45 protein-coding genes, 3 tRNA genes and 1 pseudogene (1 of these 49 running past the window's edge) are annotated in these 57,671 nt (G+C 45.1%); 14 read left to right on the plus strand and 35 right to left on the minus strand.

The genetic code is table 11. The features are described from left to right. Window positions 1-33: 33 nt before the first annotated feature. Window positions 34-963 carry a LysR substrate-binding domain-containing protein gene (locus F0261_RS08745; RefSeq protein ID WP_171337746.1) on the plus strand — a complete coding sequence of 310 codons (930 nt, stop codon included), beginning with the start codon at window positions 34-36 and terminating at the stop codon, window positions 961-963. 141 nt (window positions 964-1,104) lie between these two features. Here the strand turns inward: F0261_RS08745 and F0261_RS08750 are convergent, their stop codons facing one another. Beyond that, window positions 1,105-1,911 carry a DUF3307 domain-containing protein gene (locus F0261_RS08750; RefSeq protein WP_014979172.1) on the minus strand — a complete coding sequence of 269 codons (807 nt, stop codon included), beginning with the start codon at window positions 1,909-1,911 and terminating at the stop codon, window positions 1,105-1,107. Between the two features lie 50 nt (window positions 1,912-1,961). Further along, window positions 1,962-2,708: a hypothetical protein gene (locus F0261_RS08755; RefSeq protein ID WP_014979171.1), complete on the minus strand. Its 747-nt coding sequence runs from the start codon at window positions 2,706-2,708 to the stop codon at window positions 1,962-1,964. A 278-nt stretch (window positions 2,709-2,986) separates the two neighbouring features. Here F0261_RS08755 and F0261_RS08760 point away from each other — a divergent pair, with 278 nt between their 5' ends. Together F0261_RS08760 and F0261_RS08765 are read left to right on the plus strand one after the other, a co-directional pair. Next, complete coding sequence (locus F0261_RS08760) at window positions 2,987-3,505, plus strand: TetR/AcrR family transcriptional regulator (protein WP_014949290.1); 519 nt, start codon at window positions 2,987-2,989, stop codon at window positions 3,503-3,505. A gap of 64 nt (window positions 3,506-3,569) precedes the next feature. Then, window positions 3,570-4,631 (plus strand): alcohol dehydrogenase family protein, encoded by a 1,062-nt coding sequence (locus tag F0261_RS08765; protein ID WP_014979170.1) that lies wholly within the window; start codon window positions 3,570-3,572, stop codon window positions 4,629-4,631. 109 nt (window positions 4,632-4,740) lie between these two features. Here F0261_RS08765 and F0261_RS08770 read toward each other — a convergent pair. Then, window positions 4,741-5,061, minus strand: a pseudogene (locus F0261_RS08770) (diguanylate cyclase); the annotation flags it as partial. Between the two features lie 141 nt (window positions 5,062-5,202). Between F0261_RS08770 and F0261_RS08775 the strand changes: the two are divergent. After that, the gene (locus F0261_RS08775) at window positions 5,203-5,778 is read left to right on the plus strand and encodes an exopolysaccharide biosynthesis protein (RefSeq protein ID WP_171337748.1); all 576 of its coding nucleotides are present in this window, start codon (window positions 5,203-5,205) and stop codon (window positions 5,776-5,778) included. Between the two features lie 141 nt (window positions 5,779-5,919). Next, window positions 5,920-6,693 carry a DNA/RNA non-specific endonuclease gene (locus tag F0261_RS08780; RefSeq protein ID WP_171337750.1) on the plus strand — a complete coding sequence of 258 codons (774 nt, stop codon included), beginning with the start codon at window positions 5,920-5,922 and terminating at the stop codon, window positions 6,691-6,693. A gap of 60 nt (window positions 6,694-6,753) precedes the next feature. Here F0261_RS08780 and F0261_RS08785 read toward each other — a convergent pair whose 3' ends face one another. From F0261_RS08785 to F0261_RS08820, 8 genes are all read right to left on the minus strand, one after another. Further along, window positions 6,754-7,623, minus strand: coding sequence for a sterol desaturase family protein (locus F0261_RS08785; protein ID WP_171337752.1), 870 nt, complete (start codon window positions 7,621-7,623; stop codon window positions 6,754-6,756). A gap of 72 nt (window positions 7,624-7,695) precedes the next feature. Next, complete coding sequence (locus tag F0261_RS08790) at window positions 7,696-8,361, minus strand: CDP-alcohol phosphatidyltransferase family protein (protein WP_014979165.1); 666 nt, start codon at window positions 8,359-8,361, stop codon at window positions 7,696-7,698. Between the two features lie 76 nt (window positions 8,362-8,437). Then, the gene (locus F0261_RS08795) at window positions 8,438-9,067 is read right to left on the minus strand and encodes an ATP-binding cassette domain-containing protein (protein ID WP_171337754.1); all 630 of its coding nucleotides are present in this window, start codon (window positions 9,065-9,067) and stop codon (window positions 8,438-8,440) included. Between the two features lie 54 nt (window positions 9,068-9,121). Next, window positions 9,122-10,921, minus strand: coding sequence for an ABC transporter permease (locus tag F0261_RS08800; RefSeq protein WP_171337756.1), 1,800 nt, complete (start codon window positions 10,919-10,921; stop codon window positions 9,122-9,124). Beyond that, window positions 10,921-12,324 (minus strand): ABC transporter substrate-binding protein, encoded by a 1,404-nt coding sequence (locus F0261_RS08805; RefSeq protein ID WP_171337758.1) that lies wholly within the window; start codon window positions 12,322-12,324, stop codon window positions 10,921-10,923. Before F0261_RS08805 ends, F0261_RS08800 begins: the two co-directional genes overlap by 1 nt. Next, window positions 12,311-13,300 carry a DUF547 domain-containing protein gene (locus tag F0261_RS08810; RefSeq protein ID WP_171337759.1) on the minus strand — a complete coding sequence of 330 codons (990 nt, stop codon included), beginning with the start codon at window positions 13,298-13,300 and terminating at the stop codon, window positions 12,311-12,313. The genes F0261_RS08805 and F0261_RS08810 overlap by 14 nt, the downstream gene beginning before the upstream one ends. Before the next feature lie 5 nt (window positions 13,301-13,305). Then, the gene (locus tag F0261_RS08815; RefSeq protein WP_171337760.1) at window positions 13,306-15,459 is read right to left on the minus strand and encodes an FAD-dependent oxidoreductase; all 2,154 of its coding nucleotides are present in this window, start codon (window positions 15,457-15,459) and stop codon (window positions 13,306-13,308) included. A 15-nt stretch (window positions 15,460-15,474) separates the two neighbouring features. Next, complete coding sequence (locus F0261_RS08820; RefSeq protein ID WP_171337761.1) at window positions 15,475-17,814, minus strand: TonB-dependent siderophore receptor; 2,340 nt, start codon at window positions 17,812-17,814, stop codon at window positions 15,475-15,477. 167 nt (window positions 17,815-17,981) lie between these two features. Between F0261_RS08820 and F0261_RS08825 the strand changes: the two genes are divergently transcribed. After that, the gene (locus F0261_RS08825; protein WP_171337762.1) at window positions 17,982-18,392 is read left to right on the plus strand and encodes a hypothetical protein; all 411 of its coding nucleotides are present in this window, start codon (window positions 17,982-17,984) and stop codon (window positions 18,390-18,392) included. Window positions 18,393-18,530: 138 nt separating this feature from the next. Here F0261_RS08825 and F0261_RS08830 read toward each other — a convergent pair whose 3' ends face one another. Continuing rightward, window positions 18,531-18,995, minus strand: coding sequence for an EVE domain-containing protein (locus tag F0261_RS08830; RefSeq protein WP_171337763.1), 465 nt, complete (start codon window positions 18,993-18,995; stop codon window positions 18,531-18,533). A 254-nt stretch (window positions 18,996-19,249) separates the two neighbouring features. On the opposite strand from F0261_RS08830, the gene F0261_RS08835 reads away from it, so the two are divergent. Beyond that, on the plus strand, window positions 19,250-21,592 hold the full coding sequence (locus F0261_RS08835; RefSeq protein WP_171337764.1) for a YgiQ family radical SAM protein: 2,343 nt from the start codon (window positions 19,250-19,252) through the stop codon (window positions 21,590-21,592). Between the two features lie 91 nt (window positions 21,593-21,683). On the opposite strand, the gene F0261_RS08840 is transcribed toward F0261_RS08835, so the two are convergent. The 3 genes from F0261_RS08840 to F0261_RS08850 all read right to left on the minus strand — a co-directional run bounded on the left by F0261_RS08840 (window position 21,684) and on the right by F0261_RS08850 (window position 25,091). Then, window positions 21,684-22,103, minus strand: a complete 420-nt coding sequence (locus tag F0261_RS08840) for a hypothetical protein (protein WP_171337765.1) — start codon at window positions 22,101-22,103, stop codon at window positions 21,684-21,686. Continuing rightward, window positions 22,103-23,767 (minus strand): S41 family peptidase, encoded by a 1,665-nt coding sequence (locus tag F0261_RS08845; protein WP_171337766.1) that lies wholly within the window; start codon window positions 23,765-23,767, stop codon window positions 22,103-22,105. Before F0261_RS08845 ends, F0261_RS08840 begins: the two co-directional genes overlap by 1 nt. A gap of 253 nt (window positions 23,768-24,020) precedes the next feature. Next, window positions 24,021-25,091, minus strand: a complete 1,071-nt coding sequence (locus F0261_RS08850; protein ID WP_171337767.1) for a strictosidine synthase family protein — start codon at window positions 25,089-25,091, stop codon at window positions 24,021-24,023. Between the two features lie 205 nt (window positions 25,092-25,296). On the opposite strand from F0261_RS08850, the gene F0261_RS08855 reads away from it, so the two are divergent. Further along, window positions 25,297-25,875 (plus strand): demethoxyubiquinone hydroxylase family protein, encoded by a 579-nt coding sequence (locus tag F0261_RS08855; protein ID WP_171337768.1) that lies wholly within the window; start codon window positions 25,297-25,299, stop codon window positions 25,873-25,875. Between the two features lie 313 nt (window positions 25,876-26,188). On the opposite strand, the gene F0261_RS08860 is transcribed toward F0261_RS08855, so the two are convergent. The 5 genes from F0261_RS08860 to ahpC form a co-directional block, all read right to left on the minus strand. Then, window positions 26,189-27,673 (minus strand): PepSY domain-containing protein, encoded by a 1,485-nt coding sequence (locus F0261_RS08860; RefSeq protein ID WP_171337769.1) that lies wholly within the window; start codon window positions 27,671-27,673, stop codon window positions 26,189-26,191. 10 nt (window positions 27,674-27,683) lie between these two features. Then, complete coding sequence (locus F0261_RS08865; RefSeq protein WP_171337770.1) at window positions 27,684-28,220, minus strand: hypothetical protein; 537 nt, start codon at window positions 28,218-28,220, stop codon at window positions 27,684-27,686. Window positions 28,221-28,229: 9 nt separating this feature from the next. Further along, a complete protein-coding gene (locus F0261_RS08870; protein ID WP_171337771.1) occupies window positions 28,230-30,392 on the minus strand; it encodes a TonB-dependent siderophore receptor in 2,163 nt (720 codons plus the stop codon). Between the two features lie 267 nt (window positions 30,393-30,659). Beyond that, window positions 30,660-32,249, minus strand: coding sequence for an alkyl hydroperoxide reductase subunit F (gene ahpF, locus F0261_RS08875; protein ID WP_171337772.1), 1,590 nt, complete (start codon window positions 32,247-32,249; stop codon window positions 30,660-30,662). Between the two features lie 181 nt (window positions 32,250-32,430). Next, complete coding sequence (gene ahpC, locus F0261_RS08880; RefSeq protein WP_014949268.1) at window positions 32,431-32,994, minus strand: alkyl hydroperoxide reductase subunit C; 564 nt, start codon at window positions 32,992-32,994, stop codon at window positions 32,431-32,433. Window positions 32,995-33,377: 383 nt separating this feature from the next. On the opposite strand from ahpC, the gene F0261_RS19940 reads away from it, so the two are divergent. The 3 genes from F0261_RS19940 (at window position 33,378) to F0261_RS08890 (ending at window position 36,793) form a co-directional block, all read left to right on the plus strand. Then, window positions 33,378-33,458, plus strand: a complete 81-nt coding sequence (locus F0261_RS19940; RefSeq protein ID WP_253819351.1) for a DUF2252 family protein — start codon at window positions 33,378-33,380, stop codon at window positions 33,456-33,458. Window positions 33,459-33,543: 85 nt separating this feature from the next. Then, window positions 33,544-33,795: a hypothetical protein gene (locus F0261_RS19945; RefSeq protein WP_253819343.1), complete on the plus strand. Its 252-nt coding sequence runs from the start codon at window positions 33,544-33,546 to the stop codon at window positions 33,793-33,795. Window positions 33,796-34,207: 412 nt separating this feature from the next. Further along, window positions 34,208-36,793: an ExeM/NucH family extracellular endonuclease gene (locus tag F0261_RS08890; RefSeq protein WP_171337773.1), complete on the plus strand. Its 2,586-nt coding sequence runs from the start codon at window positions 34,208-34,210 to the stop codon at window positions 36,791-36,793. 119 nt (window positions 36,794-36,912) lie between these two features. On the opposite strand, the gene F0261_RS08895 is transcribed toward F0261_RS08890, so the two are convergent. Both F0261_RS08895 and F0261_RS08900 read right to left on the minus strand, forming a co-directional pair. Beyond that, window positions 36,913-38,598 (minus strand): response regulator, encoded by a 1,686-nt coding sequence (locus F0261_RS08895; protein WP_049586659.1) that lies wholly within the window; start codon window positions 38,596-38,598, stop codon window positions 36,913-36,915. 208 nt (window positions 38,599-38,806) lie between these two features. Continuing rightward, window positions 38,807-39,478, minus strand: a complete 672-nt coding sequence (locus F0261_RS08900; RefSeq protein WP_014949263.1) for a 2OG-Fe(II) oxygenase — start codon at window positions 39,476-39,478, stop codon at window positions 38,807-38,809. A 426-nt stretch (window positions 39,479-39,904) separates the two neighbouring features. Between F0261_RS08900 and F0261_RS08905 the strand changes: the two genes are divergently transcribed. The 3 genes from F0261_RS08905 to rluF all read left to right on the plus strand — a co-directional run bounded on the left by F0261_RS08905 (window position 39,905) and on the right by rluF (window position 43,365). Continuing rightward, window positions 39,905-41,461, plus strand: a complete 1,557-nt coding sequence (locus F0261_RS08905) for a bifunctional GNAT family N-acetyltransferase/carbon-nitrogen hydrolase family protein (RefSeq protein WP_014949262.1) — start codon at window positions 39,905-39,907, stop codon at window positions 41,459-41,461. A gap of 191 nt (window positions 41,462-41,652) precedes the next feature. Next, window positions 41,653-42,465, plus strand: a complete 813-nt coding sequence (locus F0261_RS08910; RefSeq protein WP_039229603.1) for a hypothetical protein — start codon at window positions 41,653-41,655, stop codon at window positions 42,463-42,465. A gap of 141 nt (window positions 42,466-42,606) precedes the next feature. Then, window positions 42,607-43,365: a 23S rRNA pseudouridine(2604) synthase RluF gene (gene rluF / locus F0261_RS08915; RefSeq protein ID WP_014949260.1), complete on the plus strand. Its 759-nt coding sequence runs from the start codon at window positions 42,607-42,609 to the stop codon at window positions 43,363-43,365. A 407-nt stretch (window positions 43,366-43,772) separates the two neighbouring features. Here rluF and rpsO read toward each other — a convergent pair whose 3' ends face one another. From rpsO to F0261_RS08980, 13 genes are all read right to left on the minus strand, one after another. Beyond that, complete coding sequence (gene rpsO, locus F0261_RS08920) at window positions 43,773-44,042, minus strand: 30S ribosomal protein S15 (protein WP_012518257.1); 270 nt, start codon at window positions 44,040-44,042, stop codon at window positions 43,773-43,775. 120 nt (window positions 44,043-44,162) lie between these two features. Then, complete coding sequence (gene truB / locus F0261_RS08925; RefSeq protein ID WP_171337774.1) at window positions 44,163-45,137, minus strand: tRNA pseudouridine(55) synthase TruB; 975 nt, start codon at window positions 45,135-45,137, stop codon at window positions 44,163-44,165. Further along, the gene (rbfA, locus tag F0261_RS08930; RefSeq protein ID WP_014949257.1) at window positions 45,138-45,539 is read right to left on the minus strand and encodes a 30S ribosome-binding factor RbfA; all 402 of its coding nucleotides are present in this window, start codon (window positions 45,537-45,539) and stop codon (window positions 45,138-45,140) included. 114 nt (window positions 45,540-45,653) lie between these two features. Further along, the gene (gene infB, locus F0261_RS08935) at window positions 45,654-48,260 is read right to left on the minus strand and encodes a translation initiation factor IF-2 (protein WP_014949256.1); all 2,607 of its coding nucleotides are present in this window, start codon (window positions 48,258-48,260) and stop codon (window positions 45,654-45,656) included. A 24-nt stretch (window positions 48,261-48,284) separates the two neighbouring features. Further along, complete coding sequence (gene nusA, locus F0261_RS08940) at window positions 48,285-49,781, minus strand: transcription termination factor NusA (RefSeq protein WP_014949255.1); 1,497 nt, start codon at window positions 49,779-49,781, stop codon at window positions 48,285-48,287. 45 nt (window positions 49,782-49,826) lie between these two features. Beyond that, on the minus strand, window positions 49,827-50,285 hold the full coding sequence (gene rimP / locus F0261_RS08945; RefSeq protein ID WP_168463536.1) for a ribosome maturation factor RimP: 459 nt from the start codon (window positions 50,283-50,285) through the stop codon (window positions 49,827-49,829). A gap of 377 nt (window positions 50,286-50,662) precedes the next feature. Beyond that, the gene (locus F0261_RS08950) at window positions 50,663-51,664 is read right to left on the minus strand and encodes a two-component system response regulator (protein ID WP_171337775.1); all 1,002 of its coding nucleotides are present in this window, start codon (window positions 51,662-51,664) and stop codon (window positions 50,663-50,665) included. A gap of 14 nt (window positions 51,665-51,678) precedes the next feature. After that, window positions 51,679-55,014 (minus strand): MHYT domain-containing protein, encoded by a 3,336-nt coding sequence (locus tag F0261_RS08955; RefSeq protein ID WP_171337776.1) that lies wholly within the window; start codon window positions 55,012-55,014, stop codon window positions 51,679-51,681. Between the two features lie 182 nt (window positions 55,015-55,196). Beyond that, window positions 55,197-55,273 (minus strand) — tRNA-Met (locus tag F0261_RS08960). Between the two features lie 52 nt (window positions 55,274-55,325). Beyond that, window positions 55,326-55,402, minus strand: a tRNA-Met gene (locus tag F0261_RS08965). Window positions 55,403-55,455: 53 nt separating this feature from the next. After that, window positions 55,456-55,532, minus strand: a tRNA-Met gene (locus F0261_RS08970). A 201-nt stretch (window positions 55,533-55,733) separates the two neighbouring features. Beyond that, the gene (locus tag F0261_RS08975; RefSeq protein WP_014949251.1) at window positions 55,734-56,036 is read right to left on the minus strand and encodes a 4a-hydroxytetrahydrobiopterin dehydratase; all 303 of its coding nucleotides are present in this window, start codon (window positions 56,034-56,036) and stop codon (window positions 55,734-55,736) included. A 190-nt stretch (window positions 56,037-56,226) separates the two neighbouring features. Next, on the minus strand, window positions 56,227-57,671 hold the 3' portion of the coding sequence (locus F0261_RS08980; protein WP_171337777.1) for a TonB-dependent receptor. It continues 1,261 nt past the right edge of the window; only the last 1,445 of its 2,706 coding nucleotides appear in the window; its start codon lies beyond the right edge, outside the window; its stop codon occupies window positions 56,227-56,229.

Genomic DNA, 57,671 nt, shown 5'->3' on the forward strand with positions numbered 1-57,671 from the left:
ATTTGTCACTTAGACTTTCAAGAGGCGCTATAAGTGAACGGCACCACATTTCAACAACTTATTGTTTTTCATGCTATTGCCGACGAAGGCAGTATTAGTGGCGCTGCTCGCCAGTTAGAAATGGCACCACCGTCTGTAAGCCACGCGCTTAAATCTCTAGAAGCAAGTGTGGGCGTTCCTTTGTTCAATCGAACCACGCGTAGAGTTGAATTAACCGATGCGGGAAAGTTACTTAAGCAGCAAACTCATCATGCTATCGACACGTTAGATATTGCATTTGAAGAGGTTAACGCCCTTAGCTATACCCCTAGGGGCACGGTTCGTATTACCACTCCCCGCTTCGCCTTCCAACAGCTTCTGGCGCCTTATTACCAAGAGTTTTGCGAGCGCTATCCAGACGTAAAGCTTGAGGTATCGATAAACGATGCAGCCGTAAATTTGATTACCGATGCAGCCGTAAATTTGATTACCGATGGGATGGATGTGGGTATTCGCTTTGGTGATAGGATAGAAGAAGGCATGGTGGCAAAGCGATTAACTAAAGCCACTAAAGAATGTTTGTTCTGCTCACCTCACTACGCTAAAAAGTATGGCCTTCCCTCGTCTATTGATAGCCTTCAGCAACACAAGCTCATTCAATATCGTTTTATTACCTCTAACAAACTTGCGCCACTTCATCTGTGGCAAAACCAGCAAGCTGTAAGTGTTTCAATGCCGATTGCTATGGTAGTCAACGATACAGATTTGATGATTGATGCTGCCAAAAAAGGGTTAGGTGTAGGAAGAATTGTTAAACCTATGGTGGATGAATTATTTGAAACTGGCGAGCTTGTTCCCGTACTTAAAGAGAACTGGTTTCCTTATTCAGGGCTGTTTATGTATTTTCAGCAACATAGTCAAAAGGCCCAAAGAATTAGGGCCTTAATTGACTTTCTTGAAGAAAAACACGCCGTTTTACGCTAGAGCCTGTTGGTTTTTACTGTGCATCTACTCTCAACAAGCGTTAGTAACTTGTTTGCTTTCAGTGCGCTAGGGTATCGTTTTTAACTTGCTGCAGATGCGCTAAGCGGTCTTTCGCACAATAATAACGCAATAAAGCCCTTGCTAAGACTTTATGGGTAATTGCCCTAATGCCGCTGCGCATGCCAAGCCAATTGCAAACGTCATCGCCACGCTGGTGAAGGTGCCCAAAAGTACATATTCAGTTAATTTTCTGTCTTGGTGTTTAGTGAGGTCGCCGAAGCGAAATATAGATTTAGCCGCAATAAGAAAACCTATGGCAGAAAACTGATTTAACAATACAAAGGTAAGCATGAGCACACGCTCTAAATAGCCAATTCGTTGACCTGCCAGTGATAAAGTTTGTTGTGCCTCTGTAATTATTGTGGGCGGGTCATTGGGGTGAGAAGACGGCATTTTGTTAGCTAATACTTCATCGCTCCAAGGCGACAGCAGCTGTTTAATAATAACTGAACTGGGCTTGAGTACCGCCAAATAGGCCAAGATCACTAATAGGTGCGATGTACCTACCCGCTGAAGTAGTCCCACTGCCTCGCGCCACTGGTTGGTGGCATACAAAAATACGCCTAAGATCACGACAATGTGCGCTATTTGATCGACAACAAAAGACGTAGTGTTTTGCTTACAATACGATTTAATCACGTCAATTTTGAAGTGAGAAACGGCGACTACAATTGCACTAACACCTATACTTGCGATACTTATCGTTGATGAAAACAAGAACATTGCTGCTGCCGCGAGTATACCGTGTATGATTGCGTGTAGGTATAAGGGCAAAGCCAGTGCGTGCCGTTCGTTTCTTTGCTGTACCCAGGTAAACGGTTGAAAATAAAAGTCTGCTAATAGATGCGCTAACACGAGTGCCACCAGCAGTTGAGGTTCAGCAAGCATTTGGCTCTCCTGTTGCAAGCATTATGTTTTTTGTATAACCCGTCATCACGTTAGTCTTCCTTGGTCAATTGTTCCGTTTTTAATGAGGTTCCTTCTTGAACCCATAACATGAGCGCTCTCTCCATATAGTCGAGATATTCCGCTATCAGTTTATAGTTACTGGCATTGAGAATTCGACTTACATTACTGCGATTTTTATCTAGTATGGCCGCTACACTTTCATGGCTCTTATCCGTGGCTTCAAGATACGCGAGTAAGGTTTGCGACTGGGTTTGTGTCAGTCCATTGATATGCGCGTCGGCAAAACGTGTTAAGAGCTGCGTTTTGTCGTCGAGTGTTTGTTCACCGCTACAAAAAGTAAGATGGTGCGGCTTTATGTTATCTAACCCTCGTCCTGACAACACAAATGCGTCTCCAGTGCCAGTTTTTACTTCTGAAGGGCGAAATTGCGCTTCTCCCACAGCAACACTCATTCGCACATCTACTCCTGAAGCGTGCGCCTTAAGAGCTAGCCGCAATCCAACTGCGGCTGCAATGCTATGCTGTGGTTGTGCAACAACTAGCTGGAATGCGTCTCCTCGATAAATATCAAAGTCTCCACCGTAGTACTCGGCGTAGTATGTTAAACGCTCTCTCAGCGTAGCAATTATCTCTCTGAATTCAGCATCAGAATAAGACTGAGAGTTGGAGACGTCACCGGTAATCACACCAGCGCGCTTTTTTGTATTGCTTGTTAAAGCACTCTTTCTTGTCATTTCACTATGCGCCGCGTTGTCTTTTCTACTTTCAATAGACACTTTTTTCCCGTTCAGGGGTCCACTATGACACGCTACCATCTCAAATTCAAAAACAATCACACAGCAAAATGTGATTATTATTAATCACAAAGTCACATGTGACTAAATTGCGTAACGGAAAGCTAAATATAACAAAGAACGTATAGCGGCTGTTGATTAAGTAGAATACTTATTCTACCCTAGAGTAGAATATTCATTCTACTTAACATCTGTTTAATTGGTTAACAAGCGATGTGCCAAGCAGACGAAAATAACAAATGTTTTCGAGGAGACCCGGTATGACCGCGCCCAAACAATCTGAGTTAGCTTCGAAACTAGAGCAAGCTTTTGCCCTTTACGGATTCGCAGAGCCTAATGTGGCTAAACTCAAGGACTACACTGGCACCACACTAAAAACCTTGTACAAATACTTCCCTTCAAAAGAAGACATGATTATTGGCGCGCTCGACTATCGTCACAGCCGCTACATCGCGTTTCTGGAAGAAAACTGTCCCTCGACGCGTAACGAAGCAATTAACCACATATTTGAACGCTTGTCGGTGTGGCTAACGACATTCGCTCCCAGAGGTTGCATGTCATTGCAGGCTTTGGCGAGTTACCCCAATAATCTTCAAATTGAAACCGCTGTGAACAACCACAAACACGCGGTGCTAACGTGGCTGAATGAAAAGCTCGAAGACCCAGCCCTTTCAAACAGCGTGTTCCTGCTACATGAGGGCATGTCATCAGCATGGCCAACGATTGGTGATAAAGCATTAACCGCAGCGAAAGGCGCACTAACAGTACTACTTGATTAGCCCTTCTTAGCACTTGCATCAACCATTACCTTTCTCGTCTAAAGCAAAAATTCTGGAGGACAATATGAAATCATTACCAAATGAAATGTACGGCGTTCAGTTAACCAAACATGGCGATCTCGACGCGCTTACATTTAACGAAAACATACCTTTGCCTACACTCAGCGACAACGATGTACTTATTGAAGTACGCGCTGCGGGGGTAAACAACACCGACTTAAATACGCGAAAAGGTTGGTATTCCAAAGGCGACAACAATGCAGAAGATGCTGGGTGGGCCGGCAATGCGCTGGCTCTGCCGCTTATCCAAGGGGCTGATGTGTGTGGCTACATTGTTGCCGTGGGTAAAAATGTTAGTCAAGAACGCATTGGAGAGCGTGTGATCATAGAGCCATGCCTGACTGAAGTTAACAGTCAAAAGCTCGATTCGCCTTGGTACTTTGGTTCCGAGTGTGATGGAGGCTTCGCACAATTTACTAAAGTCGCATCGCGCCATGCCCATGCCGTAAACTCAACCATGACAGATGTGGAACTAGCCTCGTTCCCCTGCTCTTATTCGACTGCCGAAAACATGCTACACCGTGCAAATGTAAAAGAAGGTGAACGCGTATTCATTACAGGTGCATCGGGTGGCGTAGGCTCAGCGGCAGTTCAGCTAGCGAAAGCGAGAGGCGCATACGTAATAGCGGTAACAAGTGAAGAAAAACGCGTTACTCTAGAAGCATTAGGCGCCGATGAAACCGTGCTACGCAATGGTGACTGGGCAAGCTTAGCAAAACACGAAGCTTTCGATGTGGTAATTGATCTTGTTGCTGGCCCGCGCTGGCCTGAACTCCTTGAGGTACTTAAACCATTTGGGCGCTACGCCACCTCTGGCGCAATCGCCGGCCCTGAGGTGACGTTAGATGTGCGTACACTCTACCTAAAAGACTTAGCCCTTTTAGGGTGTACGATTTTGGAGAGTGAGGTGTTTGGAAACTTGGTGAAACACATCGAAAAAGGAAGCATTAAACCGCTTGTATCTGCCACCTACCCTCTCGCTGAAATTTGTCAGGCACAACAAGACTTTGAGAAGAAGAAGCATATTGGCAAGATGGTACTGACAGTTGGAGAAAACAAATCCTAATACGATAGGTTCAATTTCGCCAACGTTATTTACATGGTAAGTGTCTTGGAGCCGGACTGCGCTAAACAAAAGGGTGAAGTAAACTCTAAGAGTTTGACGTTTATACGGATTAAAGTTTAGCGCAGTTTCTCCCAGACGCTTTAGCTTGATAAAGAGCTCTGTCTGCCTGCTGAACCAGCGATAAAGCACTCTCTTTGCTTTGCGGAGCAGGATTATGGCGTGGTGGATTCAGCTCCATAGACGCCATACCGATACTTACCGTAAGTTTACCGTGATAGTCCGACGCCCGATGTGGGAAATTAAGAAACTTCACGTTACGAATAATTCGTGCAGCGATAGCGTGGAATTCATCAAGCCGAGTATTAGGTAAAATAACGGCAAATTCTTCACCGCCATAGCGGGCCACTAGATCGTCACTACCTAAGCAGCTATTAGTTAATGTAGCAGTTAATCTCTAACTAGCGAAAACTCTATTTATCCCACAACGTGCACCGGCACTTAATTAAACTTATTTAAGGAAAAAGCGTAATGATAGGTATAGCGATCATTAAATTGGAATTAGTAGGCGAATATGGGAAATTCAATTGTTGAATTAATGGATAACATGTACAGCGAGAGCGATGATACTACGTCACTAGGTGAGGTCATAGAACGCTTCGAAGACAGGGGCTTTGGACCCCTTTTATTGATGCCTGCCCTGATCGCTCTGCTTCCAACTGGCGCCATCCCAGGCGTACCCACGTTGTGTGGAATCACTTTATTTTTTATATGTTTACAAGTCGCCATAGGAAAAAGCAGTCCGTGGCTTCCCACATTTATTAAAAATAAAGAGGTGTCTACTCACAAACTAGATAGCGCAGTTGAAAAAGCCAAGCCGTATGCGCAGAAAGCTGAAAAACTATTAAAACCTAGGCTTACCTTTCTTTCACATACTCCATCAAAGAATATTATTGCGGCATATTGCGCGATTGCATCACTTTGCATGATACCTCTGGAGGTATTGCCCTTTGCGGTAGCCTTGCCCGCTTTTGCGCTTTGCGTTACCGCGCTTGGAGTAACGAACCGTGACGGCGTCTTTCTTATTATTGGCATGCTGCTTCAATTAGGAACCGGGTACTTGGTGGTAAAGGCACTGGCGATGATGTAACAATAAGTACCGGCTATAGTGTTCCCCCTACTTTAGGCGACAACCACTTGTTTTGTGGTAGCTTTTACGTACTATTCGTGAAATTAAACAACTGTACTTTAGTACAGATTATTACTTTCATCAGAATAGAGCCGAAAAATAATGAAGAGACTTATTGTCGTATCTCTTGCTGTATCATTTGTTTTCCCTGCTTTTAAAGCTTTTGCTGAAAACTGTGTATTCAGCTGCCCTATTGGATTAAGTGGACAAACCATAACTCGCTCCATTTATACACTGAATAATAACCCACAAACAAAGTTTGCTAATTGGGTGGCGTATCATGTTACGCCTGAGACTATTGACGGCCCATCTAGAAGCCGTAACTGGAAAGCAGACCCTAAGTTGGATGATGAAAGCACATTAGAGCCAAATGACTATAAAGGTGCGTGGCGCGGTATAGGTACAGACAGAGGTCATCAAGTTCCGCTTGCCTCTTTTAGCAACTCGCCTGACTGGCGGGAACTTAATTACCTTTCAAATATTACACCTCAAGATTCTGATTTAAACCAAGGTCCATGGGTTAAATTAGAGAATGCTGTACGTAGTCTAGTGAGAACAGGGCAAGACGTTTATGTAGTTTCGGGCCCTCTTTACGAGACTTTTTTCGCTGCGTTACCGGGTGCTGATGAGTTGCACAGCATCCCTAGTGGTTATTTTAAAGTCATCGTGAGTGAAGTTCACGGTTTGGTGGAAGCCTCTGCATTTATCATGCAGCAAAATGCTTCTCGCCGTGATGATTACTGCGCAACGCAAGTTACCATTGATGAAGTAGAAGCGAGAACCGGGTTAGACATTATGCCAGTTTTGCCCGATGAAAGTGAGGAAATCATTGAAGGCATGCTCGGTAAGCTAGCTATGCGACTTGGCTGTAGCTAAGTCTTTTTTCGGCATACAAATGTAAAGCTATTATTGATAGACAGCCTTTTTATTTGCTAGCTAGTTGCTTTTAAAGGGTTGCAGTAGCAAGGCACGAATTGAAGCATTCTCTTTTACCGCAGGCACATCCTGTTGGCCTATGGAAAGCGTTTCGTCGCTTTGCTTCGCTCTCGGGGTAAAGCTTTTAAAAAGCCTGTCCCACCAAGATACGCTAAAGCCATAGTTAGAATTAGATTCATTTTTAGCCTGGCTATGGTGAATGCGATGTAAGCGCTGGGTGATTAGCACAAGCCCAATTCTATCATCCCACTTCTGTGGCAATCTAACATTGGCATGATTAAAAAGGGCAAAGCCATTTAGCGCCACTTCAAAGATAACAATAGCAATAGCAGGCACGCCCAGTATCACTACCGCCGCGGCTTTAATACCTAAACTCATAGCAATTTCAACTGGATGAAAGCGAAGGCCTGTAGTGGTGTCGACATGACTGTCGGCATGGTGCATTTTATGAAAGCGCCACAACATAGGCACGGTATGAAAAAGTCGGTGCTGCCAATAGATAAGCATATCAAGTAGTAAAACACTTAACGTTACGATGGCTATATGAACAAGATACGTTGATGAATTATTGAGAGGCTCACCACTGTTTAGCAGTTGATTGGAGCTTGAAGCATCAGCCGGCACGGCATCCAGTAAAACGTTGAACACACCTATGCCTTTCTGCTGCGCCCATAAAGACACACCAACGAGTGTGGCCGGAAGCAAAATACGCGATACCAGTGCCCCCATTACCACCATGGACAAGTTACTCAACCAGCGTGTTTTCCTACTAAGCACGGCTTCTCGCGCTGGCAACAGTGCTTCAAGTACTGCCATAAGCACAAAAACGCCAAGAAATACGCTTAAGCGAATAACCGCGGTATTATCCAAAGCAAATTACCTTTATCACGTTAATTACTTCCAAAATTCAGATTACTTTTACTGCTACGAGAACTTTCACCATCATTCATAACCTGAAGAAGGCACTGTGCGTTCTGACTTTGCAGCGTCGCGCTCTACCCTGTGAAGCGTAGAAAAGCCCCCTGCTATGCGAGTAATGACTGTTACGGCACAGGCTGCGGCGAACACATAGGCAAGCGTTGCAAAATACTGCGGCCAAATACAGAACGCCAAAAACACTAAAATGGTTTCAGTGCCTTCGGTTAACCCCTGCATATAATAAAAACTCTTGTTAGCAAACTGGGGCCTATCTATTTGAAACTTCTCTGCTGCAATGGCAAAGGCTAAAAAACTGCTGCCAGTGCCAATAAAGGTAACTAACAGCACCATTGCTGGTATGCCCCACTCTTGAGGGTTAGCAATGCCAAACGCCAAAGGAATAGAAGCGTAGAATAGAAAATCTAAGCAAATATCCAAAAAACCACCCGCACTGCTGCTACTTTGCTGATAGCGTGCCAGTTCACCGTCAATTCCATCAAAAACACGATTCAATATGATGCAGACTAGCGCCATATTCCACCAGTTAAGAATAATAAAGGGAAGCGCAAGAACACCGATGACAAACCCGGCAAGCGTAACCTGATTTGGGGTAACGCCCTTGCTGTTTAGCGCTTTTATCAACGGTTTTAAAAGTGGCTTTATAAAAGGGGTAACTTTGGCATCTAACATAACATGTCTCTTTACTCGCTCTGCAGTATTTTTTTACTATTTCAGTACTACCTTCGGCAGTACCTATGTAATACCGCTATAAAATTTCTATGACGTTGCCGCCTGCGGCTAGCGCATCGTCTTTATCGTGCGTCACTAATACTGCGGGTATATTACGTGCTTTTAGCTGCGAAAATGTCCAGTTGCGGATTTGACTACGAAGGGCTACATCTAGTTTGCTAAACGGCTCGTCAAGCAATACCACATCAGGCTCAGAAGCTAACGTTCTGATAAGGCTTACTCTGGCCTGCTGGCCACCAGAGAGCGTATTCACAGTCCGGTCAGCGAGGCCATCAAGTTCGACGGCTACTAATAACGCATTAATGGCATCGTGTTTCAATTGCTTGTTTTTATATGCCTTATCAGGCATAGCGAACGCAATGTTTTCTCCCACGGTCATGTGTTCAAATAAAAGCGCATCTTGAAACATAATACCCACTTTGCGAAGGTGCGCATCGATATCGTTTATCACCACGTGGTTAATTTTAATTTGTCCAGTAACGCTAAAGGGAGCCTGAAGCTGTCCGGCGATGGCTTGAAGCAAAGTAGATTTACCTGCGCCGCTAGGTCCCATAACGGTCAGCACTTCCCCCTTTGCTACCTCAGAACTTAACTGAAGCAGCGGCTTGTCATCGCGATAAATAACGACGTTTTCTAAACTAAGCACTATAAATTACGCCCTTGTAGTTTTTGTTCTTGTTTTTATGTTAGCCATGCGCTTTTACTGCACCGGGTCTGCAGAACGATTGCTGTGAGGATCTGATACCAGCATTTGCCTACTTCGTCTTCTCGTTGCAACTGCAGGCATGTACCAAGCGATCATAAATCCAATTAACGGCATTACCGCTTGAATAATGACATACACCGCAGTAAGTCGCGTACTGCTCCCCGATACCGACGCTACAGCCTCGGTAGTAACAGTAGGGAGCGTCCCGCCAGACGCCAGCAAGGTAGGTAAATACTGGCTAAAACTAATCGCCAGCCCCAACGCCCATGCCACCATAATGGCGCTGAACAACGAAGGCAGCTTAACATGGTAAAACACCTGCCACGGCGTTTTGCCCAAGCTCTGCGCCACCATGGCGTATCGGTTGTCAAACTTCCTATACGCCACCGCCATCGATAAAAACACGTAGGGCACAACATAAACCATGTGCGCCACATAGGTGTGAAACCATACGGCGTTTTGAAAAACAAGCTGCTGGAACCAGACCAGACCATATAGGAAAGCTACGCCAGGTACCAATAGTGGCAAAAATAGAGAGACAGAAAATGCATTCGAAGCAAGAGCACGCGCTGGCTTTAACTGTTCGCTTTCCAGGGTAAATAAAACAAGTACCAATGAAGTTGTACTCACCAGCGCGCCAAGCAATAAGGTATTAATAAGCGGTGTTGTCAGCGCACTTGTTGCCGTATTCCAATGCAGCAGTGTTAGCCCCTCTGGCAATAACAGCGGGAAATGCCATTGCTTAGCAAAGGAGTACACAACAACCGTGTATACCACTGTGCAAATCAAGATAATGTAAAACGCCATGATGGCAAAGCCGCACGCGCGTAACACTACATCAGCAAAATATCGATTTCCACCTGAAAGGCTGCGCTTACCGGTGTAAGTCACTAATCGCTCTATACCAAAAAACAACAGTACCGCCACGGCTGAAACTGCCACCTGAACCACAGCAGCGCTACTTGCAAGCAGTCGCATGGACAAATCAATATGATTAAACCAGTGCATAATGGCGACAGCCAAAGTGCTTGGATTATTCGGTCCCAGAATAAGTGGAATTTCTACATTTGAAGTGGCGAAAACTAGCACTGCTAAAAGCGGTAACTTTATCTGGGAAAAAATTGTCGGCAGCACCAGTTTAAAAAAGCTCGCAGTAGGCGAATAACCTAACGCTGTCCCCACCTTTACATACCCCGTGAGTTTCTTTTTCACCAGCGGCTGAGACATAACGCTTAGCGTCATTAACAAAATAAACGGCAGCTCTTTCAGGCTAAGCGCGATAAGTATACTTAGTCCTAGACCGTCATAAAGTAGCGTTCCATCATTTGCAGCGGGCAATGCCATTTCGCTGATTTCATTAACAAAGGGGGTTGTGAAAGCATGACTAAAATACGCATTCAAGCGCGTGGTGATTGCTGCAAAGATACCAGAAGGGCTAACTACAAATAAAAGGGAAATGGCCGCAGCCGCGTGGGGAAACACTAGAAACGGGCTTAACACACCCTGAATTTTGCCAAGCAAGGAAGACTGGTAAAACGTGGCGAGAATACAAAACGCTGCTATTACGGCTAAAAGGGTTGAGCCTATGCCCGTAAAAAGCGACAACCACATCATTTGCCAAATGTCAGGGAGACCGAATAGCGTAGCAAACACTTGCGTTGAAAAGGCGTTTGCGCCGATAGCTGGGAAATAACCTAACGCAGGAAATATTACCCCTACCAGCCCTGCCAATACGGGAATACAAAGTAAAAGTAGCAAGCACCAGCGTGCAACAAGTGTAATGTGAGTAAACATTAGTAGCGAGCCCCGTAACGTTCATACCAGGCTTCGCGCAATTTATCAGTCCAGCTTGCATGGGGTTCGGCTAACAGCACCGCTGACTGAGATTTGTCGAGGGCAGATTTGTGCACAGACTCGTCTTTAAACAGCATAGCTTGTGCTTGTGTCAGCGATGCCATATCAAGAACCGTATCATCGCCCCACACCGCCAGCTTTTGCTTCTCGGCCTGAGCCTCTGGCGAAAGCAAAAAATTTACTACTGTCTTTGCTGCTGTTTTGTTTGTAGAATTGTAGGCCAGCCCCACAAAATGGACATTAGCAAGGCTACCATCTTGCATGGCATAAGTGCGAACATCGTCGGGTAAATCAAAACGATTTACGGCAGATGGAATTTCAGCGGCGGTAAATGAAAACGCGAGTGTTAACTCACCTGTGCCAACCAAGCGTTGAAGTTGTGAGGCTTGGCGAAGCATATACTTCCCTTGCTGCCACATAGTGGGATGCAGCTGGTCCAAATAAGTCCAAAGCGCTGGCAATACAGCCTGAAGAGACTGTTCAGTAACGGGGCGGTAAAACAAAGACTGCTTATCGCCGTTAAGTGCAATTGCTGCGTATTTTATAAAGCTAATGCCTAAATAATCGCTTGGCACTGGATAAGTGAAGCGTCCTGGCGCTTTTTGAGAGAAGCGAAGCAGTTCATTAATGGTTTGAGGAGGCGCAGTGCCTAGCGCTCTCATGTGCGCGCTGCGATAATAAAACACCATGGACGCTTTCCCCCACGGCGCTTCCATACCAAGCGTGGGTTCGCCAAAATCGGTTACCATGGCAGAGTTCTTTTCCGGGCGGGTTAGCGCGAAATGATCAAGTTCTTTAACCCAGTCTTTAGCGAGCAAGTCATGCTTTTTCATTGCCGCAAAGTTTTCGCCATTTATCCATATTAAATCTACGCTGCCGTTATCGTGATTACCGGCCGCTTTTTCTGCTAATACGCGTGACACGGCGTCACTGGTATCAGCAAGCTTAACGTGCTGCAGTTCGATGTTAAAACGCTGGCTAACTTGCGCGGCGACCCATTGCAAATAACCATTTACTTGAGCGCTCCCCCCCCATGCATGAAAACGTACCAGAGGTTTGCTTTGTGTGTCGTCTTTAGGCGATTGCGCTGAAGTGCGATTGACCGCCGTTGACGCACGTGTTGGCGCTTGAGGCTGGCTCTGTATTTCATTGCCAGAAACTTCAACAATAGAACCATCAACACTGGGAATATCAAACGGTACCGCAAATGAATGAGAAGCCGTGATTAGCTGAGAACTGAAAACAACTGATGCCAGTGCCAGCCCCTTAATGAGGCGACTAAACTTGCCAAAGCGGCGTAAACAAGCCGCTTTCGTGCTAACTGAAGCGCTATTGCGTGGCATTGAGTGCCCAGTCGTAATCTAAGAATTCTAGCTCTGCGTTATCTTGCTCAAGCACTGAAACCTGCTGACTCGATAGGTTTAATGCATCTTTGTATAACAGCAAAAATTGGCTGAGATTTTCCGTGTTTACGTTTTTAATACCTTGCCAACGTTCACTTTTCCGATTGGTGTTTTTTTCAAAATCTTCGCTGTACCAGTCGAATATTTTTGAAAGCTTCAAGGTGTTACCGTCCATTCTGTTGCGAGACGTATCGGCTAAAAAACGCTTGGTTTGTGCGTCAAGCTGGCTATCTAGCCTTGCGCCAACATACGCTTCTTCTCGCAGCGCAGGGCAACCAATACTGGCACAGTTTACGGCGAAATGAATTCGGGGTTCGTTATATCCTTTTGTGGTTTTATTTTGTCCGCGAATAAGTTCGTGCTCTATTTCATCCAGCGTACGGGTTTTACCAAGTAGCGGCGCAATTTCCTTTTTCCATGGCGACGAGAAAAAGCTGCCTAAATCGCGAATAGAGTCTATGTCTGGGAATTCGGTTAGGATTAGCTCAACGGTATAAGCATTGTATGCATTGATAAGAAATGCCAGTTGGTCGGCCTTGCTCCAGCCGTCAAAGGTACTTTTTTCTACCTTGGCTAAGCTATTTAAATACTGAGTTAAACGTTCCCTATCTTGTTTAAACCCATGGTAATCAACTTGCGTGCTGGCACCATTGTCTATGGTTTTCACATGCTCGCTTAGTAACGCACTAAACGGTTCGTGTAGCCTGTTCAATTGCTTTGGCACCGCTTCATCAGAGAAAGCAGAAAAGCTTACGCTTGTAGCAAGCAGCATGATGCTGCTTACTGCCAATCGACCAAATTTTTTAATAGTGATTCGTCTGGACATCGCGATTACTCTTGTCATTACTTGTTCGCTCGCCATCACCAATGCGTTTTTCACCGCGAATCCTTTTGTCACCGCTAATGCTTTTTTCACATTAACTACCCTCTGCGCCACGTGTGGAATTTCTCTACATAGCTGAGTAACTTTTCAGGCGCGTTTGCGCGCTTCCAATTCCCTGCAGCATACTTTGCGCCTTCAGCCCATGTTGGGTAAGCGTGGATAGTGCCAAGGATCTTGTTTAACCCCAAATCGTGCTTCATCGCAATAACAAACTCAGCCAGTAAGTCTCCTGCGTGTTCCGAGACGATAGTAACACCCAATATTTTATCTTTACCCGGTGGCGTGAGCACTTTAATAAACCCTTTTCTGGCACTTTCCGCAACAGCACGATCTAACTCTGCAAACTCGTATCGCGTTACTTCAACGTCAATATCTTGCTCGGCAGCGTCACGCTCGTTAATGCCCACCCGCGCTACTTCCGGATCGATGAAGGTTGTCCATGGAATAACGCGATAATCAACTTTGAATTTCTTAAACGTGCCGAAAAGTGCGTTGACTGCGGCGTACCATGCCTGGTGGGCGGCCACGTGGGTAAATTGATAAGGCCCTACTACATCGCCAGCGGCAAAGATATTGGGCATCAGGGTTTGCAAGTATTCGTCTGTTTCAATTGTTCTATCAAACTGAATACCTAAGTCTTCCAGACCAAAACCATGTAAACGGGCTTTTCGTCCCACAGCCACAATAACTTCGTCGTAGGTAATGGTAGATTCAACACCCTCTTTCGCTACAACAAGTACTTTTTCACCGTCTTGTTGTTCAAAGCGAAGCGCATCATGGGACGTCAATACGTTTACGCCGCTCTCTCTAAGCACAGACTCAGCATACTCCGCCACATCCGCATCTTCTCGGCCCATCAAACGCGGAGCACGCTCAACTTGCGTTACGTCGCTGCCAAGGCGTGAAAAGGCTTGGGCGAGCTCACAACCAATAGGCCCGCCACCTAATACGATTAAACGTTTTGGCGCGTCTTCAAGTTCAGCAAACTTGGTCCACAAGGTATCAGAGGTGACATAGCCGCTTTGCTCAATGCCTGGTAATTCGGGAATAAATGGTGCTGCACCTGTAGCAACCACAATATTTTTTGTGGTTAGTGTTTGGGTACCGCCATCGTTCTTTTTGATTTCAACTGTCCAAGGGTCGATGATTTTCGCATAGCCTTTTACAACATCAACACCCAAGCTAGTGTAACGCTCTACACTGTCATTAGGCGCGATTGCCGCAATCACTTCATGCACACGTGCCATCACCCTTTTAAACGACATCGCAGGTGTTACCGGCTCTAAACCATAGCTATCAGCATGATGCATTTGATTGGCCACTTTTGCCGTTTTTATAATGGCTTTGCTCGGTACGCAGCCGTAGTTAAGACAGTCGCCGCCCATTTCGCCAGCTTCTACCAGCGTGACTTTTGCTTTCACCGCTGCAGCAATATAGCTGGTAACCAAACCACCCGCACCCGCTCCAATAACCACTAAGTTGCGATCAAACTTCTTTGGCTTGCTGTAGCCTTTGTACACGCGACGGCGATTGACTACTGCTACGATAGCTTTAGCTATCCAAGGGAATATGCCTAAAAGTACAAATGAAAAGATAAGCCCAGGCGAGACAATGCCAGACAAACTGTCTATTTGGGCAAGTTGAGTACCCGCATTTACATATACCGCGGTGCCCGCAAGCATGCCCACTTGGCTTACCCAGTAGAATGTCCAGGTTTTAAGCGACGTTAGCCCCATCAACAGGTTGATCAGGAAAAACGGGAATACTGGCACCAAGCGCAGAGTAAATAAATAAAACGCACCTTGCTTTTCCACGCCCTCATCAATCTTTTTAAGCTTTTCTTTAAACTTGTTTCGCACGGTGTCGCGTAATATGAAGCGTGAAACTAAAAACGCCAGCGTTGCCCCTACGCTCGAGGCAAACGATACAACAACTAAGCCTTGAACTAGGCCAAACAAAGCCCCTGCTGCCAGGGTCAAAATAGCCGCACCCGGCAAAGAAAGTGCAGTTACGGCAACATAAATGGCAAAGAACACACCAATACTCAATACCGGGTTTTGAGCAATCTGCGATTGAAACGTATCGAGTGAATCCTTCATACCTTGAAGGGTTAGATAGCTATTTAAATCAAAATAAAAAAAGCTAAATATGGCGGCAACAATAACCCCTAAAAGCGCTATTTTCTTAAACATAAATATCCTTAGCGCTTAAAACGCGTATTGCATGGTAACTTGAGCGTGACGAGGTACGTTTGGCATGACAAGCGTCGCGCCGAAATACCCACCTTCAAACAGTGGCTGCCAATTTTCTTCATCGGTCACATTAATGATATCTAAACGTAATCGAAGGTCATCTGTTACTTGATAGTCTGCATTTACGTCAACCGTATATTGGTCGCGAATATGCACCGTTTGCAGAAAGTCTAGTGGGAATGACTTGGTATAGAGCGCACTTGCACCCACTTGCAAGTCATCTGTAATTTGCCAGCCAGCGTTAATAGAAGCAATTTGTGGCGGGATCCCCTGAACGCGACTGTCTGATGCAGGGAACGCGGCAAAAGAAGGTGCTCCTACTCCTGTACCTTCAATAATATCAGGACGACTATTATCAAACGCATCAATAACCTGCGCTGTACCTTGAAACGCCGCTGAATCATCAAAACGCGCGTCTAAGTAGCTATAGGCGGCATTGATCCAAACATCGTCGGCTTGATAGAACATTTGTAATTCGAAACCTTGCGTTTTCACGCCACTGTTACTGCCATCACGGTTACGCAGACTTCGGGTCTGGTCAAACACAGCGGCCTCTGCGTACCAGCTGCTGTTTGGCGCATATTTTACACCCACTTCGTACAACGTATTTTCAGTAGCAAAGTTAAGCGGGTTGATCTCGTTATTACTGCCTAACACCGTGCCACCCGCCATGCTATTCGATGTTGCGTCGTTTTCTGAAAACGCCGCGTAAACATTCACATCACCCGTTAATTTGTACACTGCACTTAACTGGTAGCTTGTTAATGTATCGCTGTACGAATCTGAAGCTGCTTCAACACCAATCGGCGCTAGTGGGTCACGCGCGTCTACGTCATAGTAATCAACGCGTACGCCAGCAATAGTTGAAAATTTATCGGTCCACGTCGAGCGCTGCTGAAGCGCCAGGCCTGTTTGCCATGCGGTAGAGTTGGTGGTGTCTGACAAGTTAAAATCGCCGTTACCATCACCGTCTAGGTCGTATTGCGCACCCGGTGAAACATATACGCCAGGACGCAGCTCAACTAATCGGGCTTTTTGGACATCGGTAAGCGGAATAACGCGGTTTGAGATAGGCCCGGTTAAGTCAATCGGATTATCGGCCTCAGTGGTAAACTGGCTATAGCCCAACACGTCGTTGTAACGTAGCGCTAATCCCACGGTCGTGGTTTGGCTGTCGTTCCACTTATAATCTAGCTCAGTGCGGTTTTCGAACGTGTCAGCTCCGTCAATGATCTCAACAAAGCTATTTTGCGCTATTTCTTCACGTTCAAGATATTGATAATAAGTAATGTTGCGAAGCGCCACGTTATCAGTCATTTTGTATTCGACACTGCTTCGAATAACCGTAGTTTCAGCACCGTTAATGTCGTCAGGATTTGTGAATACGCGGTTGCGAGGAATAACCACTTCTCCGGTAGGGGAAATAATTGCACCTGCCCCCGGAATTGTGCTGCCATTTGGCTGAGTGCCTTGCCCAGTAATATAAATACCGTTATCGATAAGGTCTTGCGTTGGGCGGTTGATACCTGCGTTGTCTGGATAGTCTGTGTCATAATACTCCGCGCTGATATCCCACGTCAGTAAATCGCTTGGCGTATAGCGATAGGCTACAAACAGGTTCGTGCTATCGCGCTCGGCAAAATCGTAGAAACTGCCATGGTCTAAGTACTCTGCACTAAAGCGAATACCACTTTTACCTTCTTCTATAGCTGTGCCGTAATCCACTTGCGCTGAATACTGATCCCAGCGCCCGGCGCGAAGGGTGACTTTCCCCTTGCTTTCTGTGGTAGGCGCAACCTTAGTTTGAAGGTTTACAAAGCCACCGTTGCGCTGCGTACTACCAAACAACACTGGCGACGGCCCTTTCACCACGTCAATTTGCTCAACGCTATTGAACGACAAAGGCAAACCAAAGCCATTGTTGCCTGCTTGACGTCTTATACCATCTTGAAAGAGCTCACCTAATTGGCCGCGTATACTGGGCAGGCTTGGCGTGCCAAAGCCGCTAGAGGCGTACGCGTTGGGCGCCGCTTTTACGATGTCGTGTAAATTGTTAATGTTAAGTGCCTCTATCGCTTGTGCCGACAGTGACGTCACCGCCCTAGGTGTCTCAGCTGCACTTAAACCGCTACCAAAAATGCCTTTAAGTGTGTTATCGCCAGGATTTAGCGTATCTAAACTCTGCTGGTTTCCGGTTACCTCAACTACTTCAATATCTGCCGCTTGCTGGGCATAGAGCGATTGACTGATGGCAAGTGCGAGTGTGCTAACGGCTAGGCCGATTACTTTTTTCATTAACAGATCCGTATTTTTAATTCTTGTTCGACAAGACCGATACGCGTCACAAAAAATTTCAGTACATTTAATTTTCAAAAAAATATTAAAAAACACAAAATTAATTGAAATTTTTATTTTGAACGGTCGTTCTAGTATGCTTGCACTATTATACTTTTGGAGCATGTATGCAAAACAACACCGATATTCAAAACCGACTACAATGGTCGCTACTTTCTCTTCGCGTAACAATATTTATCGTTATGTTCGTATGGACACTCGATAAGTTTGTTAACCCAGCCCACGGCATGGCCATTTTTGAAAAGTTCTATGGTATCGGCGGCGTGCCTGAAATGGCCGTTTACGTTATGGGCGCACTGCAGCTTGCGCTGGTTTTGGCATTCTTAGCAGGACTTGCGAAAAAATACACCTACGGTCTTATTTTTATCCTTCACGGTGGGTCTACCCTGTCTTCATTCCCGCAGTATCTAGATGCCTTTAATCACCTGCTGTTTATTGCTGCATGGCCAATGTGGGGCGCGTGCTTTGCACTTTTCCTATTGCGCGATGCCGATACTAAATTTGCCATTGGCAAGTAGCGGCTATTTCTTAGCTAATCACGCTAGATAAAACCGCTAGATACACCGCACGCTAGAAAGTTAGCGCATAGCGATAGCCCTTATATTTAGCTTTAGCGAGCTAACAAGAAATGGCGACTACGCTTTTTAGCATTTAACTTACTGTTTGGCAGCAGCATACAGTTGCTGCCATTCAGCCTCTTCTACAGGCATGATTGACAGTCTTCCACCTTTTTTGACCAATGGCAGTTCAGTAATACCGTCCATCGTTTTAATCACTGAAAGCGGCAGAACGCTTGAAAATTTCTCTACAAATTTCACGTCAACGCGATACCAGCGGGGGTTATCCTGACTTGATTTAGGGTCGTAGTATTTTGATTCAGGGTTAAACTGCGTGGTGTCCGGGTAGCCGTCTCTTACCACTTCAGCAACACCTGCAATGCCGACCAGCTTGCAACTTGAATGATAGATAAATACTTTGTCACCCCGTTTAACGCCGTCTCGTAAAAAGTTACGCGCTTGGTAATTTCTTACGCCGTCCCATGGTTCCGTTTGTTTTGGGCGCTTTGCCAAGTCATCGATTGAAAATGCATCAGGTTCTGTTTTAAATAGCCAATACGCCATAGTCGTTGTTAATTCTCTTCGTTGTAAATAGACAAGCCTTTCATTCGCTAAATGCGGGCATTTGAAGCGCTTATAAAAACCTGCGCTCACGGCTAGCTTTACAGCTTGTTGATTTAAGTGAGTATACAAAGCTCTTTAATTTAATGACAGTGCTATACCTTAGCTTGGCCAACACTGCTATAATTAGGCACTTATTCTGAGCTACAGCCTAATTTAAGTTCAGCAACTCTCTGATTTATCTAGATGTGATTACTATGCAAGCCACCATTAAGGCCGATCGCGGTCTGTTTTCTTACCCTAAATATTGGCCACACTGCCTGGGTACTGCGCCGTTTCTCCCCATGTCGAAGGAAGAAATGGACGCCCTTGGCTGGGACAGCTGTGACGTTATTTTGGTAACGGGCGATGCGTATGTAGATCACCCTAGTTTTGGTATGGCGGTAATTGGCCGAGTGCTTGAAGCTCATGGTTTTCGCGTGGGTATTATTTCTCAGCCAGACTGGACCAGCAAAGACGACTTCATGAAGTTGGGTAAACCCAACCTGTATTTCGGCGTAACAGCCGGCAATATGGACTCTATGATAAACCGCTACACGTCTGACAAAAAGCTTCGTCACGACGACGCTTACACGCCAGGCAATGTAGGTGGCAAGCGCCCTGATCGTGCAGTTACCGTTTATTCACAGCGCTGCCGTGAAGCGTTTAAAGGCGTACCTGTTATTGTTGGTGGCATAGAAGCCAGCTTACGTCGCATTGCGCACTACGACTATTGGAGTGAAAAAGTACGCCGCTCTGTACTGTTTGACTCTAAAGCGGATATGCTCTTTTTCGGTAACGCCGAACGTCCTCTTGTTGAAGTCACTCATCGCTTAGCGGCAGGTGAAGATATTGCCGATTTGCGAGACATTCGCGGCACTGCGATTATCGTTAAAGAAGCCTTGCCAGAGTGGCAAGGTGTCGACTCGACCTCTCTAGACAGGCCGGGCAAGATAGACGCCATTCCAAGCCCCTACCAGATGGAGCCCGAGTGCGATTCGCAGGATAAAGACGCCAAAAGCAGTGAAGCGCCAGAAGCCGCCCCCATTGTTATTCAGCCTGCGCAAAAAGAGAAAGAAAAGCGTAAGCCTTGGGAAAACGTGTACGTTAAGCTACCTGCGTACGAGACGGTGAAAGACAACAAGGTGTTATACGCACATACGTCGCGTATTTTGCACCAAGAAACCAATCCTGGTTGTGCTCGAGCCCTCATGCAGCGCCACGGTGACAGACACATTTGGATTAACCCACCGGCCATGCCGCTTGAAACCGAAGAGATGGACGCGGTATTTGATTTACCCTATCAGCGTGTGCCTCACCCTGTCTATGGCGATGCTAAAATCCCTGCATACGACATGATCCGCTTCAGTATTAATATTATGCGCGGATGCTACGGCGGCTGTACCTTCTGCTCTATTACTGAACACGAAGGGCGTATTATTCAAAGCCGTTCTGAAGACTCTATTATTCGAGAAATAGAGCAAATACGCGATACTGTACCGGGCTTTACTGGTGTTATTTCAGACTTAGGCGGCCCGACGGCGAACATGTATCGCCTGCGTTGTAAGAGCCCGAAAGCAGAAGCTACATGTCGTCGTCCCTCTTGTGTGTACCCTAGCATTTGTGCGCACATGGATACGGATCATAAGCCAACTATCGATTTATACCGCCGTGCTCGTGAATTGCCTGGAATTAAAAAGATATTGATTGCTTCAGGCGTGCGTTACGACCTAGCGGTAGAAGACCCGGAATACGTGAAAGAACTGGCTCTTCACCACGTAGGCGGCTACTTAAAAATCGCTCCAGAACACACCGAAGATGGCCCGCTTTCAAAAATGATGAAACCGGGCATGGGCAGCTACTACCGCTTCAAAGAGCTGTTTGATAAGTACTCACAAGAAGCAGGTAAAAAGCAGTACCTAATTCCTTACTTTATTGCATCGCATCCGGGTACCACCGACGAAGACATGCTAAGCCTTGCGATTTGGCTTAAAGAAAACAAATTTAAGCTCGATCAGGTACAGAACTTCTATCCGTCGCCAATGGCAACGGCTACCACCATGTACCATACCGAGGTAAATTCCCTTCGCAAAGTCACTAGAGACAGTGAAGAGGTGCCTTCTGCAAAAGGTGAAATTCACCGTCGATTACACAAGGCGATGCTGCGTTATCACGACCCGAAAAACTTTGCGCAAATTCGCGAAGCCCTTACGCGTATGGGGCGTGAAGACTTAATAGGCCGTGGTCCTCAGCACCTTGTTCCGCCAGAAACGGCAGATGAAAAACGCCAAAAAGCGCAAAAAGGCCGTCGTGGTGAACGCGCACTAACCAAACATACTGGGCTTCCTCCTACCTTTCAGGGCAAGAACAGCAAAGGCGGCAACAGCGTAAATAAGAGCCGACGTAATTCCAACGCTAACAAGCAAGATCGTGGTAACACAGCACAGCAGCGTAACGACACTGGCGGGAATAAGAACAGAGGCAACGCTTCGAAAGGAAATAATAGTAGTGGCAACAGCCGCGGCCGCACGCAAAAGCAGCCAAGCATGCACAAACGATAGCAACAAAAACGCCCAGAGCTTGTAAACTCTGGGCGTTTTTTTAAGGCCTATTGTCAACGATGACATTGCGCTTTCGTCGATTTATCCCGACTTATGCCTCGTCCACAATATAACAGGTCACATTTTCAAGCTTGGTAAGTTCCCCATTTTGGTCGTTACGCAACACGCACTGTTCACCATCACTTAGCAGCGTAAAGCTATAAACAGGGTTGTCGTGCCTTCCGTCAATAGGTAATCCCCTACTATCATCCTTTGCTTTACGCTCAATCGTAATGCTCGCGGTTTGACTGAATGCATCATCGGCTATCGTTATATTTAGACCACCAAACCAGTTGCTGATCTTACTTTCAATAGTTTGCTTTTGACTCACACTTGTGGATTTGGTTATTGCCTCGTGTAACTCAGCCTCCTGCGTTGTCGCGCATCCGCTCGCCGAGAGCAAAAGTATGGCGAGAGGTGCTGCTAGCAATCTTCCTTTTAGCAATTTTCCTTTTTTATTAGGAAGCGACATTACTTGCGCTCCTGAATAACAGGCTGATTTATTTTGTTGTGTAAAATAAAGTTCTCTTTGCGTTGTTCAGGCTTGTCGATAGGAATAAGCTTTTCGCCCCCTAACGCACTTTGGTTACTGCGCAGTGCTTTGACATCCGCCACGCCGTTTGACGTGACAACTTCGGGACATGAGCTTGTAGCAGCATATTCCAATGCGGCTGATAGCATCCCTTCATTTGGGTCGCCCAAGCTTGCGGTAAAGTCATCTTCAACTTCACACCCCGGCAACTCAAAATTGAAATTAGGCGTGGTGGTAGGCATGAAACCGTCAGCATAATCACCAAACCCTTTGTTATTCACCCCTTGGAACTGGATAGTAAAGTAGGTCTCACCGCAATTGTCTGTTGGGTAGAACCCATACGGCTTGCCACAAGTAGTAGAGCCAATTTGCACTACTTCTACATCAATACCACGAAGTGCATTCATTACCGCTTCACTTGCTGAACATGTTGCACCCGTGGCTAAAACGTAAACCTTCGTCAGCGAAAGGCTAGGCAGAAGCGTGTCGGTAAGTTGCCCTGCGTTATAGTCAATAACATTGCGGTAAAACGGTGTTGGACGAATAGTCTCTCCGGTGACAGGGTTGGTGTTTGGGTTTTTATCGTTAAAACGCAATGTTTCAAAGGTTGCGTTATTGGTTTGGTTCGGACCCGCTATCATATAGGAAAGCTGTGAAGCTAGCGCCAAACGTCCTCCGCCGTTGTAGCGAAGATCAATAACGAGCTCGGTCACATTTTCTTCAACAAACATATCGAACGCATCAATTAATCCTTCTTGCGCGGTAACGATAAAGGTATTGAATTGGAAGTAGCCCGTTTTGCCGTTTTCGGTATCGAGTACCTTTGCGTTTTGAACCGGCGTTACGCTGATATCGCCGGAGGTGATGTCTACTGAGAGAGTTGAACCATCAACCTGCACAAACTCAAAGCTTGTCACCGTACCTGCGTCTTCCGGAAACAGAGCAGCATTAATCGCATTGACGCCCTGCTGCGTGTTGTCATTGACAAAGTCGACGCCGTTTATACGCGAAAGGGTCGCACCGCGAGGCACGCCAGCAGTAGCTGCAGGTGAACCCGGCTCAGTGAATCGCACTGTTAGTACTCTCGGCACGGTTGTTGAACCAAATTCCCAATCAAACCCATAGCCCGATGAAATCCCCGATTGAGACAGTTCGTTATATTCGGCAGTGTCTTGTGAAAAGTGGAAGTTATCTTTTGGCGTACCGCTTGGCGTTAGCTCATTGGTTTTAAGCTGATCAAAATATCCCAACACTGAGAAATTTGCAGGGTCATTGTCATCTACTTCGTCGTACCACAGATAAGTGTCATTAGTCCAAGTACGTAGCCACAGCTTTTCATCCATAGCGGTACCTTGTGTATCTGGGTAAGCCCTATTAGTAAAAGGGTTAATACCACTTCTAGGAGTCTCACATTTCGCTAAATATTGAGATTGCGGTTCATACACCCCCGCTTCCCACTCTGGCTCTGTTGTTACAGGTGTCGTTGGCGTGGTAGGCGTTGTCACCACAGGAGGGGTATTGGACGAGCCTGAGCCGCCTCCACATCCAGCTAGAAGAGAAATCGTGACTGCAAGTGCAACAGAAGAATACGTATACGCTTTCATGATTTAGAAAATATCCTTTTAAAACGGCTAGCCCAAAACTATTAAACTTGTGCTAAAAACAACTTTTATTAGCATAGCCGATAGTGACATATCCTTCTAAGCGTAACTACATAACAAAAGTTTAAAATGTTTCGAAATGTAAGAAAACGTGTTGCAGAGTTGATGAGAAAGTTTCATTCGTGACGCGTATCGCTCTATCGCGGTAGAAAAGAAGACTACTTATTCTGCCGTAACAATATGCTTATTATCGTCTCTAGTTTAACTGCAACACACCTACTGCTCGTGCAGTTAAGCTACTCACATATACACCTTCATCTGTCTGTATTGCGCCTGTAACAAAGGGAAAGCCACCACTAGGGTCTTGGTAACTTTGTAAAACCTCTCCGCTTTCACTTATTTTAACAAGGTGCCCGTATGCTTGACCTTGCGGGCGCATGAACTGTGGCAGACGCTGTACAATTTTACGAATGAAAGGCTTGTCAGATAGAGCGTCAACGGGAGCGGAGCGAGGCGAAGCAAGACCCAGAAAGTACGCGCCGCTAGTTGCCTGGCTGATGTTGTCTGGGAATCCAGGCAAATTATCAATCACGACCTCCACTTGGCCCTGTTTTGGCCCAACTAGCCAATAACGCAACACGCGATATTTACCGGTTTCGTTGACCAACACTGAATTTTGATCATGGCTTATTGCGACACCATTCGCAAAAACCAGACCATCCATCAGTACATTGCTGGTTCTACGTATTGGGTCGTACTCTATAAGCCTGCCATTGCCTCTATGTTCCAAAATTTCTAGCAGGCTAGCTTGCAGCGTTCCTCCATATTCCATGGCTGAAAACTTCGTGGTTGCATCAGTGAAGTAAATCTTGCCGTTATTAGCAACATCCACATCGTCGGCATACATAACTTTCGTGTTGTCAACTTGGTTAACCAGTACCGTTAGCTCACCCTCAGGGTTTGCGATTAGCAATCCGCGATGGGCGTCAGCAATTAATAAGTTATCGTCTGCATCAAACTCGATACCCAGCGGACGTCCACCCGTGTTAATCCATGGAGCAAATGTTGCGTCTCCTTTTTTCTTTAACAATACCGCTCCAGAGTGGGTAGCTGTTGCAATAGTTCCCGCAGCATTTATAGCAAAATCCTCCGGCCCATTATCTGAGTCTAATGCAATGAGCGTAAGACCTGACAAACGTGTGTTCTCAGCGAATTGCCCTGAAAACCCGTTACTGCTCGGTGCTTGCCAGCTCATTGGCGCAATGGGTACTGGCCATAGTAGTAAATACCCTAAAATGACTATGAACACTCCACCGAATACCTTCATTTATGCTCTCCTACAAGCAACGCATGTTGTCTATCTATCAACCATAGCAAGCAACCCTCCGATACTCTGCTTTCGTTTATAAATAGAACACTATCATCCAGAGCTTTCTAAATAGCGCATATTTGAATATGCATTACAAATTCGTTAGGTAGCATCCATTCCCCCCTTCAGATCGTTTGTTTATAAAATGCTACTGAGGTACGTCATGCCATTTTATGCAAAAACACTCGGAGATAATTATGCTAAGCAAGTAGACAAAGAGCTACGTGCGAGCCACGCGGGAGAGACGGGAGCCGTTTGGATATACCGTGGTGCTCTATTCGCCGAATGTGTTTTAAAACTGGTTAATCTTTCTAGCACAAAAAGTGAGGTACAACCCTTCATACATGAGCACCTTAAAACGGAAAGACGACACCTCGCCGTGTTTGAAAACGAGATGCCGCTTTTTAGAGGCAGTTTTATTTTACTTTTATGGATAGCTTCTGGGTTTATCACCGGCTTTATTCCAAGACTTTGCGGTATAAATTGCTTTTACTACACCATTTACCGAGTAGAGCAGTTCGTAGATTCGCATTACGAAGAACAATGTAAGCGCATTTCTGCGTTACCCATCCCCCCTTCAAACGTTATAAATCGGTTTAGACAATGCCAAGCAGATGAACAACATCACAGAGATGAAGCGCTGATCCTAATGACGAAAAGGCCGTCGTTATTAATGAAATTATGGGGCGCAGCCGTTGAAAAAGGCTCTTCTATTGCCGTTGCAATCGCAAAAGTGATTTAAGTTTTCGAGCTTATGCGCAGTGACCTGTGATAAAAAATAGGCATCAGAGAATTTATTAATTGAAAAAAAAGAGACGCTTTTAAAGTGGGAAAAAAGGACAGAGTTCGGCTACCAAAACCCTGTGACAACTGCGCTATCAATGCCGACACACAGTTTCGTATTCGATGTGGTGATGAAGACACGTGGCGTATAGTATGCAAAGCTTGTCAAGAACGAGCAAAGGCCAGCAATGGCTATATGTATGGCGGTACGTGGAAAAGAAAGAAGCGTAACTAAGGGGCTTCCTGTGAGCCCCTAATAGTTACGATAAGATTTACGCATTCACTCTTTTTTCTTGCGCTGATTGAGGCACGCTGTTACTCGCGTCGGCTTCAATCTGACTTTCTGCATTTTTAGCACGCTTAAGCAGCGTATTAGCACGATAAACACTCCACACCACGTACACCGCCATAGGTATATTAAGCTGAAGTGACGCAACCGATAGCGTCGCGCTTTGGTGCATAGCCGCATAGGCTATGAGTAACACCATTACGCTTAGGCCTGATATAAGCAACCATATCGGCTTTGTGAGTGATTTAACTCCCACTGTAATGCCGGTATTAAATAGCATAAGGCACCAAAAAACGGCGATGAGCGAGCTTGTAAAAAACATATCTGCTACAGCAGTTAATGCGAGTGCACTCACACTACCCCACACCGTGCTGTACCAAAGCCTGCTTGCTAACGGCGGATGCGCCTTCTTAGACAGCCAAATCTCCATACCCGACACGCAAAGCATTGTCAGCATTACACCAAGAACAAAGTACAGCCATTTGCTGGTAAGGCCGGCGAAGTCACCGAAGTGCAAACGGTACATTGCCCATACCAACTGCTTACCCCATTCACCGAATTCATAGCCGGCCACACCGATAAAGTTCCCCGCCGTATCGAATCGATAGCCTTCTGCGTAAATCATTCTATAGGGTGCCTTGGCATATATTTCGATGAACTGCTCTGGTTCACCGACTTCGTGTACCGTTAAAAATATTGGCGACTTTTCTGGCGCTAGCGTTTCCATTTGTGCAAACGCCCTACCAATAGCCGGTTTACCTTCCTGTGGCGCTAATACAGGGTCTGGCGTAAAGATTTTCTGAATAACCGCGTCGCGATCGCCATCGTAATTTAGTGAGGCAACAACCACCAAAATGATCCCTGCCATACCAAAATATGCGCCTGTTATACCTATAACTAAATGAAAAGGCGCTGCCCATAGTCCAAAACGGTTGTGCAAATCAATTTGTGCTTGCTGACCGTTGCCACCCCGTCGAAGTTTAAAAGCATCTTTTGCTATTCGTTTGTGAGCAATAATTCCAGTGACGACAAGGGTACAGATGATAGCGCCCAAAGCGCTGACCAAAATCATTCCCCAACTTTGTGGCAAATTGAGATACAAGTGCAAGTTCACAAGCATTTCGGTAAAAGACACGCTTTCTTGCTCTAATAAGTTACCTTCACTGTCGGCAAAGTAAGCAGCATGATCGTTTTCTACCACCAACCGAGGGATATCTGATGTAGGGAAAACCACATAAAGATGGTGAGACTCTTGCGTATTCTGAGCCAAAAAGGTGTCCATCGCCTTTTCAACAACATCAGGAGAAACATTCTCCATTTCTTCAATATGCGGCTGTTCCCACCTTTCAAACTCTAAGTGAAAAACCGCAACGGTCCCAGATAAGCACACCAAAAAGAGAAGTACACTTAGAAAAACGCCTACCCAAGTATGTGCATTTAATGCATTTTGTTTTGTTATTTTATCCATCGATATTCACCTACATGGGGAGGAAAATAAGTATTGGTAGGCAAAGCGCAGCCAAAACTGCGTAAGCAACAACAACTTTAATTTTGTGGGCGGTAGCAAGGTAGTGATAAACAATAAGACCCCACCAAATTGGCAACAGCACGATACCTGTAGCCAACTTCCCTGCTATTGAGAATGGTAGTAGCGCACATAGTCCTAGCGTCAATAACACGCTCACAACCAATAAAACAACCAGCACCACGATGTAGTTTGCGATGTTCCCTAGAACTGTACGTCGCGAGAAATCAAAGCTCCTCGGCTGAGGTACATTTTTTGGCTGAGGTAAATGCGTTTGGTTAAACGCAATAAAAGGCCACACTAAAATGGAAGGAATACACAGCGCATATAGCACGCCAAACTCCCACCCCTGAGCATAAGACCAGCACACTGCTGCAACCAGCCATACGACAAGACCCAAATAAAGATACGTTGACGCTTGAGCGCGCCAACTTTTATAAATAACACCTAAGGCTGCAAGTGTTAAACCACCCGCTGCAACTGAAAGCATGATAAATCCTTAAAACGAATAGGTTAGCGACGCGTTCACTGTTCTGCGTACACCAGGGAAACAGTCACCTCTGAATAAGCAAGACGTGAGATATTTTTTATCGGTCACATTTCTTACATTCAGCTGCAAATTCAAATTATCTGCTAGCTCGTACGACACCATCAGGTCACCAAGGGTGTAGCTAGGCGTGTCGTATCTGATGATACCATTCTCAGAAACTGATTCTCCCACGTAGCGAATACCAGCTCCTACCGTCAGCGCTTCAAGCTCAAGTGGAGAATAATTTACCCATAGGGATGCATTGCTGTCTGGCTGTGCTGACAACGAAAAACCGTTAGGATCTTCTGCATCCAAGACCGACGCCGCAAACTGCGCTGTTATCTGGCCAAAGTCTACGCGCCCTTCTAGCTCAATCCCTTCAATGGTCGTTACGCCTTGCTGTTGCGCCGCTTCGTCTGGTAATCCGTTAGGATTAGGAAGGTTTGAAACTTCAATATCGTAATACGCCAGCGTGATAAAACCAGGAACTGACGAGAGTTCATACTTAATCCCTGCCTCGTATTGACGGCCTTGTTCTGGCTTAAGCTGGTTGTTATTATTATCTAGTCCCACTACCGTCTCGAACGACTCAGCGTAACTAAGGTAGGGAGAAATGCCGTTGTCAAAACGATACAAAATTCCAGCTGAGTATGATGTTTGCGTGTCATCCTGCTCAGTTACGCCTGTATCATTATCAACGCGGTCGTGACGTAGGCCTAGCGTTACCCGCCAGTTTTCATAGGAAATTTGATCAGACAGGTATAACCCCGTGTCCGTGACTGTCTGTTCAGGCGCATCGTTGTAGATTGCGTCGAAAATGGCTTGCTCTGGTGCGCCTGTGTACTCAGGGTTAGCCAAGTCCAGAATGTACCTAAAATCACCTTGTAATACCCCACCACCAGCATAGTAAGCAGAGTTGGCGTCAGTCTTAACATGTTGATATTGTACACCCGCTAATAATTCATGTTCGAAAGCGCCTGTTACAAAGCCCTTGTTTACACGAATATCAAAAGCGTGTTGATTAAACGTATTGTCTGCTTGATAAAACGTTCTCGGCACAAAGGTATCGGTAGGCGCTACCGGTGCCCCTACAAAAGCGTTTAGATAGCGAGTGCCGCCCGTAAAAGTGGGCCACGCTTGGTGGTAGTCTGCCTCACCATCTCGCCATAAGGCAGTAAATGAAAGTGACGTTGCATCGTTAATCAAGTGCTCGCCAAGCAAGGTAACTTGGTTCGACTTAGTATCAAATTTATTAAACCCTGGTTCACCTGCGTAAACATCTTGGTCGGGTAAATAAGTGCCGTCAGCCAAAGGCAATAATGTGCCTTCCACAGGAATAAACTGCGCTGCTGTATCGCTATCAGTATCTTGGAATAACCCGATAAGCGTTAGCGTTGTATCGTCAGAAGGCATGAAGGAAAGTGACGGCATGAATACTTGGGTGTCGTCGCTAACGTAATCAACCTGAGAGTCAGCATTACGATATATACCCACAAAACGCCCCATCCACTTATCATCTTCAGACAGGCTGCCGTTTACATCCACCCCAACTTGCGCGCGGTCGAAGCTTCCGTAGGACAACACCACTTCGCTTCCTTTGCCTAACTTGGGCGTTTTTGACACATAGTTCATTATGCCACCGGGAGAGCCCTGACCGTAAAGTACAGAGGCAGGCCCCTTAAGCAGCTCAACCTGTTCCATTGTGTAAATTTCAGCTCGCGTAGAATTATAGCTGCCAAACAACTCTTGAATTGAGTCGCGATAGCGCGGAATACTTAATCCTCTGGAAGAAATTGAATCGACTCGGGTGGCGTATCCGTATGACTCCCCCGTCACGCCCGCCATATAGGTGGCAGACTGAGAAAGATTTAACACACCTTTTTGCTTTAAATCTAATGCGGTTTCAATGGAAATTGTACGGGCGAGTTCAACAATCGGTGTATTTGTTTTTGTTGCGCCAAACGGAGAACGCATGCCCACTACTTCAATCTTTTCTACTGCATTCGCTTCTGCTTTTTCCCCTGTTGCTTCTCGCTTATCTATAGCTAAGCCAGCGCCACTTTTATCTTCCTGAGCATGTGCGTGAGACACTAAGATAGCCGCTACCGCCAAGCTGAGTAATTTCTTATTCATGTTGAGTGTTTTCTGTTATTAATTTTTAAGACCCATCAATTCGCCTATTACAAGAATGAAGTGAACTGAAGGCTGCATTAGTACTTTCGTCTAATTTAGCAAAAATTTACACAAATGATAACCAGTATCATTCACATTAACATCAATAAGTAGCAGAAAACGCGTTAACCGAGGTTGTTAAGTAACATAAAGATACGCGCATACAAAAAAGCCGAACTAACAGCGTTAGCTCGACTTTAACTCTCATGAGAAGTGAAAGGCTAATGACTATGCCGCTTCACTTTCCTGTTCAGACTCAACCACTTCATGGCTTAATAAGTATTCAAATGCAGCAAGCGATGCTTTCGCGCCCTCACCCATCGAAATAACAATTTGCTTATACGGTACTGTTGTTACGTCACCGGCTGCAAATATACCCGGCTCAGATGTATGACACTTAGTATCAACAATAATTTCGCCATATTGTGTCATGTCTACCGTGCCCTTCATAAACTGACTGTTTGGTACTAGTCCAATTTGAACAAATACACCTGCAAGTTCACGGGTGTGCACTTCGTTAGTTGAGCGATCTTGGTATTCAATTGCGTTCACTTTGCCATTTTCAGCAGTAATTTGGCGCGTTGCCGCGTTCTTGATAATGGTAATATTATCTCGTTTTTGAGCTTGATCGATAAGTACCTTATCCGCTTTTAGTTCTGGCATAAATTCAAATACCGTCACCGATTTTACAATGCCAGCAAGGTCAAGTGCCGCTTCAATACCTGAGTTACCACCGCCAATGACCGCTACATCTTTACCTTTGAAGAAAGGGCCGTCGCAGTGTGGGCAGTACGCAACACCATTACCGATGTTCTCTTTTTCGCCCGGAACACCAAGTTCTCTCCAGCGGGCGCCTGTCGCAACAATGACCGTACGAGTGCGGATCTGTTCGCCAGAAGAAAGCGTAATGGTTTTAATATTGCCTTTCTCAATGCTATCAACGCGTACGTGCTCTTTGAGCGTAATGTCGTAATCGCGTACGTGCTCCATCAAGTTACCAACAAGCTCAGGGCCCGTTGTTTTAGGTACTGAGATAAGGTTCTCGATACCCATGGTATCTTTAACTTGGCCGCCAAAAGTTTCAGCAACAATGGCAACTTTAAGGCCTTTACGGGCACTGTAAATCGCCGAAGCAACGCCTGCTGGACCACCACCGATAACCGTTACGTCTTGAAGTGGTAACGCATCGCCTTTGTTTGCTTCTTTAAGGCTAGGGTCGCGTTCAATTAACTTGTTGATAAGCACAGAGGCATCAACTTTACCATTCGCGAATAGCTCGCCATTAAGGTATACGCTAGGAACACCTTGGATGTCGCGCTCTTGAATTAGATTTTGATATAACCCGCCGTCGATCATTTCGGTCTTGATGTTAGGATTAATCAAAGCAAATTGATTAAGTGCCTGTACGACTTCAGGGCAGTTGTGACAGCTTAAGCTAATGAACACTTCAAAATTAAGTGGTTCATTCACCGCTTTCACCATCGACTTAACGCTATCGTCTAGCTTAAGTTCAGTACCCGCTGCATGCAGCATGGCAAGTACAAGCGAGTTAAACTCGTGACCGCCAGGGATACCAGAAAAACGAATTCCCGTATCTTCGCCGTCAGCTTCCAACAAAAAGCTGATTGCACTGCGCAACTCACCATTTGTGTCACGCTCTTCTACGTTTAATTTTTCGCTTACTGAAGCAATGTCGGACAGAAACGTCACAAGCTCTTCACGCTTGCTATGTTCACCGGTCTGTACGACAAAGGTTATGTTTTTCTGCATTGACTCTGCATATGATTTCAATGCTTGTAAAATTTCTTTAGTTAACACGGTTATTCTGCCTTATTTTCGACACGCCGATCCCCGCCAACCTTTTAAAGGGTCAACAACATAAGCGGAAATTGGAAATTAATATCAGGGAGTGGAGACCCACTCCCTACAAATTATTTGCTTAATACTGTGCAATGCACGAAGCGCTGAGCTTTCATATATTAAGCGCTAAGCGTGCTGCTTAGATTTTGCCTACTAGGTCAAGTGAAGGTGCTAGAGTTGCTTCGCCTTCTTTCCACTTAGCTGGGCAAACTTCACCTGGGTTGTTTGCAACGTACTGAGCAGCTTTAACTTTACGTACTAGGTCATCTGCGTCACGGCCGATACCTTCAGAAGTGATTTCCATCGCTTGGATGATGCCTTCTGGGTCAACAACAAATGTAGCGCGGTCAGCAAGACCCATAGTTTCACGCATACAATCGAAGTTACGAGTGATTTCGCCTGTTGGGTCGCCAATCATTGCAAATTTGATCTTGTTGATCGTGTCAGAAGAATCGTGCCATGCTTTGTGAGTGAAGTGAGTGTCAGTAGATACTGAAAATACTTCTACGCCACGTGACTGAAGTTCTTCGTACTTGTCAGCGATGTCGCCAAGCTCAGTTGGACAAACAAATGTGAAGTCAGCTGGGTAAAATACGAAAACTGCCCATTTACCTTTGATGTCTTCGCTGCTTACGTCTACGAACTCGCCGTCTTTAAATGCAGTTGCTTTGAAAGGTTTGATAGCAGTATTAATCAATGCCATGTTTAATTCTCCATTTGGTTTAAATTATTTTCGCACGTTAAACACATACGAATACAAACTTTACGTTTATTGTGTCGACATGGTTTTGCAGTTTTGTGAAGATAATCACGTAACGCAAAATTCATGTCTCTCGAAACTGGTGATAAGGATAGCGCGCACAATCACAAAAAACTAATTGGTAAAAATGAATCGCTTAATCAGGTTATTGAATTGAACGATGAAAATTGAGCCAAAATAGATTGATTGTTTCGCAATACGGTTTCACCGGCTAAACTCTGCTGAATGAGAAAGCTATGACCCATTCCCGACTACAGCGCATCTCCCACGAAATAATGCTAATCGATGGACACGCGCCATCTCGCACTTTGGCAAAGCATGCAAAAATGGAGGTCAGCCCCTTTGTTTTCTACAGAGGCAGTGCGCAGTTGTTTTACGCTGATATAAAAGCTGGCCAAACTATATAACAAAGCCAAAGCCCGCAGCGCAGGAGGAGAAGACTTCACGGTTAAAAGTGCGCTGGCTAAAGCCGTTCATTTTGATGGCAATACCTTGGGGTTTAAGGCCAACATTGAGAAATTTTCTACCCTAAGCCCACAAGAGTACGCCACGCTACTAGAAGCTTTTGCTCCCTACATGGACGATGCGGTAGTCGATATAGTGAAACGCCTGGATGCGAGCACCGGGTCGGTAAATATGGCGCGCTACTACTTTTTAGTAGGACCAGCAAAACTACATAATTCAGCAAGCTTTGCGCGTTGTCATATTGTAGAGGTTGAGCAACAACATCTTTTTCTCAAGTAAAAAGCCTGCTCGTAAAAATAGAAAATCTTTATACAGAACAAGTAGTTGATGATCATGCGCTGTTCACTCGTGCGCTGAAATAAAGATATCAATAAAAAGCGTATTTTTTACCAGGCGAACTGTTGTCATAGACCTGTCGTTAGCATTACTTAACACTTATATTAGCTTTTGGTTAAGAGTTAAAGGTATAAGTAAACTTACCTGTAGATGATAAGAAATTGATATTTAAGTAATATTTTAAAAACAGCTTGAATAAGGTTAAGTCATTCCTATCCATTACAAATGCCCTTAGTGTAGTTCAAGCAATAAGAAAATTGCGCTTCACATATCACTCTGTTTTTTCTATTTCGGCAAAAGCAGAAGCAGTAATTATGTGAATTAAAAATAATGAAAACTACAAAGGGAAAATGACGTGAAAACATCATTAACTTTACTATCTGCAGGAATCATTTCTGCACTTTCTTCAACTGCCATCCAAGCTAACGATTTAGTCATTAGCGGTGTTATCGATGGACCGTTAAGCGGTGGTGTTCCAAAAGCAGTTGAACTTTTCGTAGTCAATGACATAGCAGATTTGTCTACCTATGCCCTTGGGACTGCAAACAACGGCAGCGGTACTGATGGCGAAGAGTTTACGTTTCCAGCTGGTGCGTCTGCAAGCGCTGGTACTTATATCTACGTAGCATCAGAAATTGATGGATTTACTGCGTTTTTCGGTTCTGCACCAGACTACGATACTTCATCAATGGGTATTAATGGTGACGACGCTATTGAGCTTTTTAAAGATGGCAGCGTTATTGACACGTTTGGCGATATCAACACCGACGGTAGTGGCACCACGTGGGAGTACCTAGACGGTTGGGCATACCGTACGTCAGGTCAAACAGCAAATGGCGGCAGTTTCGAAGCATCTAACTGGACTTACAGTGGTGTTGACGCGCTTGATGGCTCGACCACTAACACTGACGCTGCAACGCCGTTTCCAGCGGGTACATTTACCACTGAAGGTGGCGGTGACGTTGTAGAAGTTCCAGAAGAGCCTGCTGTTGAGCTAGGTATTTGCGGTGCAGACGCGACACTTATTAGTGCTATACAGGGCAGTGAAAGCAGCTCTGCTGAAGTTGGCAATAACGTTATAATTGAAGCTATTGTAACTGGCACACGTGCTGGCGGCTTCTTTGTCCAAGAAGAAGCGTCTGATTACGACGCTGACGACGCCACGTCTGAAGGCTTATTTGTAGAAGGTTCTGTCGACGTTGAAACAGGTAACCTAGTTCGCCTTTACGGTGAAGTAGAAGAAAACTACGGTATGACCACACTTGCTATGGATAGTGATGTGGCTGCACTTGATTGTGGTACAGCGGATGCTGTAGCAGCGGTAGAACTCTCTATGCCGTACGAACTTGACCTTGAAACCGTTGAAGGTATGGTTGTTAGCGTGACTGATGCAACAGTGACAAGTACAAACAACCTGTGGCGTTTTGGTGAAATCGTTGTGAGCGACACAGTTAAACGCCAACCAAGCGACGTAGCTGCGCCTCTGTCAGAAGCTTATACTGCGGCAGAAGATGCGAGCGAGACAAGCCTTCTTACAATCGAAGATAACAGTAGCTCGCAGTACCCAGATGCTCTTAATTACTTCCCTACTTTCAGCTACGCTAATGCCATTCGCATTGGTGATTCGGTTTCTGCTGCTGGCCCACTAAACTACAGTTTTGGCACTTACAGAATTAATCCAAGCGACGTTATCGAAGTAACGTCTTCTCGCGAAGCAAACCCAGTGGTTACAGAAGGCAACCTATCTATTGCTACGTTCAACGTGCTTAACTACTTTAATGGTGAAGTAGATGCAAATGGCGACGTAACTTTCGATTATGACGAAAACCGCGGCGCAGACGATGAAGTGGCGTTTGAATTGCAACAGGGTCGTATCGTTGAAGCTATCGTTAACCTTAACGCAGACGTTGTCGGTTTGATGGAAATCGAAAACGATGGTTTTGGTGAAGATAGCGCTATCCAATCTCTAGTTAATGCTATTAACGCCGAACTTGGTGAAACCGAGCAATACTCATTCATCGCAACCAGTGATGGCAGTGAAATTGGTACGGATGCGATTACTGTAGGCTTGTTATACAAAGCTACAGTAGTGACGCCAGAAAATGATGCCATGGTAGTTGCTATGCCAGAGCAACAAATTGGTGAAGATAGCCTGGCACGCATGCGCCCAAGCCTTCTTCAATCGTTTGTACACACTGAAAGCAGCAAATCGTTCCTTGTTGCCGTGAATCACTTTAAATCAAAAGGTTCACAGTGTGCAGAAGATGTGGCAGAAGCGCCGTCTGAAATTACCACGATTCAGGGTAGCTGTAACGCACTTCGTGTATCGGCGGCTATCACATTAGGCAACGCGCTAAGTGATGAGAGCCTGCCAGAGCGCAAGGTTATCTTAGGCGACTTAAACGCTTATAGCGCTGAAGATCCAGTAGCTGTACTTACCGATTACACACCTGAGTCTCGTGGATACACTATTACGACTGCGGTCAATACAGGTATGGATGAAGGCTCGTCAGTGGACGTAGAGTCTAGCTTCGGCTATCACAACTTGGCTGAAGAGTTTGATGCAGAAGGCTTCTCATATTGGTTCTACGGAACTGAACAGGTGGGTAGTTTAGATCACGTACTAGCAAGTGAAGCTATGCTTGCAGACGCCATTGACGGTGCTCACTGGAACATCAACTCAGTTGAAGCTTACCAGTTGCAGTACGATCAAGCGCTTCGTTATTACCCAGATGAAGACGGTTACGCCTTTACTGATGTTGGTCCATTTAGAAGCTCAGATCACGACCCATTCATCGCAACCTTTGACCTACAAGCAGACGTAGTTGAAGAGGAAGAAGAAGAAAACAATGATAGCTCAGGTGGAGCAATGGGAGGAATTCTTGCCCTGCTAGCTGCAGCGATTGGCTTTCGTCGTCGTTCGACTACTGTTAAGAAGTAAAAAGTGAAAGAATGAAGTACACGCTTAACGGGTGTGCTTCATTCACGTAAAAAAAGCTGCCTCAATGGAGGCAGCTTTTTTGTTGGTACTCTTTTCAATAACAGTCTGTGTAGTAACCGTTATGCTTTAACGGCTACCACACCGACTAAGTCAGCAGCGTTACTGTCATCCACCTCAATGCCGATTCGGCTTATATACTGATCGCGCTTTTCAGCCTGGGTTGGCGACAAGTCACTACTTAAAAGAAGCTTCGCCGCTTTATGGGCCGCTTCCATCTGCTCGTCTGTTAAATTATCCCCTAAGTGGATTTGAGTAATAACTTTTAACAAGCTCAGTGCAACTTGTTTGTCTTTAGGGGACAGTGTTAGTGCCTGGCGTAAATTGTTGAAGGCTGGCGACAACCGATTCTCTTTGTAGTTAACCGCAGCCATTTGCTTAAGCTCTTTTGTGGTAAATTGAATTTCAGTACGTTCAATCGACTCTTGATTCAGGTATTCATTTACCACTTGAGAAGTAAACGTGTCCCCTTCAATTTGCTTTCTAAGCTTATCTAAAATACTCACACAGTGTTCACGCATTCCTAACTCGTGAAATGCTTTCATTTTATCGAGGCTATCTTCCATCGAGAGTCCGTCGGTAGATGCCGAACGATCCTTCATCAACTTTTCAGCCCCTTTTTTGTCGTCTCGCAAGCACAAGACACGCGCTTTTACGACGTCAATCTGCTCGCCAAGCTGAGACTGCATGCCCTTTTGTTGTTTCAATTCTTCCAGTTCAGATTCTGCGCGTTTCATATAGCGTTCGCCTTCCGTACTGCCAAGGCTTGTGGCTAAATCAATGGTTGAACGAATAACATTGAGCGTTAGATGAGGTGAGTCATGGATAGAATTTTTAGCAAACTTTGCCATATTTTGAACGGCTGAAAGTTGCCCTGCCTTATCGTGGTTCAATCGAGCAAGATCCCATAACCGTTTGTTACGCTCAATATTGCGAGGTGCTAGCTTACTCGCCTCTTTCATTTGTTCGTAGGCAATATCGAACTGCTCTTTCTCAATAAAATACTGAGCAAGCAAGTCAAAGGTTAAGAATCGCGTGTCGTGGCGCTGCAATAAGTCATCAACCAGTAGCTGGGCTTCTTCTAATTCATCTTGTCGAAGCAACGACCGGGTTAAACCAATGTGAACCCACGCATGATCCATGCTCTGCAATAAGCTTCTAAAGTAGTCTTCCGCAGTTTGATAATCGCGAAGCTGCAATAAGCAATCACCAATTAAGCGTTTAATTCTGGTGTGATACTCCGATAGCGAAGGATCTTTTAACTGGCGCTCTGCATAGTACATAGCGGTGGAATAGTCCCCCACCTGCATACAATGAAGCATTTTATGTAGCTTTAACCTTATTTGGATAAGGTATTCCAAACGCAGCTCAATTTTGTTGCGCTGAAGAGGTTTGACCCAAAAGTCATCCGGTTGCAATTCAACAATACAATTAACCAATTCAGGCGATGTCTCTGCACTGAGAAAAATGACCGTGGTGGTGTCGTTGATGTGATTGAGGTGTTTTAATTCTTCAAAAAGGTGAAAGCCATCTTTGTCGTGACTGACGTTAAACGCCAGTAAAACAAAGTCGTATTGTCTTGCAGCACATAACCTTTTCGCGTGAAAGGCATTAAAAGCACTGCTTACGTTTTTTATTCCAATTTCATGCAAAGCTGATGACACTACATCATGTACAAGCCCCTGGTTATCGATAACCAGCACATGTAATTCTTCTCTTGGGGTTGGGGCAGGTATTTTTTCCAGCATTTACCAATCACTTCTAACGTCTTTTCCCTAAGCGTCGTAATAGAATACTTGCTATTGCGACGGCACAATGTTGCGCGAGCTGTGCGCGAGAGGAGCTGGCCCATAATTCAAACCAGTTTTGTAATAATAGCGCGCATACAGCCTAAACTTATTATACATAAGTCTTGGTTTTTAGATACACGTGCGTTTCACAACGTGATTAGTGCTTTTATCGAGGCGGATCAATCGCGTCGTTAACGCTTCCGTTAACCCTAAACCAACCTGCAACCGAGTGACGGCTGCGGGCAGCAGGTAATACTTCATGAGGGAATTGTTCGCTCAAAAAGACAACGAAAGTACCTTTCGTTGGCAGCACTCTTGTTCCAATTAGATCACTTTCATCAGCGTAGAGCACGAGTTCTCCCCCATCTTCTGAAGTCCAGTCGTCATTCAAATAGGCGACTAAAGACAACACGCGATTGCCCTGGCCTTTAAACGCATCTACATGGCGTTTGTAAAATTTACCCGGCTCATAGCAGGCAAAATGACTTTCAAAAGAAAAAAGCCCCATAAAGAGCGAACGATTTACATACTGCTGCATGGCTTCACACCATGAAAGCCACAAAGCGCCTTCGCTAGATGAACCTGTAATCCAGCAAATCTCGTCCCCTCTAACTTTTTCAGCTTTTTGATAATTCTCTGCGCGACCAATACCTGCCGCTTGATATTCAGCTTCAGAGATCGAACGCTGGCAGGCCAAAAGTGCTTGTGTAATGAAATCAGGTAAACCATGCTCTTGAATAGAAAAGCCTTTCGTGACTAAGTCATCGACGATATTTTCAAATATGGCTTCATCGAAAACGTGAAGAGGCTGATACGACGCAAGTTGTTCTCTATTCATCAGAGCATTTCTACCTTTGAGCGGTTAACTAATCGTGTAGTTAGGAGCGGGTTGTGTACGTTAAAAAACTAGCGAACTTATACGCGGGGTTGAATCCTATAGCAATTGCATCACCACGCATTTTCCGCGCTATTTTTTTATCGATAAAAGAAAAATTATTTGTCGTTAAGAAGTCGCACGCTTCTTGCTTATTTAATATCAATTTTAAAGTGAGCAAATGACGGTAAAGGTAAACTAAATCAATAAGTAAACCGAAGTGTATATTTTAAGAGAGTTGATTGAGAGACTTTTCTTCTGCCCTTGTTTCCGTTGCCATTACGTCTGCACATACGGATTGTAATTAACAGTTGAAAAACGCATGGCAAGGCGGTTTAGTAAAGATATATGCAATGTACGTACTAAAATTTTTAGCAAAAAGAGTAACCCATGAGTCAAGATCAAACACAAATAGAAGAAACGGAACATCATCTAGACTTAAGAAATTTGAGACTGGACGACTACAACGATGTTAAAGCGTTAATGGATGAGGTATACGCCAACGTTGGAGGCGCATGGCCTTACTCTAACTATAAAGCCCAAGTTACTACATTTCCCGATGGGCAAATATGTATTGAAGATAAAGGCAAAGTGGTCGCTTTCGCCATTTCAGTGATTGTAGATTATGACCAGTTTGGGGATAAACACAGCTACGATGAAATTACGGGTGATGCTTATTTGACAACACACGATCCTAACGGTGATGTGCTTTATGGTGTTGAGGTAATTGTTTCACCCGAGTATCGAGGTCTACGCCTTGGTCGTCGTCTCTACGAAGCGCGTAAAGAGCTCTGTCGTAACTTGAATCTAAAATCCATTATGGCGGGCGGTCGAATCCCGAACTATAAAAACCATGCGCATGAGCTGTCGCCTTATGAATACATTGAGCAAGTAAAGCTCAAAGACATCTACGACCCCATTTTAACTTTTCAACTTTCAAATGGATTTGAAGTCAAGCAAGTCATGTCGGCTTACCTTCCAGAGGATGAAGCCTCACAGGGTTATGCGACGCTACTTCAGTGGCACAATATTTATTATGAACCGGGCACGCCTTCGCTCATCGCCAGCAGGAAGACCAGTGCACGAATCGGATGTATTCAATGGCAAATGCGTTACTTCAATAATGTAGAAGAGCTTTTACAACAAGTAGAGTACTTCGTCGATGCCTTGTCTGACTATTCTTGCGACGTTGCCCTGTTCCCTGAGTTTTTCAACGCGCCATTAATGGGCCTGAGCCCGTCAGATTCATCAATTGATGCAATTTGGCATTTAGCGACCTATACCGATGAGATTTTAACTGCCGTGTCTCATTTAGCCGTATCGTACAATATTACGATTATCGCAGGTTCTATGCCTGTGGTAGAAGAGGAAGAGCTCTATAACGTCAGCTACATTTGCAAACGCGACGGCACGATTGAAAGCCAGTATAAGCTTCATCCAACACCTCACGAAAAAGAAGATTGGATAATGAAAGGCGGAAACAGCCTTAAGACATTTGATACCGACTTCGGCAAAATCGGCGTTTTGATCTGCTATGACGTGGAGTTTCCAGAGCTTGCGCGTATTCTTGCCGATCAGGAAATGCAAATTTTGTTTGTCCCCTTCTGGACAGATACCAAAAACGGTTATTTGCGCGTGCGACGCTGTGCGCAGGCCCGCGCTATTGAAAACGAATGCTACGTGGCAATTGCAGGTAGCGTAGGTAACTTACCCAAAGTGGACAACGTAGATATTCAATATGGGCAAACCGCGGTTTTCTCGCCAAGTGATTTCGCGTTCCCACATGACGCAATTGTCTCTGAGACCACGCCAAACACAGAAATGACGCTCATTGTTGATTTGGATTTGGATAAACTCACTAAGCTTCAAAATGAAGGCTCTGTGCGGAATTATCTTGATAGAAGACGAGATTTGTATCGCGTTGAATGGATCGGCGATAAGCAGTAGCGCTACGCTTTAAGGAAATTCTCGGATTTTATGGCTTATGTATAATTGACATTGAGCATAAGCCGTAGAATTTCCTTTAATTTAGCGATAACATGCTTTAGCGCGCAAATATAAATGTGCTGTCTTCTTATTGAGTTAAAGCATCTAAATGCGATGAAGTTAGTACTACATAACGAGATTATAAATTTACTATGGCAAATAATTCGAAAAACGATGAGTTTCCAACCATTAGATTGGATGAAGAAGACCGTCGTGATTACCAAACAAAACGTCAGGCGGCGCCAACAAAAGCAACGCCTCCACCTTCATCTGCCCCATCAGCAAACCGCCAACCCTCTGGTGGTGGAAACGGTAATGGAATCTGGGTTGTATTCGTTGCCGTCATCGCCTTAGCCGCCTGTGGTGGTTGCTATTACCTGTACACCATGCTTGAGCAGCAAAAAGTGGTTGCTGAGCAAGCGGAGCAGCGCATATTACAGTTAGAAAACAAGTTATCTGCTACAGGTGAAGAAATTGGTGAATCTACTGTTGCCCTGCAAGTTAAAGTTACTGAGCTAACCAACAAGACAAACGAGCTTTGGGAACAAATGGATAAGTTGTGGGCGTCAGCTTGGCGTCGTAATCAACAAGAGATTGCTGATCTTGGCGACCGCGTAGGTAACGTTCAAAACGCCTTGAATAAGAACATCAACTCAGTTTCAGAAAATGTAAAATCGCAAGCAGCGGCCATTGGCTCGGTTAAGAATCAACTTGCTTCGTTAGCTGATGAACTGCTCGCTGTTAATGTTCAACTTGAGCAAGCAGCAAGCGATAAACAAAGCGCTCAGCAAAGCGTACGTAATTTAACCGACAAACTGTCTGTGTTAGAGCAACGCAATACGACCTTATCTGGCCGCATTACCAGTTTGGAAAACGAAATTCGCGATATAGCAACCAAAGTAGTATCTAGCGGTGGTTCAACGGGTGGAAGTGGTTCGGCTCCTTCAGCTGCAGGTAACCAGTAAACCAGATTAAATCTGTTGCAATAGTATACAACCGAGAATAAAAACCACGGTTTAACGCATAAAAAAGAAAGGGGCGAATCGCCCTTTCTTTTTGCCGTGATAATATTGCCCTCTTTTGAAATATATAGGACCTAATGCGCAATGAGTGAGCAAGCGCCCAAACGTTTAAATAAATATATTAGCGACACTGGCCTGTGTTCTCGCCGTGAAGCGGATAAACTCATTGAGCAAAATCGCGTTACCGTTAATAACCAACCACCTGAACTGGGTACGAAAGTGGGGCCTGGTGACACTGTAAAGGTAGACGGTAAAGTTGTAGGTGCCGTTGCCTCAGACAAGTCAGATCGCGTATATATTGTCTATAACAAACCCATTGGTATCACCTGTACAACTGAGCGTCATGTCAAAGGCAACATTATTGACGCTATCGGTCACAAGGAACGTATTTTCCCCGTAGGAAGGTTAGACAAACCATCGGAAGGCTTAATCATTTTAACCAGCGATGGGGACATCGTGAACAAGATCCTGCGCGCTGAAAATGCTCATGACAAAGAATACGAAGTTACGGTTAACCAACCAATCAGTGAGCGCTTCGTCAACCGTATGTCTCGCGGAGTACCAATTTTAGGGACGGTGACGAAGCCTTGTGTGGTTAAACCCACGGGCAAAAATACATTTACCATTATTCTAACTCAGGGTCTTAATCGACAAATCCGCAGAATGTGTGAGTTTTTAGGGTACGAGGTCACCAAACTAAAACGAACCCGAATCATGCACCTTGAACTCGGCTCACTAAAACCTGGCCAGTGGCGTAACCTAACAAGCCGTGAACTAACTATTATGCAAAATGCAGTTCGCTCTTCTACAAAAACAGCGAGCAAAGTTGAGTTGCGTAAATAAATGAAACTACTACATTTAGTAGTAGTTTATTGATAAAACAATTTAAGACTTTGAAAAACGGACATTATCATTTTTTTTCGGTAAAGGATTTTCCCCCTGGTGCTGAAATATTGGCTAACTACGATGTATTTTTCGTGGTGGCTTCTGTTGTTATTGCAATATCTGCTTCCCTTATCTCTTTCGTTCTTTCTGCGAAGATGTCGCAAACAGAATTACAAAATGAGCGAGCATTATTGCAGATGAGCGGATGTTTGAAGATAAAAAGCAAAACATACCGTCGAACTAACGCGTAGTACAAACACAAAGTTAATTGGATGGCTTCATACATGTACTAGGGTGTATTGCACTTCGCTGTACATTTTTGCAAAAAAAAAGCGCCCATTGGGCGCTTTTCTTGAAACCTAGTCTTATCGACGTAGACCTAGACGCTTGATAAGGTCAAGGTAACGCTCTGCGTTCTTGCCTTTAAGGTAGTCTAGAAGCTTACGACGTTGGCTAACCATACGTAGAAGACCACGACGTGAGTGGTGATCTTTCTTGTGATCAGCAAAGTGACCTTGAAGCTTGTTGATGTTGTGAGTAAGCAAAGCAACTTGAACTTCTGGTGAACCAGTGTCGCCTTCTTTAACGCCGTACTCAGCAATGATTTTTGCGGTTTCTGCTTTAGTTAGTGACATATCATTCTCCTAATATTAATGCTTCGCCGATCACTAATTCAGCAAAGCGGAATGAGCGCCGTATTATAATGACGTTTACAGACTTAGCAAGCCATAAACCGTCTTTATTTACCGGCGCAGCTACGATGGATAAACAACTCGACGTTTTGGGTTAACAAACACTTCTTGTTTAGGGATACCTTGGTCTTTCGGGTCAAGAACCCCTTCCCCTACACCTAAGAAAACACCACTGGTATCGTCGCCATGGTAAACGCGGTAAGACACGCCTTCACCCAGCGCTTCGCTACAAACCCCTTTTACTGATTGGCCGTTATCAAAACGGTTTCTTTCAGCGTCGTTTATGGTCACAAATGGCAAACGACTTACAGCGGTATCCATAGGAATTAATAAGTCATCCAGCGCTTTAAAGTCACCTTCTTCCAGTGATTCCTGAATTTCAATTAACTTATCCAGCGAGACCATTTTATCCGTAGGATAGTCTGCTACTTCCGTACGGTGTAAGCGAGTCACGTAGGCGCCACAGCCAAGGTTCTGACCTAAATCATCTACGATAGAGCGAATATAGGTGCCTTTGCTGCATTTAATGCGCATTTCTACAAACGGCAGTTCAATACGCAGTACATCCAGTTCATACACTTCAATATCGCGGGGTTCCCGCTCAATTTCTATGCCTTGACGTGCATAGTGATAAAGCGGCTTACCTTGATGTTTAAGCGCTGAGAACATGGATGGAATTTGTTTGCTCTTACCTAGAAACGCCAAGCACGCATCACGTACTTGTTCTTCGCTTACATCAACAGGCTTTTCTTCAACCACTTCGCCATCGGCGTCAGACGTGGTGGTGCGAACACCCAGTTGAGCAGTTACCTCGTAGGTCTTTTCTGCATCCAGAAGAAACTGAGAAAACTTCGTAGCTTCACCCAAGCACAGCGGCAACATGCCACTGGCAAGTGGATCAAGTGCGCCTGTATGCCCGGCCTTCGCAGCTTTGTACAGCCAGCGCACTTTTTGAAGCAATTGGTTAGATGACCCACCAAGCGGTTTATCAAGCAATACTATGCCGTTAATCTCACGGCCTTTACGACGTCTTGCCATTTACTCCTGCTCTTGTGGATCGTCTTTATCGCGCTTTGACTCATCTTTTGCGATGGTCTGAGACACAAGATTAGAGATACGCATACCTTCAACAATCGATTTATCTTCAAAGAAGTGAAGATCAGGCACCGAGCGCATGCGAATACGTTTAGCTAGAATACTGCGAATAAACTTTTTGTATTCTGCCAGTTGTTTAATTTGCGCTTTACCTTCTTCTTCGGTGCTGTTGTAGATAGTCACAAAGATTTTTGCATGCGCTAGGTCACGCGACACATCTACGTCAGAAACCGTGATCAAGGGCATGTCGCCAACGCGGTGCTTGTATTCATTTTGCAGAATGCTCGCCACTTCTTTATGGACTTGCTGAGCGACTCTGTCGGTACGTGAAAATTCACGGGCCATTATACTCTCCTTTCCTTATTTAACGCTGGGCATGCGTGAAGCCTGTTTACTGTATACAGACAAAAACGGGAGCACTCGGCCCCCGTTTTTCACATGCCGAATTAACTAAGGCAATTAAATTTCGCGCTTAACCTCAACGATTTCGAAGACCTCGATTTGGTCGCCTACTTTCACGTCGTTGTAGTTCTTAACGCCGATACCACATTCCATACCGTTACGTACTTCTTGTACGTCATCTTTAAAGCGACGCAGTGACTCTAGTTCACCTTCGTAAATTACTACGTTGTCGCGAAGTACACGGATTGGGTTGCTACGCTTAACGTTACCTTCAGTAACCATACAGCCCGCAATTGCGCCCAGTTTCGGTGACTTAAATACGTCACGTACTTCTGCAAGACCAATGATTTCCTGCTTGAATTCTGGTGCAAGCATACCACTCATGGCCGCTTTCACTTCGTCAATTAGGTTATAGATAACGCTGTAATAACGTAAATCAATTTCTTCAGCTTCTAGTACGCGACGCGCTGTTGCATCGGCACGAACGTTAAAGCCTAGTACGATAGCGCCTGATGCAGCCGCAAGGGTTGCGTCAGTCTCAGTGATACCACCTACACCACTACCTACAATGTTCACTTTTACTTCAGAAGTAGAAAGCTTAACAAGTGATTCAGAAATTGCTTCTACAGAACCCTGTACGTCAGCTTTAAGTACGATGTTAAGTTCGCTAACGTCACCTGATTCCATGTTCGCAAACATGTTTTCAAGTTTCGCTTTCTGCTGACGAGCAAGTTTAAGTTCACGTTTCTTCTGATGACGTTTCGCTGCTACTTCACGCGCTTTACGCTCGTCTTTAACAACGGCTGCGTCTTCACCCGCTACCGGAACACCAGACAGACCAAGTACTTCCACAGGCGTAGAAGGACCAGCAATCTTAATTTCATTACCGTTTTCGTCACGCATTGCACGAACACGGCCGTATTCTTCACCACAAAGTAGAATGTCACCAGCGCGTAATTGGCCTTCTTGAACCAATACAGATGCTACTGGACCACGGCCTTTATCAAGGCGAGATTCAATAACAATACCGCGACCTGGGCCTTCAGCTACTGCTTTAAGGTCTAGAACTTCAGCTTGTAGAACGATAGCTTCAAGCAGTTCGTCTACGCCCATACCTGTTTTTGCTGAAACGTTACAGAACTGGTGCTCACCGCCCCACTCTTCTGAGATAACTTCTAGTTGAGATAGCTCAGTTTTAACGCGATCAGGGTCAGCTGTTTCTTTATCCATTTTGTTCACTGCAACGATAAGAGGTACGCCAGCAGCGCGAGCGTGCTGTACCGCTTCTTTCGTTTGAGGCATTACGCCGTCATCTGCAGCAACAACAAGAATAACGATATCCGTCGCCGTAGCACCACGAGCACGCATTGCGGTAAATGCGGCGTGTCCAGGTGTATCTAGGAACGTGATTTCGCCATTTTCTGTTTCTACTTTATATGCACCAATGTGCTGGGTAATACCACCGGCTTCACCGTCTGCAACTTTCGCGCGACGAATGTAGTCAAGCAATGACGTTTTACCGTGGTCAACGTGACCCATGATGGTTACAACAGGTGCACGTGTGGTTTTTTCACCGCCAGTGCCATCTGCCAACAACTCATCTTCAAGTGCGTTGTCGTTTACAAGCTCGTACTTATGACCCATTTCTTCAATTACTAGTACCGCTGTATCTTGGTCTAGTACTTGGTTAATGGTTGCCATTTCGCCCATCTTCATCATCGTTTTGATAACTTCGTTAGACTTAATTGCAAGTTTACTTGCAAGTTCGCCAACGGTGATGGTTGCGCCAAGCTTAACTACACGCTCTACAGGTGCAGCTGGCTTGTTAAAGCCTTGCTTAAGATGCTCACCCGCATTTTTCTTCGACTTACGACGACGGCGTGATGAACGCTCAACCTGCATGTCTTCTTCGTCTTCAGCTTCTTGAGCATAACGGTTAGAGTGCAAGTGAACTTCTTCAGCTTCTTCTTTCTTACGACGCTCTTCTTCTTCCTTCCAGCGACGCTCGTTCTCTTCAGCAAGTTTGCGCGCTTCATCAGCCGCTTTCTTCGCGTCTTCTTCAAGCTTCTTCTGCGCTTCTTCTTCTTGCGCTTTGCGCAGACGCTCTTCTTCCTGACGAGCCGCTTCAGCTTCCGCTTTTTCAGCTTCAGTTAGCTCAGGTTCGTCGGCCTTACGTGCTTCAGCTTCTTTTTTCGCTTGTTCTGCACGACGAGCACGCTCTTCTTCAGCAGCTTTCTTCGCTTCTTCAGCTTTACGTGCTTTCTCTTCAGCTGCTTTTTTCGCTTCAGCTGCTGCTTTTTCTTCCGCTTCGCGCTTCAGACGTGCTTCTTCTTCAAGACGCTTCGCCTCTTCTTCCGCTTGACGCTGCTGTTCTTCAACATCGCTACGCTTAACGTAAGTGCGCTTTTTACGTACTTCTACTTTCACTTCTTTAGACTTACCAACACTTAGCGTGCTGGTTGTCTTACGCTTAAGTGTCATACGTGTCGGTTCAGCTGCGCTGCCGTGTTGCTTACTTAAATGATCCAATAGTTTTTGTTTCTCGTCTTCGTTTACCTGATCGCCGGCATTCTTAGTGATACCCGCGTCTTTAAACTGGCCAACCAATCGGTCAACGGTCGTACCAATGTCGCTGGCGAGCTTTTCAATAGATACATCTGCCATTACGTAATTTTCCCCCTGTTGACCTTACTCTTCTTCACTGAACCATACGATGTTACGAGCCGCCATGATTAACGCTCCGGCTTTCTCTTCGTCTAGTTCATCGATATCACTGATATCATCGGTACCTTGTTCTGCTAATTCTTCCAGGTCGGTAACACCGCGGCTGGCCAACACATAGGCCACGTGTTTACTCATACCTTCAAGATTTAATAAGGCTTCTGTAGGCTCTGCACCTTCAAGCGATTCTTCGTTCGCAAGTGCACGCGTGGTTAGGAAAGCGCGCGCTCTGTTGCGCAGCTCTTCAACCATTTCTTCATCTAACCCTTCAACCGCTAGAAGCTCACTTGCTGGCACGTATGCCACTTCTTCTAACGTTGTAAAGCCTTCATCTACCAAGACAGACGCGAATTCTTCGTCAATGTCCAAACCAGCAGTAAATAGATCAAGTACCTTCGCGTTTTCTTCTTCGTGCTTCTTGTTGAGATCTTCAACCGTCATCACGTTAAGTTCCCAGCCTGTAAGCTGGCTAGCTAGGCGAACGTTTTGACCACTACGGCCAATTGCCTGTGCTAGGTTGTCTGCTTCAACCGCTACATCCATGCTGTTGCTGTCTTCATCAACAACGATTGACGCCACTTCGGCGGGAGCCATAGCATTGATAACGAATTGCGCTGGGTTTTCGTCCCACAACACGATATCAACACGTTCACCGCCAAGCTCACCTGATACGGCTTGTACACGTGAACCACGCATACCAACACACGCACCAACTGGGTCTAAGCGCTTGTCGTTAGTTTTAACCGCAATCTTTGCACGAGAACCTGGGTCACGCGCTGCAGATTTAATTTCTAGTGTCTCTTCCGCAATTTCTGGTACTTCCAGACGGAAAAGCTCAACTAGCATGTCTGGGTGCGTACGGCTAATAAATAGCTGTGCGCCACGTGCTTCTGGACGAATAACGTAAAGAAGACCACGTACACGGTCGCCCGGACGGAAAGTTTCACGAGGAAGCATGTCATCGCGGTAGATAACACCTTCAGCGTTGTTACCTAAGTCGATGATGATGTTGTCGCGGTTTACTTTCTTAACCGTACCCGTAACCAACTCACCTACTTTGTCTTCGTACTCAGCAATCATCTGCTGACGCTCAGCTTCACGTACTTTTTGTACAATCACTTGCTTTGCGGTCTGCGTAGTTATGCGGTCGAATTTAATAGATTCAATCTGTTCTTCCACATAATCGCCGAGTTGTATCTCTGGTTCGTCGATTTGTGCAGCAGAAATCGTAATTTCAGCAAATGGGTTTTCCTGTTCTTGATCATCAGGGATAACCAACCAGCGACGGAATGTATCAAAGTCACCAGACGTTCTGTCGATGCTTACACGAACTTCAATTTCGCCTTCGTTTTTCTTTTTTGTTGCACTAGCGATCGCAAACTCTAGCGCTTCAAAAATTTTCTCTCTAGGCACTTGTTTTTCATTTGAAACGGCTTCCGCCACTAACAAAATTTCTTTATTCATTTTCGCCTCTCTTTTGCTTTCGTCGATGAAAGCAGAGCTGTTCCGTTAATCGAACGTGGGAACAACGTTACCTTTTTCGATATTCGCCACAGCTAACTGGAACTGCTGGCCATCCACTTCAATACTTACGATGCCATTTTCGCACGCGAGTACTTTGCCTTTAAAATTACGTCTGTCATCCATTGGCATAGACAAACGAATTTGAACCACTTCACCCACAGACTCGATATAGTGCTTCTCTTTGAAAAGCGGTCTGTCCATACCCGGTGATGACACTTCCAAGTTGTATTCAGTGCTAATTGGATCTTCAACGTCCAAAATTGCGCTAATCTGATGACTTACATCTGCACAATCATCAACGGTAATACCGTTTTCATGATCAATAAAAACGCGAAGAATAGAATGCTTCCCCGCTCGTACAAACTCGATCCCAACCAACTCAAAACCCAGTGCTTCAACACCTGGCTCTAGCATTTCGGTTAGTTTCTCTTCAAGTTTTGCCAATGCAAACCTCCAAAAACGAAAAAAGGGCCTAAAGCCCACCTGTCATCACCCGGCTCAGCGAGGCTGACTCCAGGTTTTAATACAACAAAAAGCCCCGGACTAGCGGGGCTTTTATTAAAATTCTGAACCCATACCTGCCAACAAGGGCAGTTGCAAACCTATGGGTAAAACCACCGTTAGGTGATAGCTTGCTAATGATAAGTGCGTTACTTTCCTGTACTGAGGGAGCCCGCTCTCATCACTTTATGAGCACATTATACGTATAGCCGTCGCATTAAGCAACAGCCAATAGGCGCAGACACTGGAGGGTGTCGATTTTTTCTGTGTAAAATTCGGCCTGCATGAAAGTATTTTAATTGCGGTTTAGTCCAGCAGACTTAGTCTTCGTCTTTAAATGTCGCTTTAATATCAAGAATTTTAGGCATAATTTCTATCATCAAATCGACAAGTCTGGGTTCGAAATGCTTTCCCTTTTGGCTTTGAAGAAAATCTACCGTTTTTTCAATACTCCAGGCGTCTTTATAAGGACGTTTGCTGGTTAAGGCATCGAAAACATCAACAATGGCACAAATACGTCCCTCAATGGGAATATCTTCACCCGCAAGCCCTTTAGGATAGCCTGACCCGTCCCATTTTTCATGGTGGGTTAGCGAAACAGATTTTGCAACTTTCAATAACAAAGAATCGCCGCAATCACCAATGATTTCCGCACCAATCTCTGGGTGATTTTTCATGGTGGCAAACTCTTCGTCTGTCAGCTTCCCTGGTTTCAACATTATACTATCAGCAATACCAATTTTGCCGATGTCGTGCATCGGGGCAGCATGAAGCAGAATTTCAGCCTGTTTATTTGTAAGTCCATAGGCAAGCGCAAGCTCTTTCGAATAATGGCTCATGCGCATGACATGCATGCCCGTCTCATTGTCTTTATATTCCGCCGCCTTACCTAAACGCTGTACAACTTGTAAACGGCTATCAAGAAGCTCGTCAGCTTGCACCAAGCTGAGGTGGGTTTTAACCCGCGCTCTTACGATGACCGGAGATATAGGCTTAGTAATGTAGTCCACAGCGCCTGCTTCGAAGCCTTCCGTTTCTTCGTGCTCATCATTTAAGGCGGTTACGAATATAACGGGGATGTGCCTTGTGTCTGCTTGCTGTTTAAGCTGGCGGCATACTTCAAAACCCGTCAGCCCTGGCATCATAACGTCAAGTAATATCAAATTTGGCTGTCTAGTTTCAGTGAGCTTTAATGCTTCTCCGCCATTTCTCGCAAAAATAAGCTGATAATCATTAGCGAGAACTTGCTTTAAAACCCTTAGGTTTACTGGCTCATCGTCAACGAGTAATAAAGTAGGTTTTGTGATTTTAATGTTTAACATGCCGCGTCTCTTGACTACTTTAATTCTTGTATCAATGTAGAGATGCGCTCATGCGCCAACTCGAACTCGAAATCATCGATATCTAAGAGAATTTGAGTTATTTGTTCTTTGTGACTAGAACACCCAACTTCGCGTAAAAATGACAATTCATCTTCATCTACCATGTTTTGCTCTACACTATCGAGCATAGCCTCCAAATGACTCAGCAGCAATGCATTATCGATACTTTCATTAATGGCATTTTCGGCATACAGTGGCGATTCGCTAAGCATCAACTCGATTTTATCTAAGGCATCACGAAGACGGTTAACGTCTTCAATATTCACCTCTGACTTTAGAGCCTGAGCTTCAATCTCCCTGGTCGTATGATAGAAGGTGGTTAAGCAAAGATTACCCGATGTACCCTTTAAACCATGTGATAGTGCAGCAACCGCTTTATAGTCTTCGCGAATTGCAGCCCCCATTAAGTCGTCGACTTTATCCCTGCAGGTAGTAGAAAATTTATCCACCTCTTGTAGGACGGCCTCTTCACTCCCCCATAAATCGACGGCCTTCTTCAAATCCAACACGTTTTTATCAACTTTAAGCGCAGATGCTGGGGCATTTACTTCTAATGTGTCTGGTACCGAGTCGACCTGAAGCGTATCTATGTTAAGCACGCGAGCAATCTCGTCCATCAATTGAGGGAAATCGACGGGCTTGTTGGCGAACCCTTCCATTCCCGCCTGCTGCGCGGCATGTTTGTCCTGTACTAACACGCTAGCAGTCAGCGCAATAATGGGCGTAGGTGGTAAGCTATTTTCTTTTTCAAACTCTCGACGCTTTTTGGCTGCTTCTAGGCCATCTAACTTAGGCATCTGTAAATCCATCAGCACCACGTCAAACGACTTAGCGCGCATTTTATCTAATGCAATCTGTCCATCTGTTGCCGTTTCTACATTGTGGCCAGCGCGTTTTAGCAGCAACGAAAGCAACTCAAGGTTTTGCTGCACATCGTCAACAATCAGTACGGTTAACGAGGTTTCAATGCGTACTGCTTTCGATGAGAGCTCACTAGATACATAATCATCAATTTCTACAACTTCTAGAGGAAGCCTGAAAGTAAAGGTCGTTCCTTTACCTTTTTCGCTAGTTGCACAAATATTACCGCCCATCAGTTCAACTAACTGCTTGGAAATAGTTGTACCCAGCCCTGTGCCGCCGTACTTTCGACTCATCGATGCATCTGCTTGAGAGAACGGATCGAATACTCTTTCTACTTGCTCTTGCGTCATACCAATACCGGTATCTGTCACGTCAAAATAGACATACTTTTCATCACTTTTGACATTAATAGTCACTTCACCCTCGTGAGTGAATTTAACGGCGTTGCCTATCAAATTGTTAAGTACTTGTCGCATTCGCTCCGGTACACCTCTGTATCCGTTAGCTACCGAATCATCGACATTAAGTACAAGTCCAACTTTTTTGCGTTTGGCTTCTAACCAAAATGTTGAAATAACCAAATCCAACTCTTCGCGAATAAGGAAATCGCGATAATCTAAATCAAGCTTGCCTTTATCTAACTTCGCACTATCAAGTATGTCATTAAGAAGATGCAGCAATGAGCGTGCAGAACGGTTTATCGTGGTTAAGTGAGATTTCTGCTCTTCGCGTAGCGCTTCTCCCAACATAAGGTCGCTAAAACCTATAATTGCATTCATAGGCGTACGGATTTCGTGACTCATATTAGCAAGAAATGCGGTGCGCGCAGCGGCAGCTTGCTCAGCATTTTCCTTCGCCGCTTTTAGTTCATTTTCCATCACTTTTCTATGTGTTATGTCAGATATGAAGCCGTCTACATAGAGTACCATGCCATCATCGTCTTTAACCTGCACTCCATGCTCGATAACCCACTTCACCTCTCCAGATTTCGCGACAATTCTATATTCATATGAAAATGCGCCTTCATCAGGACTAATAGATGATAGGCGCTCTACATCACTAGGATGGTAAAGATCGGCGAAAGAGCGCTTCGGATTAGGCAGTATAAAATCTTCAGGCGGGTATCCGGTTACTTCTATTACTGCATCACTAATAAATACCATGGGCCACCCTGGCATACTTAAACAGCGATAAGCCATACCGGGAATGTTAGAGATAAGGCTTCTAAACTTAGCTTCACTCTCGCGCAATGCATCTTCCATTTCCTTGCGTTTGCGTAAATCAGAAGCGAAAGAGACAAAAACGGGTTTTCCATCAATTTTTGTGTAGCCGACACCTAGGCGCACTGGTATACGCTCACCATCTTTGCGAAGTACTTCTACTTCTCTTCCCGTACCAATAATTTGCACAGTTGGCACTACTCGCTGACTGAAGAAGTCATCACCGAATAAATGGCGTCTTTCAGGAGTTATTATCTCAGATGCGTGCATACCAATTATTTCTTGCTGGGTATAGCCATAGATACGCTCAACGGAGGGGTTAGCGGTTTTGATAATGCCTTTTTCATCTACCGTCAGAATGGCGTCGACCGCGGTATCGGTGATAGCACTTTGAATTCGCTCACTTTCAATGGCGCGTACCATTACATCGCGATATTTAAACAGAAGACTAATGCCCAATACCGTGGTAATTAATACCAACGTAACGATAGCAATCGAAATTGCTAGAAAAACAGCAATATCTGACGACTGGTTCGACGTTTCCATTCCTGGTGGCAATACAAATCTTGCTGCCGCCATCCCCGTATAGTGCATACCAGAAATAGCCAGTCCCATGACGATACTTGCAAGTAATACATGTTTTCCTAACAGCTTTTTACTTTTCGTAGCAGCTGTAATGCCGAATTTAATCCACAGCGAGAGCATGGCTAAACACACAGCTACCACAATAGAAAGAGCAAACATACCGAGGTCATAACGAAGAAGCGGTGCCATTTCCATAGCGGCCATACCACTATAGTGCATGGTGCCAATACCGGCACCTACCAGTACACCGCCTATCATTATTTCAGCGAGGCTAATACGGGACTTAGTTAAAAGGTGAAGCGCCACCCAAGCAGCGGCAAACCCGGGAACGGCAGAGAGCCCAGTAATGAGTGGATCATAGTCAACGGGCAGACATAAATCAAAAGCGGTCATCCCTAAGAAATGCATAGACCAAATACCACCGCCTAATGCAACGCTGCCGGTGCCTAATAAGGTATTTCGTCGAAGTTTGTGTTCGGTGATCGCGGCTTGCACTGCCACATTAAACGCCATATATGAAGCAAACACAGCCACAATAAGCGATAGAATGACCAAAGGAACATGATAAGCACCTTCTATTAAGGTGGCGTGTTCTTCAAAAGTAAAAAAACGGGATATCATAACGCGGCCATACTACCTATTAATCTAATTTCTAATGGTGCGACAGCTATAACTTAGCACATTCACATATGAAGTGCGGTTATCAATTCGTAGCAATTAATTCAAGATTATCGTGTAAAACAAGAAGTCAAAGTGTTTTTTTGCTGAAAAGAAAAAACCCAGCAAAAGCTGGGTTTTTAAAGTGGTTGCGGGAGCAGGATTTGAACCTACGACCTTCGGGTTATGAGCCCGACGAGCTACCAGACTGCTCCATCCCGCGACTGTACGGTATAGCTTGCGATTGCAATGCTTTGTAATACTGGTTTTCAAATTGGTTGCGGGAGCAGGATTTGAACCTACGACCTTCGGGTTATGAGCCCGACGAGCTACCAGACTGCTCCATCCCGCGCTTGTACGGTAAAGCTTGCCTTTGCAATGCTTTGAAATTCTGGTTATTTTCTGTGGTTGCGGGAGCAGGATTTGAACCTACGACCTTCGGGTTATGAGCCCGACGAGCTACCAGACTGCTCCATCCCGCGCCAGAAAATTATTGTTGTAAGCGCTTCATTTAATGCCTCGCTTCAACGTGGTGCGTATTATACATAGGGACTTTCGCAACACAAGTACCAGCATGCGAAATATTTCATTTTTCTGACTGTTAGCGGTTTAATTGACCAACATGAACAAAGTTAATACGAATTAACCGATTTTTAGCTCCTATTTACACACGTTGATTCAAGCTATTTAAATTTTTCCATTTTTTCAGCCAACGAAAAATCTAATTCTGTTAGCCCACCAGCGTCGTGCGTAGTCAATGTTACCTCTACTTTATTATAAACATTGAACCACTCCGGGTGATGTTTTAGCTTTTCCGCCCAAATCGCAATTTGAGACATCCACCCAAAAGCTCGGATAAAGCTCTTAAACATAAACGTCTTTTTGATAGTGTCTCCACTTTGCTCCCATGGTGTGTCATCGGAAACCAGTTCGTTGAGCGCTTTCAATTTTTCGTTAATTTCATTATCAGACAGCTTCGTTGCCATTCTTATCTCCTTCAATCACTGATGATTACGTAAAAGTCTTACCTACTACGAGATACTTTAATCGATTGGTTTAACATTAGAAGAGACTGGAGACAAAATCACAAAGAGGAGTGGAGGCTAAGGTTTACAAAAAAGCCACCCTTCAACTTTTATAGTCAAAGGGTGGCTATACTTCTACCTTATTAACAGATTAGAACTCGATAGCTAAGCGCGCATAGATTTGACGACCTCGTGGATCGTGAACCTTAGAGTCAAACCCGCTGTTAGTGAATAGCTGTGGAGGCTCTTCGTCGAACATGTTAATTGCGCCTAACGTCAACACATAACTTTGTTCTGTATCATATAAGCCACCTAAGTCGATGTTGTATTGAGCATCTACCGTCAAGTGACTATCCACTTCGTAAAAGCCACCTGAACAGCCACCCACGTTTGCAGTACCGTCCGCGCAATTTTGATCATCATCATATGATGAGATGTAGCGAAGGAAGATATTGGCTGCATGGATATCGTTTTGCCAAGCCAGCCCCAAGTTCGCGCGCAATTCAGGAGAAGACACACCAATGTTATTGAAGTTACGGCGTCCTGCACCATCAATGTTTCCTGCCTGTGGGTCCATCAAGTCATACTTAGTGATGTAGGTCGCATTCAACGTAGGTGTAAAGTTACCGAAGTCTGTCTCTATTTTATAACTGGTTACAAAATCAATACCCGATGTTTCCAAAGAACTCGCGTTAACATACGTGTTATTTACTTGAAGAACAGGCCCAGTCAGCGGGTCTCCAGCACGGATAACGCGGTCTGGGTTAGTCGGATCATCATTTAGTACCGCCTGCGCGTTCTCTTGAATGATCAAGTCCTCAAACTCGAAATTCCAATAATCAACCTCAACAGAGAAATCTCTGAACGGCTCGTATGAGAAGCCAATATTATAGGCTGTCGACTCTTCAGGTTTTAGCTCTTCATTACCCGATGTTCTAACAGCCACAAATGCCGTAGCACCTTGAACGGGGTCGATAAGCTGTTGCAACGACGTTGCGCCACCTTGTGCTAAGAACACTGTTGGCGCTCTAAACGACGTAGATATCGAGCCGCGAAGTGAAAACTCATCAGTCGCACGCCACGAAATCGCTAACTTTGGATCCACCGTACTTCCAATGGTACCGCCGTAATCTTCATAACGAACCGCTAGCTGAACATCTAATTCGTCATTTATTGGTAATGCAAGTTCACCGAACGCTGCCCATACATCCTGGCTACCATCAATATCAGGGTTACCGATAACGAATGTGAAACTGTCTTGGTTAGCAAGGTCATCGTAATCTTGGCTAAGCTGGTTTTCACGATATTGAACACCCAATGCTAACGCCGCAAAGCCACCGCCCATTTCGAACACATCAAACGATGTAAACGCTTCGAAAACCTCAAGGTCAGCTTTAGAGTCAATCACTTCGGTTCCCGTAAAGGAGCTAACCACGTAATCAGAGTTAGGTGCCGTTGTGTAAGACGTTGCAAATGGATTGAAGAATTCGCAATCCCCTACCCCTGGCGTTCCTGCGATAGGGTCACAATTAGAGCCACCTAGGCCGTATAGCGCAAGCTGGAACTCGGTATTTAGTACATCAGGAACCCTAAATA

This window comes from Alteromonas sp. 07-89-2 (assembly GCF_013113925.1).
Lineage (GTDB): Bacteria > Pseudomonadota > Gammaproteobacteria > Enterobacterales > Alteromonadaceae > Alteromonas > Alteromonas macleodii.

Excerpts from the sequence above, each read along its gene's own strand:
- F0261_RS08750 (WP_014979172.1), bottom strand. The coding sequence starts at position 1,911 with ATGCTTGCTGAACCTCAACTGCTGGTGGCACTCGTGTTAGCGCATCTA.
- F0261_RS08760 (WP_014949290.1), top strand. The coding sequence starts at position 2,987 with ATGACCGCGCCCAAACAATCTGAGTTAGCTTCGAAACTAGAGCAAGCT.
- F0261_RS08765 (WP_014979170.1), top strand. The coding sequence starts at position 3,570 with ATGAAATCATTACCAAATGAAATGTACGGCGTTCAGTTAACCAAACAT.
- F0261_RS08775 (WP_171337748.1), top strand. The coding sequence starts at position 5,203 with ATGGGAAATTCAATTGTTGAATTAATGGATAACATGTACAGCGAGAGC.
- F0261_RS08780 (WP_171337750.1), top strand. The coding sequence starts at position 5,920 with ATGAAGAGACTTATTGTCGTATCTCTTGCTGTATCATTTGTTTTCCCT.
- F0261_RS08790 (WP_014979165.1), bottom strand. The coding sequence starts at position 8,361 with ATGTTAGATGCCAAAGTTACCCCTTTTATAAAGCCACTTTTAAAACCG.
- F0261_RS08800 (WP_171337756.1), bottom strand. The coding sequence starts at position 10,921 with ATGTTTACTCACATTACACTTGTTGCACGCTGGTGCTTGCTACTTTTA.
- F0261_RS08805 (WP_171337758.1), bottom strand. The coding sequence starts at position 12,324 with ATGCCACGCAATAGCGCTTCAGTTAGCACGAAAGCGGCTTGTTTACGC.
- F0261_RS08815 (WP_171337760.1), bottom strand. The coding sequence starts at position 15,459 with ATGTTTAAGAAAATAGCGCTTTTAGGGGTTATTGTTGCCGCCATATTT.
- F0261_RS08820 (WP_171337761.1), bottom strand. The coding sequence starts at position 17,814 with ATGAAAAAAGTAATCGGCCTAGCCGTTAGCACACTCGCACTTGCCATC.
- F0261_RS08825 (WP_171337762.1), top strand. The coding sequence starts at position 17,982 with ATGCAAAACAACACCGATATTCAAAACCGACTACAATGGTCGCTACTT.
- F0261_RS08830 (WP_171337763.1), bottom strand. The coding sequence starts at position 18,995 with ATGGCGTATTGGCTATTTAAAACAGAACCTGATGCATTTTCAATCGAT.
- F0261_RS08835 (WP_171337764.1), top strand. The coding sequence starts at position 19,250 with ATGCAAGCCACCATTAAGGCCGATCGCGGTCTGTTTTCTTACCCTAAA.
- F0261_RS08840 (WP_171337765.1), bottom strand. The coding sequence starts at position 22,103 with ATGTCGCTTCCTAATAAAAAAGGAAAATTGCTAAAAGGAAGATTGCTA.
- F0261_RS08845 (WP_171337766.1), bottom strand. The coding sequence starts at position 23,767 with ATGAAAGCGTATACGTATTCTTCTGTTGCACTTGCAGTCACGATTTCT.
- F0261_RS08850 (WP_171337767.1), bottom strand. The coding sequence starts at position 25,091 with ATGAAGGTATTCGGTGGAGTGTTCATAGTCATTTTAGGGTATTTACTA.
- F0261_RS08855 (WP_171337768.1), top strand. The coding sequence starts at position 25,297 with ATGCCATTTTATGCAAAAACACTCGGAGATAATTATGCTAAGCAAGTA.
- F0261_RS08860 (WP_171337769.1), bottom strand. The coding sequence starts at position 27,673 with ATGGATAAAATAACAAAACAAAATGCATTAAATGCACATACTTGGGTA.
- F0261_RS08865 (WP_171337770.1), bottom strand. The coding sequence starts at position 28,220 with ATGCTTTCAGTTGCAGCGGGTGGTTTAACACTTGCAGCCTTAGGTGTT.
- F0261_RS08870 (WP_171337771.1), bottom strand. The coding sequence starts at position 30,392 with ATGAATAAGAAATTACTCAGCTTGGCGGTAGCGGCTATCTTAGTGTCT.
- ahpC (WP_014949268.1), bottom strand. The coding sequence starts at position 32,994 with ATGGCATTGATTAATACTGCTATCAAACCTTTCAAAGCAACTGCATTT.
- F0261_RS19940 (WP_253819351.1), top strand. The coding sequence starts at position 33,378 with ATGGAGGTCAGCCCCTTTGTTTTCTACAGAGGCAGTGCGCAGTTGTTT.
- F0261_RS08895 (WP_049586659.1), bottom strand. The coding sequence starts at position 38,598 with ATGCTGGAAAAAATACCTGCCCCAACCCCAAGAGAAGAATTACATGTG.
- F0261_RS08900 (WP_014949263.1), bottom strand. The coding sequence starts at position 39,478 with ATGAATAGAGAACAACTTGCGTCGTATCAGCCTCTTCACGTTTTCGAT.
- F0261_RS08905 (WP_014949262.1), top strand. The coding sequence starts at position 39,905 with ATGAGTCAAGATCAAACACAAATAGAAGAAACGGAACATCATCTAGAC.
- F0261_RS08910 (WP_039229603.1), top strand. The coding sequence starts at position 41,653 with ATGGCAAATAATTCGAAAAACGATGAGTTTCCAACCATTAGATTGGAT.
- rluF (WP_014949260.1), top strand. The coding sequence starts at position 42,607 with ATGAGTGAGCAAGCGCCCAAACGTTTAAATAAATATATTAGCGACACT.
- rpsO (WP_012518257.1), bottom strand. The coding sequence starts at position 44,042 with ATGTCACTAACTAAAGCAGAAACCGCAAAAATCATTGCTGAGTACGGC.
- truB (WP_171337774.1), bottom strand. The coding sequence starts at position 45,137 with ATGGCAAGACGTCGTAAAGGCCGTGAGATTAACGGCATAGTATTGCTT.
- rbfA (WP_014949257.1), bottom strand. The coding sequence starts at position 45,539 with ATGGCCCGTGAATTTTCACGTACCGACAGAGTCGCTCAGCAAGTCCAT.
- infB (WP_014949256.1), bottom strand. The coding sequence starts at position 48,260 with ATGGCAGATGTATCTATTGAAAAGCTCGCCAGCGACATTGGTACGACC.
- nusA (WP_014949255.1), bottom strand. The coding sequence starts at position 49,781 with ATGAATAAAGAAATTTTGTTAGTGGCGGAAGCCGTTTCAAATGAAAAA.
- F0261_RS08950 (WP_171337775.1), bottom strand. The coding sequence starts at position 51,664 with ATGTTAAACATTAAAATCACAAAACCTACTTTATTACTCGTTGACGAT.
- F0261_RS08955 (WP_171337776.1), bottom strand. The coding sequence starts at position 55,014 with ATGATATCCCGTTTTTTTACTTTTGAAGAACACGCCACCTTAATAGAA.
- F0261_RS08975 (WP_014949251.1), bottom strand. The coding sequence starts at position 56,036 with ATGGCAACGAAGCTGTCTGATAATGAAATTAACGAAAAATTGAAAGCG.